Genomic DNA, 44,704 nt, shown 5'->3' with positions numbered 1-44,704 from the left:
ACGGTGGTGTGAGAGGTCGACTGCTCAAATAATGAGCAGTCTCCTACTCGATTTTGTTAGAGTGTTCTGCTGTCCTTCTTGCCTCTTCTAGGGGAGAGGTGGCATCGCGAAGAGATGACGGAGAGGGGTTGAGTGCATCGCAATTAAATATCGCTCCAGTCAGTAGCAATTTTCCCATGCCTTAGGGCATAACGCAAATTTCGTGCGGAAGCAAGACGGAACTTCGGTAAAATTTGTCAGATGGTAACAGTAAGCTACGTACCCTTGTTCCTGTGCTTCCATGCACTCATTTGCTAAAATTGCTATTCCTTACACGATATATTAATTGCTCAGTTTAGTACAGCGTGTTACCTTCTATATGCTCCCTGCGTCGCAAGCGACATTAGCACGACCAACAGTTTCTCGCGGCGCGTAGCTTGCGACAAACTGGGTCTTAGCGTCAAGGGAGCTGGCATCGCCGTAGGCGATGACTGAGGGTTGTGCCTCCTTGGGGAAGGTGCCGAACGAAGTGAGGCGGAAGGGGGACTCTACATTATATAGTAATAAAATATTAACAAAACACTATATGTTGACAATTGCGGAAATTTGTGTATAATAGAGTCATAACCTAATGCAGTCTGCTTCCTGACGGATAAGTGGAATTGACCACGTGGAGGCAGATGAATGTATGCGCCGACCGTCTGGGCAAAATCGCCCAGACGTTTTTTCTTTATAAGGAGCAAAAGAGAAAGCCCGGGTGACTAGGTAATACTTATAAAGAGAGGTATTCATGATGCAACAGACAAAAAACAGATGGCTGATCGTGCTGGCAGCCATTGGCATTCACATCAGCATTGGCAGCGTATACGCATGGAGTGTACTGACGAAGCCTATTATGCAGGCTATGGGTTTTTCACTGAAGGAGGTTACCTGGACCTTTTCACTGGCGATTTTGTTCCTGGGTACTTCCGCGGGCTTTTTGGGAACGTATGTAGAAAAATACGGCCCACGCCGCAGCGGTTTGATATCCATGTGCTTTTTCGTAAGTGGGTTGCTGGGTACAGCCTATGCACTGACGCAGCACAGCCTGCTGTTGTTATATCTTTTTTACGGCGTTATCGGCGGTATTGGTCTGGGAACAGGCTATATTACGCCGGTGTCTACACTGGTGAAGTGGTTCCCCAATAATCGTGGTCTCGCAACTGGCCTGGCGATTATGGGCTTCGGCTTTGCCAGCCTCGTTGCTGGCCCGTTGATGCAGATTTTGATTGCTAAGTACGGCCTGATAGAAAACTTTGTGATTTTGGCCTGTATTTACGCAGTAGTTATGACTGCTTCCGCACTTTATCTGGAGCCGCCAAAGCAGGAAACTGCAGCAGGCAAGGGACAGTTTAAAGCGCAGATGCCTGAGCGTGTGCAGTACACTGTGAAGGAGGCTATGCATACATGGCAGTTCTATGCTTTATGGTGGATTTTCTTTACGAATATCACCTGCGGTATCGGCCTTTTGGCTGTAGCATCGCCTATGGCACAGGAGGTTATCGGTATGTCTCCGATTGCGGCGGCGTCTATGGTTGGCATCATCGGCCTGCTGAATGGCGGCGGTCGTATTGTGTGGTCTACTATTTCTGACTATATTGGTCGCGCAAATACCTATCTGGCATTTTTCGTGATTGAGATTGTGGGCTTCTACCTTTTGGGTGGTGTAAATGAAAGCTTTATGTTCCAACTGCTGGTGTTTGTTATCATCACCTGCTATGGCGGTGGCTTTTCCTGCATGCCGGCGTATTTGAGCGATTTGTTTGGCACGAAGCAGCTGAGTGCAATCCACGGACGTATTTTAACAGCGTGGGGCCTGGCAGGTATTGCAGGACCGCTGCTTTTATCCGTAATTTACGAGCGCACCCACAGCTATAGCTTTACGCTGTACTTCTTCAGCGCCTGCTTTGTAGTAAGCCTGCTGCTGGCATTAGTGCTTAAGCTGAAGGGCAAAACTGCCTGAGCTTTTGCCTAAAGAAGCAATTTCCACTGAAAAATAACTTTTTTAGCTAAAAAAACGAAAAATTTTAAGCGTCCTACCCTAAAACGGCTTTTGGGGTAGGGCGCTTTTTCGCTCCCTGGAATATAATAAGCGTAGAGAAAAGCAAAAAGCTTAAACAGATGTAAAAAAGGGGGAGTAGATTATGAAAAAGCATTTTAAGTATTTGGCAACGGCAGGATTGATTGCAGCGTTGCTTTTGGCGGCAGGCTGCGGCGATGATGCCAAGGACAAGAAGAAAGTTGATAAGCCGGACACCAAGACAGAGCAGAAGGTAGATAAAAAAGCCCAAGCACCGGTGGTTAAACCGCCAGAGGGAAAATATTACAGATATCCTTCCTATCTTGATGATGTAACCAAAACGCCGGAAATGACGCCTGAGATGATTAAATATGTAGATGATTTTGCTTCGACCGTAAAATTGGCGCCGTCTGAAAAAGGTAAATTCCTTAATGATTCACGCATTAATAGACCTAATGAAGAATACCATCGTATCTGGCTGCATGCCAATGGCAGCAATCATAATCGCAATAACAAATTTAAAAATTCTAAGGGGAAGGAAGTTTATCAGCAGGAGGTTTATCACATCCGTATGTCTGTAAAGGCAGATACCAATAAAGTTATGTATGTTGAGTATTCTGTTTATGAGCAGAATGAGGCCATTCCGGACGGTAAGAGCAGAACAATCATGAAGAAGGTTTTTAAATAAGTTGCTTTAGCATAAATCGATAAAAATTTTTAAGCGTCCTACCCTAAAACGGCTTTTGGGGTGGGGCGCTTTTTCGCCATCGGGCATATAATAAGCGTAGAGGAAAAATATTTTGCTGGATAAAAGGAGGCGTACATTATGAAAAAGCATTTTAAGTATCTGGCAACGGCAGGATTGATTGCAGCGCTGCTTTTGGCGGCAGGCTGCGGTGATGATGCCAAGGACAAGAAGCCTGCGCCTGAGCCGGAGAAGAAGGTGGAGAATGTTGTAGTAAAACCTCAGGACGGAAAATATTACAGATATCCTGATTACATCAAGGATGTGACAAAAACACCGAAGATGACACCGGAAATAGTTAAGTACATTGATGATTTTGCCTCGACGCTTAAATTCCATCCGGATTCTAAGGGCAAATTCACCAATAACTCCCTGATAAAGAATCCAGAAGAAAAAACTCACTATATCAATATGTCTGCCCTTGGGCCCAATCATAACAATAAGATCAAGTTTAAAAATTCCAAAGGTAAGGAAGTTTATCAGCAGGAGGTTTACAGCATCAATATGACGATAGATGCCGCTACCGATAAATTAAAGTCTGTAATATGCTCTATTTTCGAACAGAATCCGGATATTCCTGATGGCAAAACTACATATGTTGTGAAAAAAAGATTTGACTGACCTGCTTTAGCATAAATCGATAAAAATTTTGAGCGTCCTACCCTAAAACGGCTTTTGGGGTGGGGCGCTTTTTCGCTCTCTGGCATATAATAAGCGTAGAGAAAAGCAAAAGCTTAAGCAGATGTAAAAAAAGGAGGCGAAGATTATGAAAAAGCAATGGAAGTATCTGGCTACAGCAGGTCTGCTGGTAGCGCTGCTTTTGGCGGCAGGCTGCGGTGATGATGCCAAGGACAAAAAGCCTGCGCCTGAGCCCGATAAGAAGGTGGAGAATGTTGTAGTAAAACCTCAGGACGGAAAATATTACAGATATCCCAGTTACATTAAGGATGTGACGGAAACACCGAAGATGACACCTGAAATAGTTAAGTACATTGATGATTTTGCCTCGACGCTTGAATTCCACCCGTCTTACAATGGTAAATTCGTCAATGATTCCAAGATAAAGAATCCTAATGAAAAATATCATGCTGTTTATCTGTATGCCCTTGGACCCAAGCATAACAAGAAGATAAAGTTTAAAAATTCCAAAGGTAAGGAAGTTTATCAGCATCAGGTTTACACCATCAATATGCAGATAGAGGCTGCTACCAATAAATTAACATCTGTACTATGCTCTATTTTCGAGCAGAATCCGGATATTCCTGACGGCAAAACTACATATGTTGTGAGAAAATCCTTTGATTGAGTTGCACTTTGAAATGATGTTATGGTCTTTGCTAAGAATGAAATGCTTATCTTTACAAGCTGCCGATGAAAAGCAGCATATGTGGCAGTGTGGTAAGTGAACTACTGTGAGCCGCTGCGCGTGAGCGTGGCGGCTTTTTGAAGTGATAAATAAATGCTCAGAGTATGAGGTCTATGGTATAATGATATATAGATAGGATACTTGAATGGAGGTAATTGTTATGACGAACTATTACAGCACTATAAATGAGGTTGTTCTTACTTTTTCTAATATTTCACGTAACAAAGATGGGTTTGCAAGTATTGTAGCTCGTTTTGAACGTCCGAATGCTACTGGTTTTGATTTTTCGGAGTGGCAGCTTCCGTGCATTGCGAATACCAAGGCCTTTGGCTTTTCAGAGGATGATATTATGATGCAGGAGCGTTATCTGCGTAACAATATGCCTTTGATTTGGGAGATGGCGAGGGAGAAAGAGAAGGAGATGCAAAAAAGTGCCTAAAGCGTTACTTGATTTTATGGGATATGTCTTTTTCTTTTGGTCGCGCGAAGATGGCGAACCGCCTCATGTTCATGTATGCAAAGGCGCTCCGTCAAAGGTGTCATATTTGACGCTTACTTTTTGATGCTTACAAACAAATAGCAGACTACAAGAGTTCGATGATGCTAAGTTTACGAATTAATATATCGGAAGCATCAGGGAGGAGAATTACGTTGAGTAGAAAAAATTTCTTTATATTTACTTTGGTAATTTTAGCGATATCACAGTTAATATTTGGTTGCTCAAATAATGATGATAATGATGTCGATATATCTTCTAAGAGTAAGGTTGATCAAGCTAAATATTTAAATGATGTTATTTTCTTACCATTAAAAAATGATTACATATCGTTTGTTTCTGAATATGAACTTGCTTTAAAGCATAGTGAAACTGTTGAAGAGTTCGATTCTATAATATCGACTAAATTATATAATAAAGAAAAGAATTTATCAGATATATATTTTCAATTTACAAAAACTAGGCATAGCAAAGAACTAGATAAATATTGTGATTTGATAGAAGTTCAAATAGACTCCATTAGTGATTTATATAATAGTGAAGATAGAAGGTTAGAGGTTAGCAAAAAACATCCAAATAAAAAGGTTAAAGATTTATGTATTAAATTAGATGATTTTTATAATATTATGGTAGAAGATGGGTTTTATGACATTCAAAATGAATATAGTAAATTGGTGTATAATCGAAAAACATATCTTGTAAATAAAAATCAATTTAATAAAGTTAATATAGGAATGCCTTATAGAGATGTACGTCAAATATTTAATGCTAGAGGTATTTTAGATGCAGATGTTGAAGAAAAATCTGGTGATGTTTATTTTTGGTATGACGATAATGAAAATAGTTTAGATGATAGTAAAAAACCGTTAGTTAAAATTATATTTGCAAGTAATGATGATGGTATTGATGTTGTTAAAAGTAAAGAGTGGGTAGGTAAATAAATATTTAACTCCCCACTTTTGACAATCCAACCTGTTCCTGACCAAGATATAGAGTATAACAAAATATCTACAGGCGAGGAATGAGAGGCTTAGCTCCGTAAAGCTACCAAAGAGAAGCAGCGGTTGGTGCAAGCATATCTAGCAGTGTTGTAAGTGACTTGCTGTGAGCCGCTGCGCGTGAGCGTGGCGGCTTTTTGAAGTGATAAATAGTTATCAAAAATTTATTCGTGTGATATAATTTGAGTAGAGCTGATCAGCAATTTATGAGGTGGTGAAAATATGGAGAACAAAGATACAGCTTATTTGAGCAACAAAGATGGGTTTACGACTTTTTCTTATGGCGGTTATGATTTTCGTTTTAAAACATCAGATAGGTTAGTGAAATATTTAAAAGTTAAAGAATGGGATGCTCCATATGGATACATTGTTGTTGATTGTTTGCACGAAAAGTTAGGTGTGGTTGAAGACTATATTGACTTACTTCCCATGCTGGATAACTTATATTTTAATGCTAAGAAATTTTTAGCGCCGATAAAAAAAGTGGAGGTGCGTTATGGCTGATGTTCAAAAATTAGCAGATGCTGCTGAGGTTATCGTTCAAGGATATGCGTTTATTGATAGGGGCGAGGGTGTAACTGTTATAAATTTGCATAAGCCTGATCATGCCGCTTATTTCTATAATAATGAGCTTGTAGAAACTAATATGGATGATATCGAAGCGTATAAGGTCAACAAGCTTTATCAGGCTAATGTGAAGTATATGGAGAAGGATTATGCCAAAGTACTTTGATTTTAAAGTTTGTGGATATTATCTTTATTTTACAAGTAAGTGTATTATTGAATGCATGCATGTACATGCTAGTGACAAACGGTTGACTGAAGCTGGTTCAGCAAAGTTTTTTGTAAAAGGTAACGGCGATACAGAACTGATGAAGCAAGGTACGATAAATGATTTGGATGTACGTAAAATACAAGGATTTATCAAAGAACATTATGTAGAAATGTATGACTTGTGGTCAGCATGGAGTGATAATGGATATTATAGGGGAAAGTAATAATATGCCTTTTATTTGGGAGATGGCGAGGGAGAAAGAGATGCAAAAAAGTACCTGAAGCGTTACTTGATTTCATGGGATATGTCTTTTTCTTTTGGTCGCGCAAAGATGGTGAAATATTAATCTTTGCGTTTTGCTGCACAGAACGTATCTTTGGTAGTTTTGTGTGATATTATTGCTTCAAGTGGTTTGAGATTTTGTACTTTTATATTTCTGAGAGGTGCATTATGGAGAAAATTTTATTAAATGACTTGTTACATATTAATGAAGATTCAGTGCGTATGAAATTTAATGTGTACAATGGTGAAGAAGAACCTTTGGAAAGATATAAAGCAGCTCCGGAAGAAATTAATGATGGGTGGTTTTTGTGGTACAATGGCAGAAGATATTTTCCAGACATTGATAAGTTAGCTATTTGTTTCGTTAGTCTTGGTGGAGATTTATGGTTATTGACGACAGTAAAACGCATTAAAAAGATTTTATGGGATGTAGAAAATGGAGTTGGTTACGAAGCAGAAGAAATAGCAGCATATAAAAAATATTATGGACGTGTAATAGTAAAATATCACAAAAGTAGTAGAACGATAGTACGTTATTTTGATAGTGTTAAGGACGAATTGGAAGTAGTGGAGATACTTAATTCGCAGTACACAGGTGATGAATTCCCTGGGTATGATAATGTTAGACTTTCTTATGAACAGTTAGCCAATATTATCAACAGGCATTCTGGCGGATGGTTTGGCGCGTTGAATAGCCAAAAAGCTGTGTATTTAATTACAGATAGAAATAATGGCAAATTATACGTTGGTTCTGCTACAGCTGATAATGGTATGCTGTGGAGCAGATGGTCTGCGTATGTTGCTAATGGACATGGCGGAAACAAGGAATTAATAGAGATTGTCAATGATTCAGCTAAAGGATTTGCTTACGTAAAGAAGAATTTCCAATATACTATTTTAGAAAATTTCAATTCTAAGGTAGATGATAGTTATATATTAAAACGTGAAGCATGGTGGAAAAAAGTATTGCGCTCAAAAGAGTTTGGCTACAATGATAATTAAGTTGCATTCATAAAATCCTCTTGACAATCCCACCTGTTCCTTGCTAAGATATAGAGTATAGCAAAATATTTACAGGCAAGGAACGAGAGGCTTATCTCCGTAAAGCCACTAAAAGAGAAGCAGCGGTTGGTGCAAGCTGTGTGGCGGTGAGGTGAGTGTAGCTCGGGAGCTGTTTTGCTGAACATTGCAGTAGGCAAAAACGTGCGCACACGTTACGTGCATTGAGTGCCTTGTGCAAAAAGCATGAGGAAGATAGGTGGTACCACGATTATTCGCCCTGTCCGTAAAGGACAGGGCTTGTTTATTTTAAGGAGGAATTTTTTTATGTGTGAAGAGCATAATATCCCTAAGGTTTATGATCCTGCTTCCGTAGAGAAGAAATGGTATAAATTCTGGGAAGAGCATCGTTATTTTCATGCCGAAGTAGAAGAAGGCAAGGACGCTTTCAGTATTGTTATCCCCCCACCGAACATCACCGGCCAGCTGCATATGGGCCATGCGCTGGATAACACCCTGCAGGATATCCTGATCCGCTGGCACCGCATGATGGGCCACAATACCCTGTGGATGCCTGGCTACGACCATGCAGGCCTGGCAACTCAGATTAAGGTTGAAGAGGTTATCAAAAAAGAGGAAGGCAAGACTCGTTATGACCTGGGCCGCGAAGAGTTCCTGAAACGCGTTTGGGAATGGAAGGAGCAATATGGCGACCGCATCATCAACCAGCTGAAGCATCTGGGCGTTTCCTGCGACTGGGAGCGTAAGCGCTTCACCATGGACGAGGGCTGCTCCAAGGCTGTACGCGAGGTTTTCTGCACTCTGTTTGAAAAGGGCCTGATTTATAAAGGCACCCGCATCACCAACTGGTGCGTAAACTGTAACACCGCACTGAGCGATATCGAGGTTGAGCATAAGGACGATCCGGGCCATCTCTGGTACATCAACTACCCTGTAGTTGAAGAAGAGGGCCGCAGCCTGATGATTGCAACCACCCGTCCGGAAACTCTGCCCGGCGATACTGCAGTAGCAGTTAATCCGGAGGACCCGCGTTATGGCGACTTGGTTGGCAAAACCCTGCGTCTGCCGACTACCGACAGAATTATTCCTATTATCGCCGACAGCTATGTTGATACCAAATTTGGTACCGGCGCTGTAAAAATTACTCCGTCCCATGATCCTAACGACTATGAGATGGGTATCCGCCACAACCTGCCGAGCATCGTTGTTATTGGCATGGATGGCATCATGACTAAAGAAGCAGGCAAGTACGAAGGCATGACTCGTGAGGAATGCCGTAAGGCGATTGTTGCCGACCTGAAGGCTGACGGCTATCTGGTTAAGGTTGAAGAGCATTCCCATGCTGTAGGTCACTGCCAACGCTGCGGTCATGCTGTTGAATCTCAGGTTTCCACCCAATGGTTCGTTAAGATGGAGCCGTTGGTTAAGGCTGCTGTGGACTGCGTTGAAGACGGCCGTACCCAATTTGTACCGGAACGCTTCACCAAGACCTATACCGGCTGGATGGATAACATCCGCGACTGGTGTATTTCCCGTCAGATTTGGTGGGGCCACCGCATTCCTGTATGGTACTGCGATGACTGCGGCGAAATGAGCGCCAGCCGTACCGATTTGACTGTTTGCCCGAAATGCGGCAGCGCACATATCCATCAGGATGAGGACGCACTGGACACCTGGTTCAGCTCCGCTCTGTGGCCGTTCTCTACCATGGGCTGGCCGGATAAAACTCCGCTCTTAAAGCAATTCTATCCGACAAGCGTACTCGTAACCGGTTACGATATCATCTTCTTCTGGGTTGCTCGTATGCTGATTATGGGTATGGAATTCATGCATGAGATTCCGTTCGACAAGGTATTCATCCATGGTCTGGTTCGCGACAGCCAGGGCCGCAAGATGTCCAAATCTCTGGGCAACGGCATCGACCCGCTGGAGGTTATTGACCAATACGGCGCTGATACATTGCGCTTCATGCTGATTACCGGCAACACCCCGGGTAACGATATGCGTTTCTACTGGGAGCGTGTTGAGGCAACCCGTAACTTTGCCAACAAGATCTGGAACGCTTCCCGTTTCGCTCTGATGAACATGGAAGGCTACGATGCTAACGCTAAGCTGGCTCCGTATACCTTGGCAGATAAATGGATTCTGTCCCGTCTGCAGCACACCGCCAAGAGCGTTACCGAAATGCTGGAGAAGTTCGAGCTGGGCGAAGCTGGCCGCATGATTTACGACTTCATCTGGGGCGAGGTTTGCGACTGGTACATCGAGCTGGCTAAACCGCGTCTGTATAATAAAGAAAACGCCGAGGAGCGTGCAACCGCACAGCATGTTCTGGCAACCGTACTGACCAGCGCTATGCAGCTGCTGCATCCGTACATGCCGTTCATCACCGAGGAAATTTACCAATGCCTGCCGCATGAAGCAGAAAGCATTATGATTTCCAAGTGGCCTGAGGCTGATGAAGCTCTGATGGATGACGAGGCTGAACGTCTGATGGGCGCAATCATGGAAAGCATTAAGGCTATCCGTAACATGCGTGCAGAGGTTAACGTACCGCCCGGAAAGAAGGTTCCGGCAACCATGCTGGCTGCTGCCGACCTGAAGGACGGCATTGAGGCTAACGCTGATTACATCCATCTGATGGGCGCTATCAGCGAGCTGACTGTGCTGGCTGACAATGCTGCTAAACCGGAAAATGCTATGGCTGCAGTTGTAGCAGGTATTGAGGTTTATCTGCCGCTGGCAGGCCTGATTGATGTCGAGAAGGAAAATGCCCGCCTGAACAAAGAGCTGGCTGCTATCGACAAGGAGCTGAGCCGCGTAGAAGGCAAGCTGGGCAACGCCGGCTTCCTGGCTAAAGCACCCGAGGCTGTTATCGAAAAGGAAAAGGCTAAGGCTGAAGAGCTGAATGGTAAGAAGGCTGCGATTAACGAGCGTCTGGAATACCTGAAGACCTTATAAGACTGACTGAAGTGATTTTTGTTACATTTTAGACAGTTTGGGAGAGCTACCGTAAAATTTGCGGTAGCTCTCTTTTTTTGCAGAAAGGGTGTGTTATAATAAAGTTAATAAATATAGGGAGGCGTGGACATGAAAAAGGTATTAGCTTTAGGTGCGAGTGTAGCAATGCTGCTGAGCTTTACGCTGCAGGCAGAGGCTGGTTTTAACTTGGGTAATATTGCCAACAAGATTGCCAATAAGGCTGTGGACAGTGCAATGCATTCCGGTAGCAAAAAGACGGATAGCAGTGCTGCTAAAAAGAAGAGCGAACAAGGCATGACTAAAGAAGAGCGTGCAGATGCAGCTGCGGCAAAGCAGGGCATTAAAATTACCAGAACTAAGGTTGATGGTTCCGTGCCGACTGCTTTTTATGGCGAGCTGGACCCGCTGCCTCCTGATGCGTTTGAGGAGCGCCCGGATTGGTTTGATAACCGTACCAACATTTATGTGATGACGAATGCGCGCCTTGTAGCGGAATATGAAAATATGGATAAATGGCGTACTCATGCCAAGGAGACTGGCATTGGCTGGGTAGAGCCGGATATGTGCCGTTATGAGGAGCTGGGTGATGAAATTCAGCACCGCATAACTGCTCTGGAGCGTTATGGCCATAATGTTGAAGCGGGCTGGTTGGATATGGCCAGTGACAGTGCGAGAAATGAAACCTATAAGCGTGCTGTGGCAAGCAACATTGAACCGCTGCGCAAGTATGGTTTAGGGCTGAATGCATCGGCATTGCCCGGTTATCATCCGGAGAGAAATTAAAGGCTTTGGTAAAAAGCGGTAAGCGAACAATGAAAAAGCACGGCGAAAGCCGTGCGGAATTTGTGAAATAAGCTAGGGTAGCTTGTCAAAAGCGCTTATCTGTGTTATTATAAGTATAGAAAAGGTGCCGCCGATAGACGGTTAACCATTGAAAAGTTTTAGCTACAAAAAGTAACCGCTTGTTTTCTCAGGACAGGGCGGTTATTTTTTTGCGTTCTTGTTGATTTCCATACCTAATTTAATGCAAGCAATGCATAAGCTCAGCAAAGCAATAACATCGAGTATATCCATCAGTAACACCTCCCTCTTGTGGGATTTTCAGTGAAACTGAATTTATCACGTCAGAGGGCAACCGCCTACCGTTATGGAAGCACCATAAGAATATTTTACCACAAGAATGGAGAGCGTACAACGAACAAGCTGTGAAGGTTTCGTGTTGTACGCTTTTGTTTTGCAAGCAGTGCTCCCTGAAAACCGTACAAAAGCGTACAAACCGTACAACCCCTTGCCACACAAGGATTGGGGGCTGTACGGTTTTTTGCATGTGTACGGTATGGAGCTTAAATAAAAAAGCTTACTACGGACAGTGCGTTGTAAGCTTGTTTAATGGTCCTGCATGAGGCTTGCTATATGCTGAGCGATAGCAGCTATCTTGCGGTTGGGATTATTCTTTTGCCAAAAAATGTTATAGTAAATTTCTACGGGCTCATTATCTGCTAATAAGGGCAAGGTTCTGGTAAAATTACTGAAATAAAATGGTGCGTCATTATTGTTCGTTACCGGCAGGAAGGATTTTACCTTGTCGTCAATTACTTTGGTAAGCGCCGTGGGAATATCTCTTGCTATGAAAAAGTTGCCCTGAAAGCCCAGGCATTTTGCGTAATATTCCTGCTCCTGCATAACATAATCTCTGTTGGCGATAATAACGCATGTCTGCTCTGATAAATCACTGATATGAAGAGCTTGGATTTCAGGTGGGAAAGAATGCTTCGGTACGCAAATGCATAGATCTGCGATTTCCAAAAGCTCTCCAGCAAGAAAGTTATCATCAGCTTCACGATCTTCTGTGATCAACATATCTATTTCTTTGTTTGCAAGCATTGTCATTAGCTGTTCGTGGTCGCCGTACAATAATTCCAGATGATATGTTTGACTGTTCTTGTTGAGCATATTGATAACATTAAGCAGGCGACAGACATTATAACCTGTTTTACAGCCGATGATATAGCTCGGTACCTGGTCGGTTTCCGCAAAATGCTGCATGTTTTGCATTAAATTTTGCACGTCTCCGACTATGCGTTTACAAGGCTCGTAAAACTTTTCGCCTGCCGGTGTAAGACTGAAATTACAATTATTGCGGTTGATGAGCTTTACACCAAGCTCTTTTTCAAGCTGTTTTATCTGTAGAGAGAAGGAAGGCTGTGAGATAAAGCATTGCTTTGCTGCTTCATTGAAGCTTTTGCAATATACTGCTGCCAGAAAATATTTCATTTGACGCAAAAGCATAGCCTACCTCCTGTGGTGTATATTAAAATCATCAATACGCGTATAGAATATCTGTATTTGCTAAATACGAAGCATCACGATATAATGTAATAGTACTTGGTGCTAATATGCAAAAATTACTTAACAAATTAATTATATCACACGCATAGTGTGTTTGCAATGAATACCAAGAGCAATGAGTTTTTGTTGTGTATGAAAGCTGATATATTGCGTAAGGGAAACAAGGATACCTTATGTGAAATATACATTTTATATTAGGAGTGAGTATATTTTATGAAGAAAAGACAGGTAGCTTTAGCTGCTGCAATCTGTATGGCATTGACAAGCGTAGGCTTTGTCGGTAATGCCTTTGCTGCAGAAAAAAACGATGATGATTTAATGTCATTCAATCTTGCCGAGATTGTTGTACACGGTCAACGTTACATTGCCGGTGAATTTGTCCGTGCAACATCTAATGTTGGTATTTTAGGTGAGCAGGATGCAATGAAGAGCCCTATCAGCACAACTACCATTTCTGAAAAGGCTGTAGGAACCTTCTTGTCCTCTACCGAGGGCTTAAGCAAAACGCTGAGCCTTGTTCCTTCTGTTATTAAAAGCCATGATGCAGCAGTAGACTGTGTTACCATCAGAGGCTTTGCTGATACTGGACGCGGCTTTGTTATCAATGGTATTCCCGGTATGCAGGCTATGACACGTCAATCCAGCAATTACATTGAATCTGTTGATGTTATTGAAGGACCGGCAACTGGTATCAATGGTTCCGGTATGTATGAACGTTCCGGTGGTACCATCAGCATTAACAGCAAAAAGGCTTTAATGGATGAAGATACACGTAAGGTTGGCATTAAATATCATTCTAAAGGTGCGCATGAGGAATATGTAGATTTTGGCACGCGCTTAGGCGAGGATAAACGCTATGGCGTGCGTATTAATGCCAGCAATACTAATGGCGAGCGTTCCATTGAAAACTGGAACCTGAAGCAGAAAAATATTTATATCAACCTGGATCAGGAAACAGAAAACAGCAAGACTAACTTTATGTTTGGCTATACCGATACTGACAGTGAAGGCAGACCGTATGGTTTAACTGTTAGCAGTGCGTTTGTTGGCAATGCTTTACCGAGCGCTCCTGACGGAAAAATCAATACAAATCCAACCTGGCGTCGTGATAAAAACACTAACCTCGTTATGACCTTGAACCATGAGCAGAAAATCAATGACCATTTAAAGGCTTTCCTGAACGCTGGTCATTTTAAACAGGATTGGTATTATTACGTCGGCTTTGACAAAACATTATTAGATGAAACCGGTAAATTTGAAGCGACTTCTAACAACTACTCTCTGCTTGAGAAACGCGATTATGCTCAAATCGGCTTGAAAGGTGATTTTAAAACCGGTGATTTGAAGCATGAATGGGTAGCAGCTGTAGACAGAATGTGGCACTATTATGGTGGTTCTAAGGAATATAAAGATACAGTAAAGCCACGTCCAGGTAAACCGGCAAATCCGTATGAACAATATTGGTACGGTAATATTTATCATCCTAATACCGGCAGCTTTACTCCGCCGAGATTTCCCCAATCCGATGCTTACTATGGAACACATGCACGTATCAGCGGTTGGTCTGTGATGGATTCTATTACCACCGGTAATGATAAATTGAATATCCTGGTTGGCTTGAACGGTAAGTCTATTGCTAAGGATGCCTACAAACCAGACGGCTCTCATAATACAAAAACCGGCGATTATTATGACGTATCCCCAAGCTATGGCATCAACTACACCTTTGATCCGCGTGTAGCTGTTTATGCAAGCCATACCGAAGAGTTTGTTGAAGGCTACATGGTTCCTAATGGTAAAGACTATGAAAATCAAGGTGCTACTTTAGATCCTAATAAAACTAAGCAAAACGAAATTGGCGTGAAGTTTAAAACCGGCGATTTCTTCCATAAGGTAAGCTACTTTGATATAAAAAAAGCAAATTATGTTGATGTTTTCAAAGGCGCTCTTAAATATAAGCTTGCTGATGGTGAACGTAGACACAAAGGTTTTGAATATACCGCAACCGGTACTTTAGCAGAAAAATGGAACCTTATTGGCGGTTTCATGCATCTTAATGCTAAACAAAAAACTACCAGTGCAGCGACCAATGGCAAGCGTCCGAACGGCGTACCTGAATGGAGCGCAAATTTAGGCGTAGAATATAAGGCTTCCGATGATTTCTCCGTATTAATGCGTGGTAACTATGTTGGTTCGTCCTATGTCCTTGATGAAAAATATGGCGTTCCCAGCTACTTCACGCTGGATGCAGGTGTAAATTATAAAACTTCTCTTAACAGCACTCCTGTAACCTTAAGAGCAATGTGCTATAATGTTACTAATAAAAAGTATTGGGCACCTAGCGATAATACGCTGCACTCCGGTGGTCCGAGAACCTTTATGCTCTCCGCTGAATTTGATATCTAATTAAATTCAGCTCATATACTCAAACATCTCATACATCATCAAAAAAAATTACCAGGTACGCTCATTAATTTTAATGAGCGTACTTTGGTATCTCTTCATAAGATTAAGGAATTTTAAGATGCTTAACTTTTTCAAACAAATAGAAGGCATATACGTAAGTGTTTTTTTGCTGCTGGTCTTAGTAGCGGTTATGTTTTTGGCACTTGCTGTCGGTACGGTGAAAATACCCATGGAGCAGATTTATGTGGCGGTCATCAGCCAGCTGCAGAGCGGCACTTCGCTTGATGGTGCGCTTAAAGGCTCTGTGCATGATATTGTCTGGCAGCTGCGCCTGCCGCGAATTGTTTTGGCTGCGGCAGTAGGCGCAGGATTGGCAAGCAGCGGTGTCATTATGCAGGCCATTGTTAAAAACCCTTTGGCGGACCCTTATATTTTAGGTATTTCCTCCGGTGCTTCCTTGGGCGCAACGGCAGCTATCCTTTTGGGTGTAGGCGCATTCTTAGGTGAAAACTTTATTGGACTGGCAGCTTTTGCCGGGGCGTTTGCTATTTCACTGCTGGTATTGTTTATTTCTAATCTGGGCGGACGCAGTAATTCGGTAAAGCTTTTGCTGGCAGGTATGGCGCTCAGTGCTGTGTGCAGCGCTTTTTCAAGCTTCATTGTTTACTTTGCCAATAACAAGGAGGGCATGCAGACCATCGCCTATTGGATGATGGGCAGCTTTTCCGGAGCTAAGTGGGATAACCTGATAGTTATTGTGCCGATAGTAGTTGCTGCTGTACTGTTCTTCTGGAGCCAGAGCCGCATTTTGAACCTGATGCTTCTTGGTGATGAATCGGCGCTGACCTTGGGTACTGATTTACACATCTACAGGCAGTTTTATCTTTTAATCAGTTCGATTATTGTCGGCTTCGTTGTCTATGCTGCGGGCACTGTCGGTTTTGTTGGTTTGATAGTTCCGCATGTTATCAGAATGCTGGTGGGAACAGATCATAAAAAGCTTATCCCGGTGACTGCTTTAGCCGGCGCAATTTTTCTAGTTGTAGCTGACACGCTTTGCCGTATCCTGATTCCCGGAGCAGAGCTGCCGATTGGTATTCTTGTAGCGATGATTGGCGCTCCCTGCTTTGTTTATCTGATGGTAAAGCGCACCTATGGCTTTGGAGGTAACTGATTGTGGAAATATTAGCTGAAGCAGTCAAAATGTTTGTGGGTAACAAGGAGATTCTGAAGGGAATTGATTTTTCCTTACATAACAAAGAATTTCTTGGTATTATAGGGCCGAACGGCAGTGGCAAAAGTACTTTTTTGAAGTGCGTTTATCGTGTGCAGAAGCCTACCGGCGGTGATATTTATTTTGACGGGCAGCATTTGGACGATCTTTCTTATCGCGAATCGGCCTTAAAGCTGGCGGTTGTTGCCCAGCATAATTTTTATAGCTTTGATTTTTCGGTTCTGGATGTTGTGCTTATGGGGCGTTCACCGCATAAAAAAATGCTGGAGCGTGATAATCTGGAGGATTTTAAAATTGCCAGAAGCGCTTTGGCAAGAGTGGGGATGGCAAGCTTTGAAAAGCGCATGTTCTCTACGCTGAGCGGTGGTGAGCAGCAGCGTGTTATTTTGGCCAGAGCTTTGGCCCAGCAGACGGAATGCCTGGTTTTGGATGAGCCGACGAATCATCTGGACATTAAATATCAGCTGGAAATAATGGATATCGTAAAAAGCTTAAATGCTACCGTAGCGGCAGCCATTCATGATTTGAATATCGCTGCTATGTACTGCGACAGACTGATAGCTATCAGAAATGGTCTGGTAGTAGGTGTAGGAACACCGCAGGAATTATTGACAGAAGAGTTCATTTATGATATGTATAATGTACATAGTAAAGTAGCTTATGATGCAGAATCAGGACGCATGAACATTATCTATCTGCCAAAGCACTGGAGGGACTGAATTGAAAAAGATTGTTATATTACATTGCCTGCGCTCAGAAGAAAATTGTACCGGAGCGGCCTGCTTCCAGGCATTTAATGAACGTAGCGCGCAGTTCGCTCGTTATGGCGATGAGGAAATCCAACTGGTGGCGTTTATGACCTGCAATGGCTGTCGCAAAATCACCTTGGGCGATAGCAGCGGCTTAGAGGAAAAGATTGAAAGAATTCTTAGCATTAAGCCGGATGTTGTGCATGTTGGTATTTGCTGCAAGACGCGTACCGATGACAATGAGTATTGCCCTGAAGCCTTGAGATTGGTGGATATTTTCCATAACCAGGGAATAGAAATTGTCTGGGGAACGCATTCCGGTGCTACCAGGCATCCGAGGAAGTTTACTTATGAATAAACGCTTTACCTTGGTTTCTCTTGCTATAGTACTTGGTATTTGTGCATTCATATCTTTTACGCAGACGCAGGCGTTTAACGCTAACCGTCCCGTTGGGCACGCTCAATCTGCCTATGGCGTAAGAGCTGTAAAAAATGTCAGAGTGCAGAATTATAATGCCTTGGGGGAAAATGTTTCTTATTATGACAAGGTGCCGCAAAGAGTCATCGCTGTCGGTGAGCAGATTAATGAAACCTTGGTAGCCTTAGGCGTGGAGCAGAATGTTATCTGTCCGGTGCGTTATGGCAACCCCTTTTATACACCTGAACCACAGTATGCTGCAGGATATAACAAAATCAAGTTTCAGCGCAACGTTGTCCTGAATATGGAGAACGTTTTATCCATGCAGCCTGATTTGATTATTTCCGGCCAGGTGCTTTATGCAGATAAGGCGCTCAAAAGCACGGATTTTTGGAATAAGCGTGGTATTCATACCTATGTCTCCACCAATGCCAATTCTCCTACCTCGCATAATAAAAAGGAGACCTTGGAGCAGGAATGCGATTTTATTTTGGGCTTGGGCACAATTTTTGACAAGGAAAACGAAGCAAAGAAAATTGTTGCCGATATGCAGCAGGATATTGCTGTAGTCAGAGAAAAAACGCAGTCTTTGCCAAAGCCGAAGGTAATGATTATCGAAATGCTGGGAAAGAACATAGTTGCCTATGATTCGACCAAGCTGGCAGGCGATATTTGCGTTAAATTAGGCGCTGATGTCCCCAGCTTTTCTTCAGGAACGATAGGCTTGGAAACTATTATCGAAGAGAATCCTGACGTGCTTTTTGTTGTGAAGAGTGGCGGTAATCCTGAGGAGGCAGCGGATTTTTTCCGTCAGCATGCTGGCCTGCAATCACTTAAGGTTGTCCGTGAAGGCAGGGTATATGGTATATCCTTGAATTATACGTATAACAGTGCTATCAAAACAGGTGAAGGCATTAAAAAATTTGCTCATGGTATGTATCCGGAGCTGTTTTAAAAGACAAAAACGTACAACCCCTTGCCACATATCAGCGGGCACTGTACCCCGAAAGCAGTTTGGCTGATTTGTACGATGAGCTGACCATGCCGGTGGAGCTGCGCAAGGCGCACCGCGCCAACGACAAGGCAGTCATGGAAGCTTATGGCTTCTGGGGCAGGCTTAACAGCGAAGCAGCCTGCGTAGCAGAGCTGATGAAGCTGCACAAGGCGTTGACCGAAAAATAAAAAAGCACGGCGAAAGCCGTGCAAAATTTGTGAAATAAGCTGTGTTTGCTTGTCAAAAGCGCTTATCTGTGTTATTATAAATATAGAAAAGGTGCCGCCGATAGACGGTTGCCCTCAAAAGAATTTAACTAAAAAATAGTCGCTGCTTTTGGTCGAGCTGGGCGGCTATTTTTTTGTGTTTTTATTGATTTCCATACCTAGTTTAATGCAGGCTATGCATAAGCTTATTAAAGCAATAACTTCGAGTATATCCATCAGTAACACCTCCCTCTTGCGGGATTTTCAGTGAAACTGAATTGATCACGTCAGAGGGCAACCGCCTACCGTTATGGAAGCACCATAAAAATATTTTACCACAAGAATGAAGAGCGTACAACGAACAAGCTGTGAAGGTTTCGTGTTGTACGCTTTTTGTTTTGCAAGCCGTGCTCCCTGAAAACCGTACAAAAGCGTACAAACCGTACAATCCCTTGCCGCATGCGGCTTTGGGGCTGTACGGTTTTTTGCATGTGTACGGTATTGAGCTGGCGAATTTTAAAATATCCTCATGAAATTGTAGTCGACACCTAAAAATAGGCTCATTTTTTTATAGCAATAAAATAGTCAGAAAATTATGTTGACTTCTATTGGGCTGAATGGTATACTATTAAAAATAAGAATAATCAGATAATTACAAAGGAGTTGTTGAGATGCAGACAGATTATAAGCTTATCAGACAGGTAATAGAAGGACTAAGTATGATGAATAATAAATTTATGAATCTTATGCTGGATGAGAATGTGTCGGCAGCGCAAATAATGTTGCGCGTTATTTTGAAAGATGATAAAATCAAAGTGAAAAATGTAAGGATACAAAGATTTATTCAAAATATTTACGGACATTCCGCACAGCTGGATATTTTGGCAGAGGATGGATTTGGCAGATATTTTAATGTGGAAGTGCAGCGAAGCGATGAAGGCGCATCTGTGAGAAGAGCAAGATTTTACAGCAGTGTGTTAGACACGCAATTTTTGCAAGCCAATAGGGATTACAATGAGCTTCCTGACAGCTATATCATTTTTATTACTGAAAATGATGTATTTAAGAAAGGACTTCCGCTTTACAGCGTAGAGCGCGTAATTAAAGAGGAGAGTTCAGATTTCTCTGATGGATCGTATATTGTTTATGTAAACAGTAATTGTCGTGACAATACTGCGTTGGGGAGGCTGATGCAGGATTTATATTGTACGGAACCGGCAAAGCTGCATTATAAAGAATTTGCCGAGCGTATGGAGTTTTTAAAATGTAGCAAGGAGGGCGAAGAAAAAATGACAGATATCATTGAATTATATGCACAGAATGTAGCTGAACAAGCAGCTAAGCAAGCAGCTAAAGAGACAGTGCATAAGAAAAGTGTAGAGGTTGCATTGAGCTTGTTGGCAGATGGTATGAGTATTGATTTTGCTGCTAAGCACAGCAAGCTTACGGTGGAAGAGGTGCGCCGTCTGGCAGAAAAGAGAACTGCTTAAGCTTAATGCAGTGCTCCCTGAAAAGCGTACAAAAGCGTACAAACCGTACAATCCCTTGCCACATGCGGCTTTGGGGCTGTACGGTTTTTTTATATGTGTACGGTAGTGAAATGACTTAGCTATAACTGTACTCCTGAATTCTGTGCATTTGCACACTTTTTAGGAGTAGGGAAATCTATCAGCTGCTGCTACAATCGTTATTATAGGTGAATATGAAAACAAGTAGCATTTTTATTTACGCAGCTTGCGCCTGCGGCGGCAGATAGCGCAGGTCGATATCTCGGCGGTGACGGTTGGATACGATATTATAGGAATCTAAAAGCTGTTGCTTTTTGGCGTTAATTCTGCGTCCCAGACTATTGTTGGAAATTTTATTGTAATGCATAGCGTCCAGCAGTCCCTGCGCTGTGCCATGCCAATGGCCGTTGCATTGCTGCACAAAGGCGCTGATTGCTTCCAAAACCTCATCCGGTGGCTGCAGAAAGCGGCTTGCAGCAGCCCGTTCCAGCTTCCAGAGGCAGTGTGCCTGCGAAAAGCTCAGCGTAAGCAGCTGGTCCACAAGGTCGCGGCCGACAATCTCCAGGGAAGCCTTATTGTCACCGCGCTGACTTTTGCGCAGCACCATAGCACCGTCCGCCGCACCCAAAAGACCGTTGGAGCCGGAAATCATCTCAAAGGAGTCTTCAGACTGCTGCTTGCGCGTATGATGTACCAGCAGAAGGCAAATATTATGCTTATCAGCAAATTCCTTCAGCTTAGCTGCACTGCTGTAATCGCGGGCGTAATTACATTTTTCGTCCTGAGCGCTGCGTATTTTCTGCAAGGTGTCAATGATTATCAGGCGCACATCAGGATACTTTTGCATAAAGGAGTTCAGCTGCTCCTCCAAGCCGTTATCAACGTCCTGAGCACTTACTGCCATATGCAGATTATCTGTGACCTCCATATCAAACATGCGCACAAGGCGCTGCTGCAGGCGGTAAAACTTATCCTCCAATGCCAGATACAACACACCGCTTTGTTGTACGGGGTAGTTCCACAGCTGCTCACCGCGGGCAACGTGGTAGGCAAGCTGCGCCATCAGAAACGATTTGCCTATCTTCGGTGCACCAGCCAGAATATACAGCCCCGGATAGAGCAGATCCTGGATAATAGGCTGGAGCATGGGAAACTCCGTGTCATAAAGCTCCGGCATGGAAAGCGTCTGTAGCTCCGGTGCAGTTGTAAAGGTTTGCTTCGGTTGAAATACGTTGTCAATTGTTGTCATAGAAGGACTCCTTTCAAAATATTCTGCTTACTAAAGCAAAAAGCGTTTAGTAGACAATCCTATTATAATAAACATATTACGTTAAGTCAAGGAAAGTAGCAGAAATGTTCTGAAAATAATAGGCGAGCTTGCCAACAGAATTATCTGCTACTATACTAAAGATAACAGAATTTGTTTTAGTTGGAGGTGTTTGCTATGGCAGTAAGCAGACGCATAAGCTATTTTCGTCAAAAGCATAATTTGACGCAGAAGCAGCTGGGACTGCTGCTGGGATTTTCGGAATCCACAGCGGAGGTGCGCGTCAACCAGTATGAGCACGGCAACAGGAAGCCGAAGGAGGCAACGCTGGAAAAGCTGGGTGAGATTTTTGGCGTAGATCCTGCAGTGTTCAGGATTCCTGATATTCATAACCGTGCCGGCCTGATGCAGACCTTTTTTGCTCTGGAGGATTATGCAGGCTGGAAGCTTGTCAAGGTGGATGGTCGTTTTGCAGTGGTGATTGGCACAGCAACAGCAGGACCGCAGAAGACATTTGATGATTATGTGCTGCAGGAATGGCTGGATATGCAGACGGCGCTGGAGCAGGGCGAAATAACCCGTAAGGAATATGACGAGTGGCGTTATCATTATAATGATGCCAGCTTAGAAAAGCACTTAATGGCCACGTATAAGCAGCTGGAAGAATTGCAGGAAGAGGAATAAAACTGTACACCAAAAAGAAAACCGTACAGGCGCAAAGCCTTACAGCATGGGGCTTTGTACGGTTTGTACAGTTTTGTACGGTTTTGGAGGAGTGCAGGTGCGGTACGCTTTTTATTTTGTTGCCTAAGGCGCATTTTCTTGAATTACAGTGCTGATTGCGGTACAATAAAAGCAAAGGGAGGCGGTAAAGATGGCTAAATTTTGTACTAATTGCGGGAGTGAGTTGAATCCTGGCGCTAAGTTTTGCGTGAACTGCGGCCAGAAGGTGGAGCAGGAGCAAAATCAGCAGGCTGGAGCTGCTGCTGTTGCCGGTGTTGCAGCCGGTGCTGCCAGCAGTGCTGATATAAGCTATAAAAAGAGTATTAATGACAGTCCTGAGCAAGAAGGTTTTGGTGCTGCTGATGCTCAAGCAAACGTAAATACTGACGCTAATGCTGATGGCAATCCTAAGGTTAATCCTGATCCTGATGAATTTAAGCATACCAATGCTGCCGGTGCAGCTGACACCGATGCGTATAGCGCTCAGTCAGCACCCAAAGCAGGCAAGAAGTTTTTGAACCTTGGCGAGGGCTTGAACCTGCTGTTCAAGGACAGCAGTGCGGATAAGGAGGCAGTTTTCAAGGAGCTGTTCTTTACGTCTAAAGGTCGCTTGAACCGTAAGTCTTATATTTACAGAAGCTTATTCCTGTCATTAGTGCTTTGTGTTGTGCAGGGTGTTTTGACATTTGCGACTAATACCATAGATGCGCTTGAGCTTTTGTTTGCAGTTGTCGCTTTCGGATTCAGCTTATTTAGCTTCGTTTCTAATATTATGATGGATGTACGTCGCTTGCATGATTTGGATTTGAGCGGCTGGTGGATGCTGCTTATGCTTGTACCGCTTGTGAATATTTTCTTTGCTCTTTATATGTTGTTCTTTAAAGGAACCGAAGGACCGAACCAATATGGCGAGGATCCCTTGCAGCAGTAGGCCTGCGTGGGCAGCTAAAAGCTGCTATATATAATATGTAAGTATTTCGCTTAGCAAAATAGTCGCTCGTTCTTGTGACGCAGCGGCTATTTTTATGCTTTTCGCAAGACGCAGTGCGCAAAACTATGTTATAATAAACTGTTAGCTAATTATTAATGGAGGCGTAAGCACAATGAATTATACAGAAAGCCTGGCATATTTAGACAGCCTGGGCAAATTTGGCATTAAGCTCGGTATGGAGCGTATTGAAGGACTTTTGCGTGAGCTGGGAAACCCGGAGCAAAAGATTAAAACAGTGCATGTAACCGGTACTAACGGCAAGGGCTCTGTTACCAGCATGATTACGAATATTCTGCTGGCAGCAAACCTGAAGGTGGGCAAGTTTACTTCCCCGCATCTGGTGAAGTATAACGAGCGCATTAACCTCAACGGCAAGGATATCAGCGACGAGGATTTTGCTACGGTGATTACTGCGGTAAAGGCTGCTGCCGACAGCGTTGTCAAAAAGGGCGTGTGCGAGCAGCCGACGCAGTTTGAGATTCTGACGGCTGCAGCGTTTTTGTATTTTTACCTGCAGAAGGTGGATTACGCTGTTATTGAGGTAGGCATGGGCGGCCTGTGGGATTCCACCAACGTAATCACACCGGTGGTCAGCGTTATTACCAATGTTGCGCTGGACCATACTGACCGCTGCGGCAAAACGCTGGAGCGCATTGCTATGCAGAAGGCCGGTATTATCAAGGAAAAGGTGCCTCTGGTTACTGCAGCCGAGGGCAATGAAGCGCTTGGTCCTATTGTAAGCCTGGCTATGTTTAAGGAAGCGCCGGTTTATCTTTACGGCAAGGCTTTTCATGGCACGGAGGTAACAAGCTCGATGGAGGGCCAGACCTTTACGCTGCATGCAGGTGATTTCTATCATTCTGATTACGAAATCAAGCTGCCGGGCGAGCACCAGATTAAGAATACCAGCGTAGCGATTGTTGCTGCCAAGCTGGTCAGCAAGCAGGATGACCGCATTAATGAGCTGGCGCTGCATGTGGGCGTGGCCAACACCATTTGGCCGGGACGCTTGGAGCGTATTCATAAGAATCCGGATATTATTCTGGATGGTGCGCATAATCCTGACGGGGCCAAGGCTCTGCGTAATGCTTTGGATAAGTACTATCCCGGCAAGCAGGTGCAGTTTGTCTTTGGCATGATGGGTGACAAGGATATGAGCGGTGTTATCAAAACGCTGATTAAGCAGGACGATGTTGTTTATACCGTGCGTGCCGATGAGGGTGCGCGTGCTGCGGAGGCTGCGGATTTGGCGAAGCTGGTGGGCAGCAATGCTGTGGCGGAGGCGGATCTTGCTACGGCGTATGATGCTGCTATCCGCAATGCAGGCGCTGACGGTGTTGTGTGCGTTTGCGGCAGCCTGTATCTGGTGGGCGAGTTTAAGAAGATGCTGCTGGCGGATAAGCGTGGGATGAACTGAAGACGATATTGAGGTTTATTGACTTCGGTAACGAGTATCTGCGTCGCAATTAAATATCGTTTCAGTCAGAAGCAATTTTCCCGTGCCTTAGGGCACAACGCAAATTTCATGTGGAACCAGGACGAAGCTTCGGTAAAATTTGTCAGACGGTAAGAGAAAGTTACGTACCCTTGCTTCTATGGTTCCGGACACTCATTTACTAAAATTGCTATTCCTTACACGATATATTAATTGCTCGTTTAGGCTGTTTGCTAACCTTCTTGCCTGCCCCTCGGGGAAGGTGCCGAGCGTAGCGAGGCGGAAGGGGGAGTATCTGCGTCGCAATTAAATATCGTGCTGCGATATATTAATTGCTCGTTTAGAAAATAGAATTTTTTGTTAGGGTGCATCATGACAAAACTGGCAAATTATCTCGAAAATAAAATATGGTATATGCTGCTGTTTACTGTGGCAGTTATTCCGCTGGAGCAGGAGTTCACATCCTTCTGCGTAGCAATGACCTTTATCAGTGCTGTGCTTGTGTCGCATGTTAAGGGACGTCCGCAGCAGGAGAATGTGCTGAAGCCGTGGCAGCAGGGAGCGTTTTATCTTCTTTTGCTGATTGCGGTTGTTTCGGTATATTTTTCCTTGGACAGATTTTTGTCCTTCTGGAATCTGGTATATGTTGTAGGCCAGTATGCGGCGCTGTTTTTTGTTCTGCTGCGCTACGGTCGCAGCAGTGAGCAGGACAGGGCAGGTCTGACTGCTTGCGCTATTGAGCCGCTGTCGCAAAGCGAGGCCTGGAAAAATGCCGACACTAAGCAAAGGCTGGCACTTGCGTGGCAGCGCTTCGGCATGCTGCCGCGTCCGCTGCAGCTCATGGGCGCCTTTTTAATCGTATCGCTGCTGGTGAGTGCCATCGGTATCGCGCAGAAGATTTTCGGCGTTACGGCTGAAGGTATCTGGGTGGACCCGGCGCAGTTCCCTGATTTGAAGGTGCGCGTTTTCTCTACGCTGGTCAATCCCAATATCCTGGCAGGCTATCTTGTGCTGGTGGTGGCTTACAGCACAGCCTTTTTCAACCAGACTAAGGCGTATAAAAAATGGCGTCTGGCCTTTCTGGCAACGGGACTTTTGGCAGCAGTCTGCCTGCTTTATACATATTCACGCGGTAACTGGGTAGCCTGCGCTGTGATGCTGCTGGCGTTCTGCGTGCTTTTCTGCCGTAAGGCTTTTATTCCTATATTGGGCGGCGGCGCTGCTGCGCTGGCACTTGGCGGGCAGGCGGTGCTGCAGCGTCTGGAATCTATCCGCGGCGGCTATGGTGGTGACACCTCTATTGCTTTGCGTATGGCCTATTTAAAGAGCACCAAGTGGATTATTGAGGAATTTCCTCTTGGTGTAGGCTGGTACGGCTATCGCTTTGTTTACCCCACGTACAATTTTTATCTGGCAGATAAGAACGTCATCATGTACCACTGCCACAATATTTTCCTGAATATCTGGGCAGAGCTGGGAGCACATGGCCTATTGATGTTTCTTGTTATCTGGTTCGGCATTTTTCTGCCTGCAGGCTGGAAACTGGCCTATCATGGACGCAGCTTGTGCCTGAAGGCTATGGGACGCGGTTATGTGCTGGCAACAGTAGGCATTATTATTGGCGGATTGACAGACCACGTTTACTTTAATACCCAAATGGGATTACTGTTTTGGACCTTGGGTGGCTTGACACTGCTTTGCGCACGCCTGAATGAGCAGTGTGATTGAGCTAAATATATAACTACAAGGAATACTTAATATTCTCAATAGAAATAAAGAAAAAATAGAATGCATATTAATGATAAGTAAGAAAATATTAAAAATTCTTTTAGAAAGCGCTGGACAAATGCATTAATTAGTAGTATAATTACGCTTGTGAAACAGTTACTGGAAAATTCTTACTTGCAGATGATAAAAGGTATCGGTACTCCCTGTGATTGCTTACAAAATCGCAGGGAGTTATATTTTTCAGCGATTTTTTCAGAAAATAACAAAGAGTCAAACGAATTTAAGGCGGTGTAACTTATACTAAACCAGGTATAAGAAAAAGCTTGCTTAGGGTATTGGAAAGGAGGAAGATTAAGTCCTTGTTTATTGATGAATTTGGTAAAGAATAATAAATACGGAAGGCGTGATGTAATGCATAAGTGTAATCCTCCGAGTATCCAAAAAACTATTGCTTTTTATAGAGATAATTGTGAAAGCTGGGCCCATGCTTTGGCATTAAATACTAAGTATCATGTTAGTGTAGAAGCATATGAGGAGCTGCCACCCTGGAGCCTTGTCCATAACGCTAATGGCAGTGACCATTTCCTGAAAGATAACATTATCATGCTCAAGGTCTGTGATTTGGAAAAAAGGCTTGTCTATTATCCTGTCTTTCCTGAAAAAATGGGACTCAGGCTGCTGGAAGCATGGGAGATGCCGGTGCCACCGAAGTTGACAGCCTTTGAGCAGGATAATGAAGCGGACGAAAATGTTCATCCTGCCAATAGAAGCTTGCGTAATCTTATAGCCTTTGCCCGCTTGTTTATGCTGACGCAGAGCCGTTGGCACAAGCCGATGGCCTATAGCTTCAACAATATTATTTCGCAATTATATCTTGTACCGGATACCGGTGTTTCGCCGGAGACTATTCAGCTTATTAATAACGTCATTGGTGAATATATTAATGATGATTCACAGGAGCATTATATCAAATGTGCTAATCTGCAGGATTTTCTTGCCTATCTGAAAAACAAGTATATGCTGGTGCCCTTCAAATCTGATGATTTCAGATGTTTGCGGCAATTGCTGCATAGCACTTATCCTAAGGAAAAGTTGTATTTTTAATATAAATTCTCAAGCGCAGAACCAAAACATCAAGTGGTTCTGCGCTTTTTTTGCCATAATGGCAACAAGAAAGCAGAATAATACTGCTATATTGTGAAAGAGGGGACGGTTACTAAAATTCTAACTCGACAAAAATTAATTAAACGAATTAAAAGTAATTCTAACTCGATAAAACGAGTTAAAATGAGTTAGAAACGAGTTAAAATCGAGTTAAAACTGAATTAGATTTAGCAGTACTAAGATTTCACTAGGCACACCAGCGCCGCAATACGTTATTACCTGTTCCTCTTTGCCTTTCGCGGTTTTCGCGATAACTCAACAGAACCCGATGGTATCGCCAAGTGATACTGTCGGGCTTTTTTATAATGCAACGGCAGATGCTGAAGGGCGGTATAAACTTTGGGCTTTCTTACATATTAGTTACATATTTTCTTGCCTTGCTATGATATAATAATTATATTAATGTTTATTCTATGTGAGCGGCATAGAGGAGGAGCAATTATGGCAGATAAATTTTTAGTTATAGATGGCAGCAGCCTGATACATAGAGCATTTTTTGCGCTACCGCCGCTGACTACGCGTCAGGGCATCCATACGGGAGCAGTTTACGGCCTGTGCAATATGCTGCTGAAGCTTTTGGATGAGGTGAAGCCGCGTTATATGGCGGTTGCCTTTGATAAATCGCGCAAAACCTTCCGCAGCAAGCTGTATGCGGAGTATAAGGCGCAGCGTAAGCCTACTCCGAGCGAGCTGAGCGAGCAGTTTCCTTTGGCGATGAAGGTTTTGGAATGCATGGGAATCCGCACGCTGGAGCTGGATGATTATGAGGCCGATGATATTATCGGTACCTTTGCTGCGCAGGCACCGCCGGAGGTTGAGGTTATCATTGTTACCGGTGACCGCGATGAGCTGCAGCTTATTGATAAGCGCACCAAGGTTTTTTATACCAAGCGCGGCATCAGCGATATTCAAGTTTTTGATGAGGCGGAATTTGCTGCCAATTACGAGGGCCTGCAGCCTAAGCAGCTGATTGAGCTGAAGGGCCTGATGGGCGATACCTCGGATAATATTCCCGGCGTGCCGGGCGTAGGTCCTAAAACAGCGATGAAGCTGATTAAGGAATACGGCAATGTGGAAACGGTGCTGGAGAATATCGACAAGGTTTCCGGCAAGTCGCTGAAAACGAAGCTGACAGACAACAAGGAATCTGCCCTGCTGTCCAAGCATCTGGCAACAATCTGCACGGAGGTGCCGGTTGATACTGCTGTACAGACCTATGAGCTGCAGCCGCTGAAGGAGGAAGCGCGCGCACTGCTGCAGGATCTGGAGTTCCGCAATATGTATGAGCGCTTTGCCGCGGTACTCGGCGGTGCGCGGGACAGCTTTGACCTTTTCGGTGAAGCTGTTGAGCAGGAAGGCTTGCCGCAGGTGGCAGTAAATACACCGCAGCTGGCAGAGGAGCTGTTTGCAGCTTTGGCTAAAGCAAAGCAGCCTGTTGCCGTGTATGCTCAGGTAGCAGGACAGCTGCCGGAGCTGTATTTCAGCAGTGCCGAAATTTTGGTGGACGATAAAATTTATGTGCTGGACGCACAAAGCGGCTGCTGGGATAAATTCGACAGCTGGCTGGCAGATGCAGGCAGCAAAAAGATAACGATTGACAGCAAGGAGCTTTATAAATGCTGCCTGTGCCGCAAGGTGAAGGTGCATGGAATAGTTGATGATGTAGCCCTGGCAGGCTATGTTGCCGACCCCGGCCACAGCTCCTACAGCCTGGAGGATTTGAGCCGCCGCAATCTGCCGGGAGTACTGGCAACGCCTTGCGAAAATCTGCTGCAGCTCGCATCTAAGCTGCGCGGACTGTTGGCTGAGCAGCAGCAGCTCAAGCTGTATGAGGAATTTGAGCTGCCGTTGGCACCGGTGCTGGCGCAGATGGAGTTTGCCGGTATTACGCCAGACAAGGAGCTTTTGCTGCAGCTGAACGAAGATATGGGGCACCGTATTGCCAAGCTGGAGTCTTTGGCACAGGAGCAGGCAGGCGAAGAGTTTAACCTGAAATCTCCCAAGCAGCTGGGCGTGATTTTATTTGAACGACTGCAGCTGCCGGTAATCAAAAAGACGAAAACAGGCTATTCTACCGATGCCAAGGTATTGGAAGCACTGGAGGGCAAGCATCCGCTGATTGCTACCATTCTGGAGCATCGCAAGCTGGCGAAGCTGCAATCCACCTATCTGGAAGGACTGCAGCCGTTGATTAATCCCAAAACGGGACGCATTCATACGCACTTCCAGCAGACGGTGACGGTAACAGGACGCTTATCCAGCACTGACCCTAACCTGCAGAATATTCCTGCACGTACGGAAGAAGGCAGACAGATTCGCCGCATCTTTGTTCCGGGAGCAGGCTATGACCTTTTGATGAGCTGCGATTATTCGCAGGTTGAGCTGCGTATTCTGGCCTGCATTGCGCAGGATGAGCTGCTGTTGGAGGCCTTCCGTCATGGTCAGGATATCCATGCCCGCACAGCTGCCGAGGTTTTCGGTGTGCCGCTTGAGGAGGTAACGCCCGAAATGCGCAGCCGTGCGAAGGCCGTTAACTTCGGTATTGTTTACGGTATCAGTGACTTTGGCCTGGCCAAGCAGCTGGATGTCGGCCGCAAGGAGGCAGCAGGCTATATCGACAGCTACTTTGAACGCTATACAGGTGTAAAAAAATATATGGAAGATATTGTAGCCAAGGCACGTGAGCAAGGCTATGTCAGCACGCTGATGGGGCGCAGACGCTATCTGCCGGAAATCCGCAGCAGTAATTTCAATCTGCGCAGCTTTGCGGAGCGTACCGCTATCAACACCCCGATTCAGGGAACTGCCGCAGATATTATGAAGAAGGCTATGATTGCCGTGCAGCGCGAGCTGGATAAGGCGCAGTGCAAGAGCAGAATCCTGCTGCAGGTTCACGATGAGCTGGTGCTGGAGGTTACTGAAGACGAGAAGGAGCAGGTAGCGCAGCTGGTGCGCACAGCCATGGAAGGTGCTGCAAACTTGGATATTCCGCTGCTGGCTGACGTTAATTGCGGTCGTGACTGGGCGGAAACAAAATAACGGATACTTTACGGAAAGAGGGGAAGACCTGTGCCGGAAATGCCTGAGGTGGAGCAGGTGCGCAAAACACTTGCGCCTCATATAGAAGGAAAGAAAATTTTAGCAGTAGAAATATATTTGGAGCGATTGATAAAATATCCTCAGCCTGATGCCTTTATCAAAGGACTGGTGGGTAAAACTATCATAAGCGTAGGCCGACGCGGTAAATACCTGGTGCTGCATACTGCACCGAAGCAGCAGCTGATAGTGCATCTGCGCATGACAGGCGCGCTGTTGGCGCAGCCGTCAGCTGCACCTGCACCGGCTTATGCTAAAATCAAGTTTACGCTTTCTGATGACGTGACGATGTGGTTTACGGATATCCGTACCTTTGGTACGCTGTATCTGGTAACTGATAATGATACATATATTGAAGGCTACGAAACACTGGGGCCGGAGCCGCTGAGCGAGGGCTTTACTGCCGCATATCTGTTGCCGTTGGCGCAAAAAAGCAAGAAGGCTATCAAAAGCTTTATTCTGGACCAGCAGATTATCGCCGGTCTTGGCAATATCTATGCCGATGAATGCCTGGCTCTGTCAGGTATTCTGCCTATGCGCAAAGCCTGTAGCCTGAGCGCTGCTGAGATAGTGCGCTTGTGTGAGGCAGTCAATGCGGTAATCGCGCAGGGCATCAAAAATCGTGGTACAACCTTCCGCGATTATAAGGATGGCGAAGGAAATAAGGGCGATAACCAGAACCATCTGCTGGTGTACGGCCGAGGCGGCAAGCCATGTAAAAAATGCGGTGCGCTGCTGCAGACAACCAAGGTTGGCGGCAGAGGCACAGTTTATTGTGAGCATTGCCAAAGGTAGGAGTAGAGAATAATGATAACAATTGGTTTGACGGGAGGCATTGCTTCCGGTAAAAGTACAGTTTCGGCAGAGCTGCGTAGCCTGGGACTGCCTGTTTTTGATGCGGATGCCGAAGCACGCCTGGCGGTAGCTGCAGGCAGTGAAGGACTGGCGCAGGTGATTGCCGTACTGGGCAAGGAATATCTGAGCGAGGAAGGAACATTGGACAGAGCCAAGGTTGCCGAGCGTATTTTCCACGATAAGGAAGCGCTGAAGGCAGTGGAGGCGATTATCCATAAAATAGTCTGGCAGGCGGCAGAAGACTTTCTGGCAGCCAGCAGCAAGCAGGGACATAAGGCAGCAGTGCTGGATGTGCCGCTTTTAATTGAATGTGGCTGGCATAAGAATGTGGACAGCGTGTGGCTGGTATCTGTCAGCCGTCAGCAGCAGGTGGAAAGAGCAATGCTGCGCAGCGGCATGACAGCAGACGAGGTGAATGCGCGTATTGAAGCGCAGATGTCGCTGGCGGAAAAGAAAAAGTATGCCGATGTAGTTCTTGATAACAGCGGCAGCCAGGCGGAAACCATGCAGGCTGTACGCGTACAGCTGGAGCTGCTTTTAGGCAATGAGCGTGAAGGTTAAGCGCAAGGCCCGCAGCAGACGGCGCAAGAAGTTTGGGCGTCTGCATAGCTGGCTGCTAATGTTTGGCGTGCTGTTGGCAGTATGCTTTGGCTGCTGGAAGATTTGGAGCAGTGATGCTGTGCAGATGCGCTTCGTATATATGTGGGATTATCAGCAGGATATTGTGACCTACAGTAAGAAAAATAATGTAGATCCTTTTCTGGTTGCTGCCATTATCAAAAATGAAAGCAACTTCAAGCATGATGCTGTTTCCAAAGTGGGCGCTGTCGGCCTGATGCAGATTATGCCGGAAACAGGACGTTGGATTGCCGAGCAGATGGGCCTGGAGAATTATCAGGACAGTGATTTGTACCAGACGAGAAAAAATATCCGCATGGGCTGCTGGTACGTAGGCGAGCTGGAGCACGAATTTCAGCATAACCTGGTACTGCTGATGGTGGCCTACAATGCGGGACGCGGGCAGACGCATGAATGGATGCAGGAAAACGGCTGGGACTATAATTTCAATGATATAAAATCTATTCCTTACCCTGATACCCGTGAATATGTAGCTAAGGTTATGCAGGATAGGGATAAATATTATCTGCTTTATAAGGATAAGATAAAATAATAGCAAAAGAAGATTTTATAAATTTTTTTTGCAAGGTTACTTGACGAACGCGTCAGAGTATGCTATTATATCTATGTTGCTTATGATAGCAACGAAGTGAATAAAGCATGCGGTAGTGGCGGAACGGCAGACGCGCTAGCCTCAGGAGCTAGTGGGGGAGACCCCGTGGAGGTTCAAATCCTCTCTACCGCACCATTTTTATTTATGAACTTTATCCCAAAGACGCGGTCGTGGTGGAACGGCAGACACGCCACTTTGAGGGGGTGGTGGGAGAAATCCCGTGTGGGTTCAAATCCCACCGACCGCACCAACATTGAATTGATGAGGACTTATGTTAACGCATGAGTCCTTTTTTGTTTTGTGTTTTGGGTTGTTTTATAAGAAGATGGTTTGGCAGATATTTTTTGAAAAAAATTAAAAATAGTGTTGACAAGGTAATCTGTTTGTGGTATTATATCTATGTTGCTTATGACGGCAACGAACTGAATACAGTATGCGGTAGTGGCGGAACGGCAGACGCGCTAGCCTCAGGAGCTAGTGGGGGAGACCCCGTGGAGGTTCAAATCCTCTCTACCGCACCATTTAAATCTCAGGTCTAAGAGCATGGCTCTTGGGCTTTTTTTATTTTGCTTGCGAAAGCTCTGTAAGTATGAGAAAATGTAAGCATAGTATGAGCTTCTGACAATAATATCTAAGGGAGTGTGTGCTTATGGTTTTTGATAAACTGCAGAGTATAAACAGGAAAACTGCTGCTGTGTGTTTGGCGGCGCTGCTGACAGGCTTTATTGCCGGGGCAGGCTATGCCTGGAGCAGCAATAAAACCTCACCGCATTACAATGCGGCGAAGCTTACGGGAGAGCTGCATTATGCCAAGGTAGAAACAGGCAGACTGCAGTGCGTTGTGCTGCAGGATAAGGCTGCTATGTACAGTGATCCGTCAGGTCTGCATGGAAAGGTTGTTGATTATTTGTCTGCCGGTGTTAAGCTGGATTATATTGATACAGTTTCCAGTCAGGATAAGGATGAACGCTATGCTGTTACGGAGCAGCAGCTGCAGTTTCGCAAGTTTTTCGGAAGGCGGCATATTATTCCTGCCGGCTCGCAGGTACTTATTCTGCAGCCTGACCGAGGCAGCGGTGAAACTAAGGGACGTGTTGTGGTTGATGACAAGGAATATGACCTTGATTTTTCTACCAATCTGCTGCGCTTTCCTTATGTAGGCCAGTGGAAAAAGGTTGAATTCAACGGCAAGCCGGGCTTTGTGAAATACAATGCGCTTTCGGATGCGAAGCTGATGTGAGGTGGGCATGATGAGTAATAAGCTGGTAATGAGAATTGCGGCATTTCTCTGCCTGCTGGCGGGCTTTGCAATCGGTATGAATATTTTTGGACTGAAGGACAGAAGCTACAGTGTGAAGGAGGGCGACAGCTTTTACAGTCAGCCTTCTGTGACTGCTCAGCCGGCAGGCGGCTTTGCCAAAGGCGAGGAGCTGGATGTGACAGATAAGCTGGAGCTTGCAGAACCTACTGCGGTGAAGGTGCTGCAGACTAAGATAGTAGAGGATAAAAACCGCACTAAATATCAGCTGCGTGAGGGTGATGTTTATAAGCTGGCGGAAGCACGTATGGATAAGGCGAATACCCCTTGCGTGATTGAGGTGCAGACTACTAAGGGAGCAACTGCTAAGCTGGAGGTTGACAAGGCCTTACTGCAGCCGGTTGATGAAGGCACGTGGCTGCAGGTGCGCAGCAAAGGCGGAGCCGCTGCCTGGGTGCGTGTGCAAAGCAAATGGTATTAGATGCTTGCTTGTGTAAATAGCTTAACACTTTTCTTTTAATTAATTTCATTTCTGCAAAAAAGTGATAAAATTCTAGCTAAGCGGTGATAAATATTGTATAATACATCCAAAATATCTGCTGCATAACAGATAAGAAAGAAGGATGGTAGTATGGTAAACTTAAAGAAATTATGTGTAGGTGCGCTGTTGGCAACGACAATTTGCGGTATGGGTGCTTTGACTCCGAGCGCAGAGGCAGGAAAAATTGAAGATGTTCAGGCTCGCGGTGTTTTGCTGGTTGGCAGTACCGGCGACTACAAGCCTATGAGCTATCTTAATAAAGAAACCGGCAAGTATGAAGGATTTGATGTCGAGGTAGCGGAGCTGTTGGCACAATCCTTGGGTGTTAAGGTGCAATATGTACCGACTACATGGAAAACACTGCAGGCTGACACTATGGCCGGAAAGTTTGACATTGCTATGTGCGGTGTTACAAGAACCTTTGCCCGTGAGCAAAAAATGAATATGTCTCATGGCTATCTAACATTCGGTAAGACGATTTTATGTCGCAAGGCTGATGCAAAGAAATTCACATCTGAAGCGGACCTGAATAAGAAGAGTGTTCGCGTTATGGTTAATCCCGGCGGCACAAATGAAAAATTTGCTCTGAGCAATCTGCCTAATTGCACGCTTTTAGTACATCCGCAAAATGCAGAGATTCCTGCACTGATTGCCGAAGGTAAGGCTGATGTTATGATTACAGAAACTATGGAAGCACGTCGCTATGTGCGTGATGATGCCCGTCTGGCAGCACCTCTGCTAGATGATCCGTTTACGAAAAATCACTTTGGTATCTTGATGGCTAAAGGTGACCAGGATTGGTTGAACTACGTAAACTTCTTTATGGAAGAAAAGGATATGGATGGTACGCTTGATAAGCTGGAGGACCAGTATATCAAATAAAGGTTGATTTATGAGCCGCTGCACTTAGGTGTGGCGGTTTTTCTTTCATCTTGACAATATGCGCATTAATACGTATAATGATAACAGGGAGGGAGCTAATGAAAAGACGCGAACTTCTGAAGCTTTTTGCTAAAGCTGGCTGGTATTTGAAACGTAATGGTTCACGGCATGATATCTATACAAATGGCGTTGACAGTGAAGCTGTTCCACGTCATCCTGATATCAATGAGCGTTTGGCAAAAGCACTGATTAAAAAGTGGGGTCTTTAATGGCCCTGCTTTTTAAGGGATTTACGGAGGTACTTATCATGAAAAGCGTAGCTTATCCTATTATTTTAGAAAAAGAAGCTGATGGTTATTTTGTAACTGTACCTGATATTGACAGATATACACAGGGGGAAGATATAGCGGACGCTATGGAAATGGCACGTGATTTGATTTGCTTATGGTTGCTTGATCTGGAGGAATCCGGAAAAAGTATTCCGCAGCCTGCGTCGATAGAGCTTAATGTCAGCAAGGATGCTATAGTAACCTTTGTTGATGTAAATATTGATGAGTACAGGAAAAAATACGGTACACGTGTTGTGAAGAAAAATTGCACGATTCCGGCCTGGCTCAATGCCCGTGCCGAGGCTATTGGCGTTAACTTCAGCCAAACATTGCAGGAGGCGCTTTTGGCCAAGATTGAAGCTTGCTGATTTCCAACCCGTAATACTTGCAGCAGTTCATTATGAGCTGCTGCTTTTTACTTTTATCGAAGGCATCGTTCACTTTAGACTTGACTTTTGGTTAACCTGGTGTTACTCTTTGCATATCGGAATGTCTTTACAGACAGGCTTTAGACTGATAAAGAAGAGTATTAAGAGAATCGGAGAGGATGATATATATGCGTAAACGTATTTTGGAGCTGCTGCGTAACAGTAAGGGGACACCGGTTTCCGGTGAAGAGATTTCCAAGGAGCTGGAGGTTTCGCGCACTGCTATCTGGAAGCATATCCAGGCATTGAAGAACGAAGGCTACGAGATTGAATCCGTGCCTAAGCGCGGTTATATTCTGCGCGAGGTTCCGGACCGTCTGTTCCCGCAGGAAATTTTGTCCCATCTGCAGACCAAATGGCTGGGACGCAATATCTGCTATCGTGACAGCGTTGATTCCAGCAACAATCTTGCCAAAGCATTGGCCAACGAAGGCTGTGAAAATGGTCTGCTGGTAGTAGCAGAGGAGCAGGGCGCAGGCAAAGGACGTTTATCCCGCGGCTGGATTTCCCCTTATGCAAAGGGTATCTGGTTTTCCGTGGTGCTGAAGCCGCCGTTCCTGCCGCAGGAAGCATCCAAATGTACGCTTTTGGCAGCTGTTGCCGTAGTAAAGGCTATCAACAAGATTGCCGGCGTTCATGCCGCTATCAAATGGCCTAATGATGTGCTTTTGCTGGGACGCAAGCTTGTAGGCATCCTGACGGAGATGAATGCCGAATTCGGTCATATCAATTATGTTGTTATCGGCACCGGCATCAACACCAACGCTTCTCCCGAAGATTATCCCGAAGAAGTACGCAATTTAGCTGTTTCTGTGGCTGATGCCGCAACGGAGCCTTTTACCAGAGTACAGCTTTTGTGCGATATCCTCAAGAATATGGAGGACCTGTATGAAACTGCGGTTCAGGAGGGCTTTGACCCCGTGTTTGACGAATGGCGCCGTTATTCCTGCACCTTAGGTCAGGAGGTAAAGGTTATTGCCCCTGATATGACTTATTTCGGTACGGCCGAGGATATTGATGAGGAAGGCCTGTTGGTTGTACGCCGCGAGGACGGCAGCAAGGAAAAGGTTGTTGCCGGTGATGTTTCTATCCGTCCGGCGAAGGCTAAGGGGAATGAGTACGCGTAAAATGGTAAGCGTTAAATAGCTACAATTTCTTCTTGCAATATTTCCGCTTTGTGGTAAAATAAAAAAGGCTTTTATGCCGTATTTTGCGAATGGAACGCAGATTTCCGAGGAGGATCTTAGAATGTTACTTGTTGTGGATGTAGGAAATACAAACATCGTAGCCGGTGTTTTCGAGGATAAGACTTTAAAGGTACACTGGCGCTTTTCTACAGACCGTTCTAAAACTGCAGATGAATTTGGTATTATGCTGCGCAGCATGTTTGCTTATAGTGATGTGGAAATGGATAAGATTTCTTCCGTCATTATTTCCAGTGTTGTGCCTCCGGTGCTGATTCCCTTGTGCCACATGTGTGAGCGCTATTTCGGTATTAAACCGATGGTTGTAGGACCCGGCGTTAAAAACGGCATTTTCATTAAATACGATAATCCGAAAGAGGTTGGTGCAGACCGTATTGTCAACGCTGTAGCAGCCTTCCATAAATTCAGTCATTTGGGCAAGCCGATGATTATTATTGATTTCGGCACTGCCAACACCTTCTGTGCGCTGCTGCCGACAGGTGAATACTTGGGCGGTGCTATTGCGCCTGGCATCGGCATTTCTACAGAAGCGCTCTTCCAACGTGCGGCAAAGCTGCCGCGTATCGAGCTCGTTAAGCCTAAATCCGTAATCTGCCGCAATACTGTAAGCTCTATGCAGGCAGGTGCGATTTATGGCTTCGTAGGTCAGATGGAGGGCATTGTCAACCATATGAAGAAGGAGCTCGGCGGTGATGCTTATGTTATTGCTACCGGCGGATTTGCCAATACTATGGCTGCGGAATCTGATTGTATTGATGTTGTAGAGCCTTTCCTGACTTTGGATGGTCTGCGCATTCTGTACGAAAAAAACGCTAAATAAGAGCAGGGATTTATTCCGTCGCTCGTGATAAAAGAGTTAAAGCTGTCGTGAGTAGCGTTTTGCTGCGCGGCAGCTTTTTTCGATAGGAGTTATTTTTATGAATATTGGTAATATAGAGCTGTCTGCACCGTTGGCGCTGGCGCCGATGGCAGGCATTACGGATTTGCCGTTCCGCCTGATCTGCCGCCGTCTGGGTTGCGGTATGACCGTGTCGGAGATGGTTAGCGCCAAGGGCCTGCTGTACAAAAACGTCAAAACTACCGAAATGCTGCGTATTGATGACGGCGAGCGCCCTACGGCTATCCAGCTTTTCGGCAGTGTGCCGGCGGAGCTGGCAGAGGCTGCACGCATGGTAGAGGCCAGCGGTGCGGATATGATTGATTTTAATATGGGCTGCCCGGTGCCGAAGATTGTCAATAACGGCGAAGGCTCGGCGCTGATGAAGAATCCGCGGCTGGCGCATGATATTCTGGCGGCGATGGTGAAGGCCGTCAAGATTCCGGTGACGGTAAAGTTCCGCGCGGGCTGGGACGATGCCAATCGCAACGCGGTGGAGATTGCACGTGCCGTGGAGGCGGCAGGCGTGAGCTCTGTTGCTGTACACGGACGTACACGCCAGCAGTTTTACGAGGGCAAGGCCGACTGGAGCATTATTGCCGACGTGAAGCAGGCCGTAAAGGTGCCTGTATTCGGCAACGGCGATATCTTTACGGTGGCAGACGGATTGCGTATGCTGGAGCAGACAGGCTGCGACGGACTGATGATTGGACGCGGCGCTGACGGCAACCCGTGGCTGTTTACCGCACTGGCGGCAGCACTGCGCGGCGAGCCGCTGCCGCAGCCGCCTTCTCTGAAGGAGCGGCTGGCGCAGGCATCTGAGCATCTGGCGATGCTTATTGCTTACAAGAACGAAGTTGTTGCGGTCAAGGAGATGCGCCGCCACATTTCTGCTTATCTTAAAGGTATGCCGCATGCGGCGGAATTCAGAGGACGCTTTCACAAGGTTGATACGCAGGAGCAGTTTCAGCAGCTGCTGGCGGAATACAGTGAGTGCGCGCATCACTATTATGAAACAGAAAAACATTTTGCATCTGGCATTGTCTAAGACGCGTAAATATGTTAAAATAATAATTTGTAAAAGAAGCATTTAGGGAGTTAAAAACATGGAAGCAGCTAACAAAGCAAAACATGTAGTAAGTATCAGTTTGGGGTCATCGAAACGCGATGCTGGTGCCGTATTGGAACTGGGAGGGAGCAAAATCAGTATTGAGCGTCGGGGAACCGACGGCGATTTTGATAAAGCTCGCGAGCTTCTGGAGCGTTGGGACGGCAAAGCGGATGCCATCGGTCTTGGCGGTACGGATTTATATGTTTATGCAGGCAAAAAGCGTTATACCTTCCGTGAGTCGGCTCATCTGATTGCCAATGTAAAAAAGACACCGGTTTTAGATGGCAGCGGCCTGAAAAATTCGCTGGAGCGTAAGCTGATTCAATCGCTTGCGGCCGGCGGCAAGGTGCCGATAAAGGGCAGCAAGGTGCTGATGGTCTGCGGTGTGGACCGGTTCGGTATGGCGGAGGCCTTGCTGGAGGCAGGCGCTAAGGTAACCTTTGGCGACCTCATTTTCGGGTTGAATGTCAATAAGCCGTTATATTCGCTGAAGGCACTTTCCTGGTGGGCGGCACTGCTGGCACCGCTTGTTACAAAGCTGCCGGTAAGCTGGTTTTACCCTATGGGCAAGGAGCAGGAATTACGGGTAGTGCGTCATCCGGAATATTTTCTGGAGAACGATATCATTGCCGGTGATTTTCATTATATAAAAAAGTTTATTCCGGATAAGCTGCCGGGAAAAACGATTATTACTAATACAGTTACTGCTGCTGATAGAGTGATGCTGCAGGAAGCAGGAATCAAAATGCTGATTACGACAACTCCCTGTATTCAAGGACGCAGCTTCGGCACCAATGTTATGGAGGCCATGCTGGTTGCATTGCACGGCGGTAAAGGACCGCTCACGGCGGATGAATATCTGAAGCTTTTAGAGCATTATCATATAGAATCTTCTGTTGAGTACTTTGGTACGAAGGAGTAGTTTGTTTTTATGGAAAAATTTGCTTTTATTCTACATCCATTATCCCTGCAGGATATGGAGCATTTATCACCCTTGATGAGGTATATCCCGGACCCGATAATTGAAGCATGTCTGAAAATGAAGAAGCCGTTCAAGGTTTCGCATATTACCGGCATCAAGAGTCCTTATGCTGAAGCCGAAGGCTGGTTTATCGGCTGTCCGCTGACTGCTAAGCAGATGGTGGAGCTGCCTGAGGAATTTGTTATGGACAGAATTATCGAGTCCGGCAAGGTTGCTCAGGAGCTGGGAGCCAAGATTGTCGGCCTGGGAGCTTTCACTTCTATTGTCGGCGATGCAGGCATTACTGTAGCTAAGAATCTGGATATAGCAGTTACCAGCGGCAACAGCTATACCGTTGCTACCGCTATTCAGGGCACTAAGCAGGCTGCCCGAATGATGGGCAAGGATTTGAAGGAATGCCGTGCTGTCGTAGTCGGTGCCACCGGCTCTATCGGTGCTGCTTCCGTACGCCTGCTGGCCAAAGAGGTTAAGCATATTACGCTTGTTGCCCGTCATATGGGACCGCTGGAGGAGCTGGCGCAGGAGCTTATTGAGCAAAATCATTGCGAGGTTGCCGTAAGCCAGGATATTCGCACCTCTCTGCAGGAGGCTGACATTGTTATTACCGTAACCAGTGCGCTTGACTTCTTGATTGAGCCGGGCGATTTGAAGCCGGGTGCCGTAGTATGCGATGTTGCGCGTCCGCGTAACGTATCGCGTGATGTATCACTGAAGCGTAACGATGTGCTGGTAATCGAAGGCGGCGTTATTAACGTGCCCGGTGACGTAGATTTTCATTTTAACTTCGGCTTCCCGCCGCACACATCCTATGCATGCATGGCAGAAACCATGATTCTGGCACTGGATGGCCGTTATGAAAACTTCTCCTTGGGAAGATCCCTGGATATCAATAAGATAAATCTTATTTCTCAGCTGGCAGATAAGCATAACTTCAAGATGGCGGGCTTCCGTAATTTTGAACGTGCTGTTTCTACCCAGCATATCGAGGAAGTCAAGCATAACGCTCAGCATGCTCTGGCAGTGCATGGCTGTTGATATTGACAAGTAAATCCGGCAACATATATAATCAATATATGCGTGTAAGTAAATTTTTATATAAATAATGATAAAGGAGCAGGAACATGGCAAGCAAGGAAACTATTTTAACAGCTGATGGCTTAAAAAAATTACAAGAAGAATTAGCTCAACGTAAGGGCGAAATCCGCGAAGAAATCGTTGAACGTCTGAAAGAAGCAAGAGCACAGGGCGACTTGAGCGAGAACTCCGAGTACGATCAGGCCAAGGAAGACCAAGGTAAAAACGAAGGCCGTATTCTGGAGCTGGAGCAGATGATTAAAACTGCTACCATCATCGATGACAGTGCCAGCAAAGCAGCAGGCATTGTATCTCTTGGTTCTACCGTGCTGCTGAAGGACGTAGAAACCGGTGATGAAGAAACCTATACCATCGTTGGTACTACCGAAGCAGATCCGTTCGAAAACCGTATTTCCAACGAATCTCCTGTAGGCGCAGCAATTCTGGGCCGTAAGGTGCATGATGTTGTTATTACTAAAACCCCTGTAGGTGAATTGTCCTACGAAATCGTGGAAATTAAATAATAAGGAGAAGGGCGACAATGGCAGAGGTAAAGAATAAACCTAATACAGAAGAAGCTGCAGTGCTCACCGAAAACGAAATCAACGAGCAAATGCAGGTCCGCATTGACAAGATGCATAAAATTGAGGAGCATGGCTGGAAGCCTTTCGGCTATCGCTTCCTGTACACCCATCGCGCGGCAGATATCGCTGCGCAGTTCGATGAGCTGTCCGAAAAAGAAACCGAAGTTAAAATGGCAGGCCGTATTATGGCTATTCGCGGCCACGGCAAAACCTGCTTCATGGATATGCAGGATAAGACCGGCCGTATCCAGGTATATGTACGTAAGGACGTTATCGGCGAAGAAAACTATGCGCTGATTAAGCTGATGGATATCGGTGATACTGTAGGTATTACCGGTACTGCTTTCCGCACCCATATGGGCGAGCTGTCTATTAAAGCAAATTCCGTAGAAATGCTGTCCAAATCCCTACGTCCGCTGCCGGAAAAATGGCATGGACTGAAGGACGTTGAAACCCGTTACCGTCAACGCTATGTTGACCTGATTGTTAATCCGGAAGTACGTGATACCTTTGTAAAACGCAGCCAGATTATCAGAAGTGTACGCGAGGTTCTCGACAGCCATGATTTCCTGGAGGTAGAAACTCCTATTCTCAACACCATCGCAGGTGGTGCTGCTGCACGTCCGTTTATCAGCTATCATAATGCTCTGGATATGCAGGTTTATATGCGTATTGCGCCTGAGCTGTACCTCAAACGTCTTATCGTTGGTGGTATGGACCGCGTATATGAAATGGGACGTGTATTCCGTAACGAGGGTATCGACAACCGTCATAACCCGGAATTCACCAGCGTCGAGATTTATCAGGCTTTTGCCGATTACCGCGATATGATGGACCTGACCGAAGAGGTTGTGGTTAAGACTGCTGAGAAGGTTCTGGGCACTACCACTATCAATTATGAAGGCACTACAATCGAGTTGGCTTCTCCCTGGAAGCGTATGAGCATGATTGAAGCCGTAAAAGAATATTCCGGCAAGGACTTCACCAATGTAACAGATCTGGAAGAAGCACGCGCTATTGCTAAAGAGCTGAATGTTGCTATTGAGCCTTCCTTTGGCATTGGCAAAATTATTAATGCCTGCTTCGAAGAATATGTTGAAGATAAGCTGATTCAGCCTACCTTTATTACCGGTCACCCGAAAGAGATTTCCCCGCTGGCAAAGAGCAACCCGGAAAACCCCGAAATCACCGATCGTTTCGAGGCTTATATCTATGGACGCGAAATCTGCAACGGCTTTACCGAATTGAACGATCCTATCGATCAGAAGGAGCGTTTCTTAAAGCAGGTTGAAGAACGCGCTAACGGCGATGAAGAAGCAAATATGATGGACGAGGACTTTGTCAACGCCCTGGAATACGGCCTGCCTCCGACAGGTGGTTTAGGCATTGGTATCGACCGTCTGGTAATGTTCCTGACCAATAGCTCTACCATTCGTGACGTACTGTTCTTCCCAACCATGAAGCCGCTGGGTAAGGCTGCTGTAAGCGAGAAGCCTGACTTTATGCAGGCTCCTGCTGTTGCTGCACCCGTAGAAGAGGCTAAGGAGGAAACTATAGATTTCTCTAAGGTTGTTATTGAGCCTGCTTATGAAGAATATGTTGATTTTGACACCTTCTGCAAGTCTGATATCCGTGTAGTTAAGGTTAAAGAATGTACCGCTGTACCCAAGAGCAAAAAGCTGCTGAAATTTGTTCTGGATGACGGTACCGGTACCGATCGTGTAATTTTGAGCGGTATCCATGCCTTCTATGAGCCTGAAGAGCTGGTAGGCAAGACTTTGGTTGCTATTGTTAACCTGCCGCCGCGCAAAATGATGGGTATTGATTCCTGCGGTATGCTGCTGTCTGCTATCCATGAAGAGGAAGGCGCAGAGAAGCTGAACCTTATTATGGTAAACAACCGTATCCCGGCTGGTGCACGTCTGCACTAAAACTAAAGATATTCTAGCGCTATGCGAAAGCATAGCGCCTTTTTTATCTTCTGTAATAGATACATGAGTGCTTCTGCAATAAGTTTTGGAGGCTGTGTCCGGTTTATGATGACGGTGTATGTGACTGTTTTCAATATAATTGCAGCTGCCTTCAAAACTTTTCCGGAGAATTGAAAAGAAAAACAAGCAAAAATTTACGAAAAAAATCGCGCAGAAAAGAAAAATTTTTACTGATTTTCTGCGCTTTTTAGAGAAAAAATGGCTAAAATCAGCACTTTTTTTGAGATTTTTTGAAGAAAATTTAATGCAGATAAATGCGATGGTTAAGCATGCTTCTTTTTCCACGAATCCAAGTGTTTCACTAAAAAATCTCAAAAAAGTGTCGAAAAAAGTGTTGACATAATGCAGGTCACATGGTATTATATACAAGTCGACGCGATACGGCA

The 44,704-nt window shown here is 45.3% G+C and carries 42 protein-coding genes, 3 tRNA genes, 1 pseudogene and 1 other annotated feature; of the genes and pseudogenes, 44 read left to right on the top strand and 2 right to left on the bottom strand.

Going from position 1 to position 44,704, the window contains the following annotated elements:
- Positions 1–769 precede the first annotated feature (769 nt).
- The 13 genes from Q0612_RS06755 (at position 770) to Q0612_RS06700 (ending at position 11,485) form a co-directional block, all read left to right on the top strand.
- A complete protein-coding gene (locus Q0612_RS06755) occupies positions 770–1,981 on the top strand; it encodes an OFA family MFS transporter (protein ID WP_298882427.1) in 1,212 nt (403 codons plus the stop codon).
- A gap of 181 nt (positions 1,982–2,162) precedes the next feature.
- Positions 2,163–2,726 carry a hypothetical protein gene (locus tag Q0612_RS06750; RefSeq protein ID WP_293829763.1) on the top strand — a complete coding sequence of 188 codons (564 nt, stop codon included), beginning with the start codon at positions 2,163–2,165 and terminating at the stop codon, positions 2,724–2,726.
- A gap of 138 nt (positions 2,727–2,864) precedes the next feature.
- Positions 2,865–3,404, top strand: coding sequence for a hypothetical protein (locus Q0612_RS06745; protein WP_298882421.1), 540 nt, complete (start codon positions 2,865–2,867; stop codon positions 3,402–3,404).
- A 145-nt stretch (positions 3,405–3,549) separates the two neighbouring features.
- Positions 3,550–4,089 carry a hypothetical protein gene (locus tag Q0612_RS06740; RefSeq protein WP_298882418.1) on the top strand — a complete coding sequence of 180 codons (540 nt, stop codon included), beginning with the start codon at positions 3,550–3,552 and terminating at the stop codon, positions 4,087–4,089.
- Positions 4,090–4,309: 220 nt separating this feature from the next.
- Positions 4,310–4,588: a hypothetical protein gene (locus tag Q0612_RS06735; protein WP_178872753.1), complete on the top strand. Its 279-nt coding sequence runs from the start codon at positions 4,310–4,312 to the stop codon at positions 4,586–4,588.
- Between the two features lie 16 nt (positions 4,589–4,604).
- A complete protein-coding gene (locus Q0612_RS11935) occupies positions 4,605–4,712 on the top strand; it encodes a DUF4160 domain-containing protein (RefSeq protein WP_367181703.1) in 108 nt (35 codons plus the stop codon).
- 88 nt (positions 4,713–4,800) lie between these two features.
- Positions 4,801–5,586, top strand: coding sequence for a hypothetical protein (locus tag Q0612_RS06730; protein ID WP_298882408.1), 786 nt, complete (start codon positions 4,801–4,803; stop codon positions 5,584–5,586).
- Positions 5,587–5,865: 279 nt separating this feature from the next.
- Positions 5,866–6,147, top strand: a complete 282-nt coding sequence (locus tag Q0612_RS06725) for a hypothetical protein (protein WP_009144797.1) — start codon at positions 5,866–5,868, stop codon at positions 6,145–6,147.
- Positions 6,140–6,376: a hypothetical protein gene (locus Q0612_RS06720; protein ID WP_210683839.1), complete on the top strand. Its 237-nt coding sequence runs from the start codon at positions 6,140–6,142 to the stop codon at positions 6,374–6,376. The genes Q0612_RS06725 and Q0612_RS06720 overlap by 8 nt, the downstream gene beginning before the upstream one ends.
- Positions 6,360–6,641 (top strand): DUF4160 domain-containing protein, encoded by a 282-nt coding sequence (locus Q0612_RS06715; protein ID WP_298882405.1) that lies wholly within the window; start codon positions 6,360–6,362, stop codon positions 6,639–6,641. Before Q0612_RS06720 ends, Q0612_RS06715 begins: the two co-directional genes overlap by 17 nt.
- A gap of 227 nt (positions 6,642–6,868) precedes the next feature.
- Complete coding sequence (locus Q0612_RS06710; RefSeq protein WP_298882403.1) at positions 6,869–7,702, top strand: GIY-YIG nuclease family protein; 834 nt, start codon at positions 6,869–6,871, stop codon at positions 7,700–7,702.
- A gap of 69 nt (positions 7,703–7,771) precedes the next feature.
- Positions 7,772–7,985 (top strand) — a binding site (T-box leader).
- Between the two features lie 41 nt (positions 7,986–8,026).
- Positions 8,027–10,681: a valine--tRNA ligase gene (locus Q0612_RS06705; RefSeq protein WP_249747743.1), complete on the top strand. Its 2,655-nt coding sequence runs from the start codon at positions 8,027–8,029 to the stop codon at positions 10,679–10,681.
- A 129-nt stretch (positions 10,682–10,810) separates the two neighbouring features.
- Entirely contained in the window at positions 10,811–11,485 is a 675-nt protein-coding gene (locus Q0612_RS06700; protein ID WP_298882396.1) for a hypothetical protein, read from the top strand.
- Positions 11,486–12,088: 603 nt separating this feature from the next.
- Here the strand turns inward: Q0612_RS06700 and Q0612_RS06695 are convergent.
- Entirely contained in the window at positions 12,089–12,991 is a 903-nt protein-coding gene (locus tag Q0612_RS06695; RefSeq protein ID WP_298882394.1) for a LysR family transcriptional regulator, read from the bottom strand.
- A 273-nt stretch (positions 12,992–13,264) separates the two neighbouring features.
- Here Q0612_RS06695 and Q0612_RS06690 point away from each other — a divergent pair, with 273 nt between their 5' ends.
- From Q0612_RS06690 to Q0612_RS06660, 7 genes and pseudogenes are all read left to right on the top strand, one after another.
- Entirely contained in the window at positions 13,265–15,457 is a 2,193-nt protein-coding gene (locus tag Q0612_RS06690) for a TonB-dependent siderophore receptor (protein WP_298882392.1), read from the top strand.
- A gap of 118 nt (positions 15,458–15,575) precedes the next feature.
- Positions 15,576–16,631: a FecCD family ABC transporter permease gene (locus Q0612_RS06685; RefSeq protein WP_367181702.1), complete on the top strand. Its 1,056-nt coding sequence runs from the start codon at positions 15,576–15,578 to the stop codon at positions 16,629–16,631.
- A gap of 2 nt (positions 16,632–16,633) precedes the next feature.
- Positions 16,634–17,410, top strand: a complete 777-nt coding sequence (locus Q0612_RS06680; protein WP_298882390.1) for an ABC transporter ATP-binding protein — start codon at positions 16,634–16,636, stop codon at positions 17,408–17,410.
- Between the two features lies 1 nt (position 17,411).
- Entirely contained in the window at positions 17,412–17,798 is a 387-nt protein-coding gene (locus tag Q0612_RS06675; protein ID WP_298882389.1) for a CGGC domain-containing protein, read from the top strand.
- Positions 17,791–18,813 carry an ABC transporter substrate-binding protein gene (locus Q0612_RS06670; protein ID WP_298882388.1) on the top strand — a complete coding sequence of 341 codons (1,023 nt, stop codon included), beginning with the start codon at positions 17,791–17,793 and terminating at the stop codon, positions 18,811–18,813. The genes Q0612_RS06675 and Q0612_RS06670 overlap by 8 nt, the downstream gene beginning before the upstream one ends.
- Before the next feature lie 35 nt (positions 18,814–18,848).
- Positions 18,849–19,040 (top strand): annotated as a pseudogene (locus Q0612_RS06665) (type IIL restriction-modification enzyme MmeI); the annotation flags it as partial.
- 737 nt (positions 19,041–19,777) lie between these two features.
- Complete coding sequence (locus Q0612_RS06660; RefSeq protein ID WP_298882386.1) at positions 19,778–20,548, top strand: PD-(D/E)XK nuclease family transposase; 771 nt, start codon at positions 19,778–19,780, stop codon at positions 20,546–20,548.
- Between the two features lie 235 nt (positions 20,549–20,783).
- On the opposite strand, the gene Q0612_RS06655 is transcribed toward Q0612_RS06660, so the two are convergent.
- Positions 20,784–21,815, bottom strand: coding sequence for an AAA family ATPase (locus Q0612_RS06655; protein ID WP_298882385.1), 1,032 nt, complete (start codon positions 21,813–21,815; stop codon positions 20,784–20,786).
- A 195-nt stretch (positions 21,816–22,010) separates the two neighbouring features.
- On the opposite strand from Q0612_RS06655, the gene Q0612_RS06650 reads away from it, so the two are divergent.
- The 24 genes from Q0612_RS06650 to lysS all read left to right on the top strand — a co-directional run bounded on the left by Q0612_RS06650 (position 22,011) and on the right by lysS (position 44,258).
- Complete coding sequence (locus tag Q0612_RS06650; RefSeq protein ID WP_298882383.1) at positions 22,011–22,517, top strand: helix-turn-helix domain-containing protein; 507 nt, start codon at positions 22,011–22,013, stop codon at positions 22,515–22,517.
- A gap of 190 nt (positions 22,518–22,707) precedes the next feature.
- Positions 22,708–23,487, top strand: coding sequence for a DUF805 domain-containing protein (locus Q0612_RS06645; RefSeq protein WP_298882381.1), 780 nt, complete (start codon positions 22,708–22,710; stop codon positions 23,485–23,487).
- A 172-nt stretch (positions 23,488–23,659) separates the two neighbouring features.
- Positions 23,660–24,964 carry a folylpolyglutamate synthase/dihydrofolate synthase family protein gene (locus Q0612_RS06640; RefSeq protein WP_298882378.1) on the top strand — a complete coding sequence of 435 codons (1,305 nt, stop codon included), beginning with the start codon at positions 23,660–23,662 and terminating at the stop codon, positions 24,962–24,964.
- A gap of 390 nt (positions 24,965–25,354) precedes the next feature.
- The gene (locus Q0612_RS06635) at positions 25,355–26,710 is read left to right on the top strand and encodes an O-antigen ligase (protein WP_298882375.1); all 1,356 of its coding nucleotides are present in this window, start codon (positions 25,355–25,357) and stop codon (positions 26,708–26,710) included.
- Positions 26,711–27,199: 489 nt separating this feature from the next.
- On the top strand, positions 27,200–27,814 hold the full coding sequence (locus tag Q0612_RS06630) for a hypothetical protein (protein WP_298882372.1): 615 nt from the start codon (positions 27,200–27,202) through the stop codon (positions 27,812–27,814).
- 501 nt (positions 27,815–28,315) lie between these two features.
- Positions 28,316–30,913 carry a DNA polymerase I gene (polA, locus tag Q0612_RS06625; RefSeq protein WP_298882370.1) on the top strand — a complete coding sequence of 866 codons (2,598 nt, stop codon included), beginning with the start codon at positions 28,316–28,318 and terminating at the stop codon, positions 30,911–30,913.
- A gap of 39 nt (positions 30,914–30,952) precedes the next feature.
- The gene (mutM, locus tag Q0612_RS06620; RefSeq protein ID WP_298882432.1) at positions 30,953–31,765 is read left to right on the top strand and encodes a bifunctional DNA-formamidopyrimidine glycosylase/DNA-(apurinic or apyrimidinic site) lyase; all 813 of its coding nucleotides are present in this window, start codon (positions 30,953–30,955) and stop codon (positions 31,763–31,765) included.
- A gap of 12 nt (positions 31,766–31,777) precedes the next feature.
- The gene (gene coaE / locus Q0612_RS06615; RefSeq protein WP_298882366.1) at positions 31,778–32,386 is read left to right on the top strand and encodes a dephospho-CoA kinase; all 609 of its coding nucleotides are present in this window, start codon (positions 31,778–31,780) and stop codon (positions 32,384–32,386) included.
- Positions 32,370–32,996, top strand: a complete 627-nt coding sequence (locus tag Q0612_RS06610) for a lytic transglycosylase domain-containing protein (RefSeq protein ID WP_298882364.1) — start codon at positions 32,370–32,372, stop codon at positions 32,994–32,996. Before coaE ends, Q0612_RS06610 begins: the two co-directional genes overlap by 17 nt.
- Positions 32,997–33,105: 109 nt before the next feature.
- Positions 33,106–33,191: transfer RNA gene (locus Q0612_RS06605), tRNA-Leu, on the top strand.
- Positions 33,192–33,220: 29 nt separating this feature from the next.
- Positions 33,221–33,306: transfer RNA gene (locus Q0612_RS06600), tRNA-Leu, on the top strand.
- A gap of 185 nt (positions 33,307–33,491) precedes the next feature.
- Positions 33,492–33,577: transfer RNA gene (locus Q0612_RS06595), tRNA-Leu, on the top strand.
- A gap of 128 nt (positions 33,578–33,705) precedes the next feature.
- Entirely contained in the window at positions 33,706–34,296 is a 591-nt protein-coding gene (locus Q0612_RS06590) for a hypothetical protein (protein ID WP_298882361.1), read from the top strand.
- 7 nt (positions 34,297–34,303) lie between these two features.
- Complete coding sequence (locus Q0612_RS06585; RefSeq protein WP_298882359.1) at positions 34,304–34,795, top strand: hypothetical protein; 492 nt, start codon at positions 34,304–34,306, stop codon at positions 34,793–34,795.
- A 150-nt stretch (positions 34,796–34,945) separates the two neighbouring features.
- Positions 34,946–35,737 (top strand): transporter substrate-binding domain-containing protein, encoded by a 792-nt coding sequence (locus tag Q0612_RS06580; protein WP_298882356.1) that lies wholly within the window; start codon positions 34,946–34,948, stop codon positions 35,735–35,737.
- Positions 35,738–35,835: 98 nt separating this feature from the next.
- The gene (locus Q0612_RS06575) at positions 35,836–36,006 is read left to right on the top strand and encodes a type II toxin-antitoxin system HicA family toxin (protein WP_298882354.1); all 171 of its coding nucleotides are present in this window, start codon (positions 35,836–35,838) and stop codon (positions 36,004–36,006) included.
- A 38-nt stretch (positions 36,007–36,044) separates the two neighbouring features.
- Positions 36,045–36,434: a type II toxin-antitoxin system HicB family antitoxin gene (locus Q0612_RS06570; RefSeq protein WP_298882351.1), complete on the top strand. Its 390-nt coding sequence runs from the start codon at positions 36,045–36,047 to the stop codon at positions 36,432–36,434.
- A 188-nt stretch (positions 36,435–36,622) separates the two neighbouring features.
- The gene (locus tag Q0612_RS06565; protein WP_298882348.1) at positions 36,623–37,621 is read left to right on the top strand and encodes a biotin--[acetyl-CoA-carboxylase] ligase; all 999 of its coding nucleotides are present in this window, start codon (positions 36,623–36,625) and stop codon (positions 37,619–37,621) included.
- Between the two features lie 121 nt (positions 37,622–37,742).
- A complete protein-coding gene (locus tag Q0612_RS06560; protein WP_021719714.1) occupies positions 37,743–38,519 on the top strand; it encodes a type III pantothenate kinase in 777 nt (258 codons plus the stop codon).
- Positions 38,520–38,616: 97 nt separating this feature from the next.
- Positions 38,617–39,624, top strand: a complete 1,008-nt coding sequence (dusB, locus tag Q0612_RS06555; protein WP_298882344.1) for a tRNA dihydrouridine synthase DusB — start codon at positions 38,617–38,619, stop codon at positions 39,622–39,624.
- Positions 39,625–39,682: 58 nt separating this feature from the next.
- Positions 39,683–40,609, top strand: coding sequence for a quinate 5-dehydrogenase (locus Q0612_RS06550; protein WP_298882342.1), 927 nt, complete (start codon positions 39,683–39,685; stop codon positions 40,607–40,609).
- A gap of 9 nt (positions 40,610–40,618) precedes the next feature.
- A complete protein-coding gene (locus tag Q0612_RS06545) occupies positions 40,619–41,704 on the top strand; it encodes an NAD(P)-dependent oxidoreductase (protein WP_210683867.1) in 1,086 nt (361 codons plus the stop codon).
- A gap of 86 nt (positions 41,705–41,790) precedes the next feature.
- Positions 41,791–42,267 (top strand): transcription elongation factor GreA, encoded by a 477-nt coding sequence (gene greA, locus Q0612_RS06540; RefSeq protein ID WP_021719710.1) that lies wholly within the window; start codon positions 41,791–41,793, stop codon positions 42,265–42,267.
- 17 nt (positions 42,268–42,284) lie between these two features.
- Positions 42,285–44,258 carry a lysine--tRNA ligase gene (gene lysS, locus Q0612_RS06535; RefSeq protein WP_367181701.1) on the top strand — a complete coding sequence of 658 codons (1,974 nt, stop codon included), beginning with the start codon at positions 42,285–42,287 and terminating at the stop codon, positions 44,256–44,258.
- Positions 44,259–44,704 lie beyond the last annotated feature (446 nt).

This window comes from uncultured Phascolarctobacterium sp. (assembly GCF_937920985.1).
Taxonomy (GTDB): Bacteria; Bacillota; Negativicutes; order Acidaminococcales; family Acidaminococcaceae; genus Phascolarctobacterium_A.
Note: the sequence above shows the minus strand (reverse complement) of the source record. Positions and strands in the feature narration are given on the sequence as shown.

Coding starts and splice junctions, on each gene's coding strand:
- Q0612_RS06650 (WP_298882383.1), top strand. CDS start 22,011: ATGGCAGTAAGCAGACGCATAAGCTATTTTCGTCAAAAGCATAATTTG.
- Q0612_RS06635 (WP_298882375.1), top strand. CDS start 25,355: ATGACAAAACTGGCAAATTATCTCGAAAATAAAATATGGTATATGCTG.
- Q0612_RS06685 (WP_367181702.1), top strand. CDS start 15,576: ATGCTTAACTTTTTCAAACAAATAGAAGGCATATACGTAAGTGTTTTT.
- mutM (WP_298882432.1), top strand. CDS start 30,953: ATGCCTGAGGTGGAGCAGGTGCGCAAAACACTTGCGCCTCATATAGAA.
- Q0612_RS06645 (WP_298882381.1), top strand. CDS start 22,708: ATGGCTAAATTTTGTACTAATTGCGGGAGTGAGTTGAATCCTGGCGCT.
- Q0612_RS06570 (WP_298882351.1), top strand. CDS start 36,045: ATGAAAAGCGTAGCTTATCCTATTATTTTAGAAAAAGAAGCTGATGGT.
- Q0612_RS06755 (WP_298882427.1), top strand. CDS start 770: ATGATGCAACAGACAAAAAACAGATGGCTGATCGTGCTGGCAGCCATT.
- coaE (WP_298882366.1), top strand. CDS start 31,778: ATGATAACAATTGGTTTGACGGGAGGCATTGCTTCCGGTAAAAGTACA.
- Q0612_RS06590 (WP_298882361.1), top strand. CDS start 33,706: ATGGTTTTTGATAAACTGCAGAGTATAAACAGGAAAACTGCTGCTGTG.
- Q0612_RS06745 (WP_298882421.1), top strand. CDS start 2,865: ATGAAAAAGCATTTTAAGTATCTGGCAACGGCAGGATTGATTGCAGCG.
- Q0612_RS06640 (WP_298882378.1), top strand. CDS start 23,660: ATGAATTATACAGAAAGCCTGGCATATTTAGACAGCCTGGGCAAATTT.
- Q0612_RS06560 (WP_021719714.1), top strand. CDS start 37,743: ATGTTACTTGTTGTGGATGTAGGAAATACAAACATCGTAGCCGGTGTT.
- Q0612_RS06695 (WP_298882394.1), bottom strand. CDS start 12,991: ATGCTTTTGCGTCAAATGAAATATTTTCTGGCAGCAGTATATTGCAAA.
- Q0612_RS11935 (WP_367181703.1), top strand. CDS start 4,605: ATGGGATATGTCTTTTTCTTTTGGTCGCGCGAAGATGGCGAACCGCCT.
- Q0612_RS06700 (WP_298882396.1), top strand. CDS start 10,811: ATGAAAAAGGTATTAGCTTTAGGTGCGAGTGTAGCAATGCTGCTGAGC.
- lysS (WP_367181701.1), top strand. CDS start 42,285: ATGGCAGAGGTAAAGAATAAACCTAATACAGAAGAAGCTGCAGTGCTC.
- Q0612_RS06725 (WP_009144797.1), top strand. CDS start 5,866: ATGGAGAACAAAGATACAGCTTATTTGAGCAACAAAGATGGGTTTACG.
- Q0612_RS06750 (WP_293829763.1), top strand. CDS start 2,163: ATGAAAAAGCATTTTAAGTATTTGGCAACGGCAGGATTGATTGCAGCG.
- Q0612_RS06705 (WP_249747743.1), top strand. CDS start 8,027: ATGTGTGAAGAGCATAATATCCCTAAGGTTTATGATCCTGCTTCCGTA.
- polA (WP_298882370.1), top strand. CDS start 28,316: ATGGCAGATAAATTTTTAGTTATAGATGGCAGCAGCCTGATACATAGA.
- Q0612_RS06655 (WP_298882385.1), bottom strand. CDS start 21,815: ATGACAACAATTGACAACGTATTTCAACCGAAGCAAACCTTTACAACT.
- Q0612_RS06740 (WP_298882418.1), top strand. CDS start 3,550: ATGAAAAAGCAATGGAAGTATCTGGCTACAGCAGGTCTGCTGGTAGCG.
- Q0612_RS06735 (WP_178872753.1), top strand. CDS start 4,310: ATGACGAACTATTACAGCACTATAAATGAGGTTGTTCTTACTTTTTCT.
- Q0612_RS06575 (WP_298882354.1), top strand. CDS start 35,836: ATGAAAAGACGCGAACTTCTGAAGCTTTTTGCTAAAGCTGGCTGGTAT.
- Q0612_RS06690 (WP_298882392.1), top strand. CDS start 13,265: ATGAAGAAAAGACAGGTAGCTTTAGCTGCTGCAATCTGTATGGCATTG.
- Q0612_RS06545 (WP_210683867.1), top strand. CDS start 40,619: ATGGAAAAATTTGCTTTTATTCTACATCCATTATCCCTGCAGGATATG.
- dusB (WP_298882344.1), top strand. CDS start 38,617: ATGAATATTGGTAATATAGAGCTGTCTGCACCGTTGGCGCTGGCGCCG.
- Q0612_RS06610 (WP_298882364.1), top strand. CDS start 32,370: ATGAGCGTGAAGGTTAAGCGCAAGGCCCGCAGCAGACGGCGCAAGAAG.
- Q0612_RS06565 (WP_298882348.1), top strand. CDS start 36,623: ATGCGTAAACGTATTTTGGAGCTGCTGCGTAACAGTAAGGGGACACCG.
- Q0612_RS06670 (WP_298882388.1), top strand. CDS start 17,791: ATGAATAAACGCTTTACCTTGGTTTCTCTTGCTATAGTACTTGGTATT.
- Q0612_RS06660 (WP_298882386.1), top strand. CDS start 19,778: ATGATGAATAATAAATTTATGAATCTTATGCTGGATGAGAATGTGTCG.
- Q0612_RS06585 (WP_298882359.1), top strand. CDS start 34,304: ATGATGAGTAATAAGCTGGTAATGAGAATTGCGGCATTTCTCTGCCTG.
- Q0612_RS06550 (WP_298882342.1), top strand. CDS start 39,683: ATGGAAGCAGCTAACAAAGCAAAACATGTAGTAAGTATCAGTTTGGGG.
- Q0612_RS06715 (WP_298882405.1), top strand. CDS start 6,360: ATGCCAAAGTACTTTGATTTTAAAGTTTGTGGATATTATCTTTATTTT.
- Q0612_RS06720 (WP_210683839.1), top strand. CDS start 6,140: ATGGCTGATGTTCAAAAATTAGCAGATGCTGCTGAGGTTATCGTTCAA.
- Q0612_RS06710 (WP_298882403.1), top strand. CDS start 6,869: ATGGAGAAAATTTTATTAAATGACTTGTTACATATTAATGAAGATTCA.
- greA (WP_021719710.1), top strand. CDS start 41,791: ATGGCAAGCAAGGAAACTATTTTAACAGCTGATGGCTTAAAAAAATTA.
- Q0612_RS06580 (WP_298882356.1), top strand. CDS start 34,946: ATGGTAAACTTAAAGAAATTATGTGTAGGTGCGCTGTTGGCAACGACA.